This window comes from Variovorax cryoconiti, assembly GCF_051216395.1.
Lineage (GTDB): Bacteria > Pseudomonadota > Gammaproteobacteria > Burkholderiales > Burkholderiaceae_C > Variovorax.
Window position 1 is genome coordinate 56,512 of sequence record NZ_JBPJZI010000014.1, and the last position, 56,508, is coordinate 113,019.

A 56,508-nucleotide genomic window follows, 5' to 3' on the forward strand; every position below is an offset into this window, starting at 1 on the left:
TCGGCGACGAAATACACGGCCAGCTTGTTCGAGATGAAGCGCGCGGTGGCGGGTGCACCTGCCAGGCGATCGAGCGCCTCGTCCACCTCGGCCAGGCCGCGCTGCGTGATCGGCGCGCCCAGCAGCGTCTTCGCGCCCATGTCGTGCCGGGCCGGGTTGAATTCGAAGCGCCCGTCGCGCGGCGACACGCCGACGCCGGTCAGCACCCGGGCGAGTTCCTGCACATCGCCCTGCGAATAGCCCGAGCCGACGCCCAGCGTGTGCAGCTCCATCAGCTCGCGCGCGTAGTTCTCGTTGATGCGCCTGGCCGCGTTCTGCGTGTTGTCGAGGTAGCGCAGCATCGCGGGGTGGTGCAGCGTGGCGCCCAGCAGGTCTCGAAAGCGCCCCAGCGCGTGCGGGCGGACGGCGGTCTCTTCGTAGTCGCCGACCAGCGCGCGCAGGTTGGCCTTGCGGGTGCTCACGTTGAAATGGTTCATCCAGAACCAGGTCATCTGCTCCTGCAGCTGGTTGGGCGAGTACAGCGCACGCAACAGGAAACGCTGCTGCGCCTCGCGCGCCAGCTGATTCAACGCCTGCTGATAGGCCTGGCGCGCGGCCTTCTTCGCGTCGTCGTCGGCCAGTGCGTCGGCCGCCTTGCGCTGGTCTTCCAGTTCGCCGGTGAGCCGCTCGAGCGGCGTGCGGCTGATGCGCATCGCATCGATCTGCGCCTGCGCGGCCGCCGGCAGCGGGGCCGGCCCCGGGTGCAGTTGCGCGCTGAGCCATCGCGGCACGCCGACCGACGCCACCTGCCGCGTGTCGTCGGCGTTCGCGCCCCAGCTCACGCGGTCGAGCCACTGGCGCTGCGCGGCTGCATCGGCCGGCGCCACGGCAAGCTTCGGCGTCGGCACGCTGCTGCAGGCCGCGAGCAAGACGACAGCCGAGGCAGCGAGGAGGCGCCACGCCGGCGCCGTGGTGCGCGGCGCGGGAGATCGGAGGAACGACATGCCTGTTCAACCTTTCGCGAAACGCGCAGGTTGACAGGCCCGTGTCAACGCCGCGTGAAGACGGGTGACAAGGCGTCGCCGGTCAGGCGGTCTGCGTCTGCGGCGCGGCGGCGCCGGCGATCTGCCGCAAGGCGCGCTCGAAGACCTCGACCGGTTGCCCGCCCGAGATGAGGTGCTGGTCGTTGATGATGACCGCCGGCACCGAATGGATGCCGGCCTCGGTGTACATGCGCTCGCGCTGCCGCGTCTCGTCGGCGTACTCGTCGCTCTCGAGGATGGCGCGGGCACGCGTGGTGTCGAGCCCGGCGTCGGCCACGGCACGCAGCAGCACGTCGTGGTCCGACGGGTTCTCGCCGTCGGTGAAGTAGGCCTGCAGCAGTCGCTTCTTCAGCGCCTTCTGCCGGGCCTCGCCTTCCCCTTCAGCCCAATGCAGCAGCCTGTGCGCGTCGAAGGTGTTCCAGATGCGCTTGCGCTTGTCCAGCCCGAAGGTGAAGCCGACCGCTGCACCGCGCTGTCGGATCGCCTCGGCGTTGGTGCGCGCCTGCTCAGCCGAGATGCCGTACTTGCGCGTCAGGTGCTCGATGGTGTCCTCGCCCTCGGGCGCCATCTGCGGATTGAGTTCGAAAGGCTGGAAGTGCAGCTCGGCCGTGACGTCCGGCACCACGCGCGCCAGCGCGGATTCCAGCGCCGTCAGCCCGATGGCGCACCAGGGGCAGGAGACGTCGGAGACGAAATCGATCTTGAGATGAGCGGTCATGGGCGGGATTTTCTCCGGGTTCGCCGGATGCGGAATCGGCCCCTGATGATGCCCAGTCCGCCGGCACGGGGATGGCGTGCCGGGGGATCCCCCACTGGCCGCAGGCCATCCCCGCACACGACCGATCAGAATTTCCCGAGCGCATTCACGAAGAAGCCGCGGCTGCGATAGCTCAGGTCCGTCAGGTTGTCCGAGTAGTCGGTGAAGTTGTAGCCGACGCCGACCTTGAAGTTCTCGTTGACGTGGTAGTAGCCGGCGGTGAGCCAGCCGGTCTTCCGGTCGCCGAGTTCCTTCGCCTTGAGCGACCGCAACTCCGCCATCCAGCTCCAGTTGCGCACCACCTTCCAGTCCACCCGCGCGATCGCCAGCTGGGCCGAGCTCTTGAACCACTCCGCCGAATCGTCGCGGCTGGCGCGAAGCTCGCCACGGCGCCAGGCGTACTTGCCGCCCACCGTCCAGCGTGCGCTGAGGTCGTAGGTCGCATCGAGGGCGACGACGCTGCTCTTTTGCTGGTAGTCCACGCCCAGGGTCGACACCGGCTGCGTGGTGGTATCGGTGAAGGAGGTCTGCCCCGGCGAGGAGAGGTCGAACAGGTAGGTGTACTTCAGCAACAGGTTCAACCGGTCATTGAAGACCGGCCGATAGGCGTAGCCCCACACGGCTTCGGTGTACTTCGCGGCCGCCAGTGAACCGGCCGTGCTGTCGCTGTCGGCCCAGTTGAGCTTGCCGACCCAGCGGCCGTCCTCGTTCACCTTGTAGGTGACCGAGTTGCGCAGCAGCCAGCTCTTGCGCGATTCGTTCAGCGTCGTGTCCTTGCGGTATTCCGCGCCGCCGCTGTACTTCACCCGGTCCGACGAGAAGCCCGCTGTCAGCGCCACCGCTTCGCGGCGGATCTCGCCCACGGTCTCGGAGCCGACGGTGCCGTTCTCGAAGCTGGCTCCCAGCGTCCAGCGGCTCTCCGGTGCGTACTGGACGCCGTAGGCGTGCGTCAGCCCCGGCTGGACGCCGGTGGACTGCCGGTGCTCGGTGAACATGCTCAGGTTGTCGGCCAGCCGCGACTTCACCCCGCTGACCAGGCTGCCGCCACGGCCCAGCGTGTTCTCGTCGGTGCGCCCGGTGTCGCGCAGGTAGGTCACGTACACGCTGGAGCGGTCGTCGTACTGGTAGTCGAGGCCGGCCTTGCCGGCCCCGCCGCCGTCGCCGGCGGAGAGCTCGCCGAGCACCGAGAGCTTGTCGGTGAAGCGATAGCGCCCGCCGAAACCCACGCGGTCGTTCTCCAGCCGCGTGCCGGTGCGTCGCAGCGACTTCTGCGTGAAGCCGTAGGCGCTCCAGCGATCGAGGCTGTCGTAATCCAGCTGCACGGCCGCATCGGTCCGCTCGCCTTCGACACGCATGCTGCCAGGCAGCAGGGGGCTGGTGATGACCGAGTCCATGCCCTTGTCGTCGTAACGCAGGCTGGTGCCGATCTTCCATTGCGGCGTGAGCCGGTAGCCCAGCTGGGCTTCGGCCACGTCGGTGTTGAAGCCGTTCACCTCGTCCTTGCGGTCCAGCTTGAGCCGCACGTCGGTGCGCTCGTTCAGCGACAGCACGCTCGCCACGCCGAACTGGGTCGACTCGTTCGCGGTGAGCTGGCCGGGCGCGGCAAAGCCGGCATCGCGGCGCTGCATGTAGCCGGAGACGCGACCGTCCCGGTCGATGCCGATCTCCTTGACGTCGCTCTGCGCCTCGAGGCGGTAGGCGTTGGCATCGATCGCCTGGCCCGGTGCCAGCGCGCCCGCATTGAAGCTGTAGCCGCCGTCCAGTGACGAGGTCTGGCCGATGCCGGTGCCGTCGGTGCGCGCGACCTCGGCCTTGAGGAAGGTGGTCTCGCTCTTGCGCAGCACCAGGTCGGCGCCACCGAGGCTTTGCGTGATGCCGATCTGCTTCTGCCGGCTGCCGGTCACGCCCAGGCGCAACGCATCGTTCGCCCACCACGACAGCCGTGCGCCGGTGGCGAGCGTGTCGAGGTTGCTCGCCAACGGCGTGTATTCGTAGCTGACCACCAGGAAGGCATGCTGCCCGGTGAGCCCGCCTGCGCGGACCAGCGAGGAATCGCTCGCGATGCTCGAGAGCGGCGAGGTCAGCAGGACGCGGCCCTGCAGATAGTCGACCTCGTAGTCCGTGACCGGAACCAGCTGCGTGCGCGAGAGCACGAAACCGGAATCGCGATCGCGGATCTCGACGTAGACCTGCTCGGCACCGCGCATGATGTCCTGGTTGCGCAGGTAGTAGAGCGAACCGCCCGTTCCGCGGAACTCTTCGCGTGCGGCGAGGGTGCCGGGTTCGGCCGCAAACACGTCCGCGCGGAAACGCGCCTCGCCGAAGGCCGTGGCATCGTCGGTGAGATAGAGCCCGTGGAAGCCGTACAGGCCGCGGTTGATCCGGGTGAGTTCGGTCTCGCCGAAGCTCAGCTTGAAGTTCCCCCACATGGCTTGCGAGCGGCCGTCGTCCACGCGCAGGTAGATGCGGCCCTGTGTCGGCGCATCCTGGATGCTCGTCGAGTCGTCGCCGAACGTGGGCCACGAATCCACCGGATCGAAGCGTCGGAACAGCGACGACGGGTCCTTGCGGTCGAGGTTGCGGAACAGGTCGCCCAGCTCGCGTTCCTCGGTGTCGACGCTGGCCGTCAACTGCCAGCGATCGTCCAGGTGGCCCTTGCTGTAGAACGCCAGGCGCCCTTCGCTCCAGGTCTCGTTGTTGTAGCGGTTCAGGTCGTTGCTGACCAGCGGCGCGGGCCCGGTCGTGCGATCCCGTCCGATCGTGAGGTCGGCCTGGCCCACGAAGAACCAATCCGTCTTCGGCAACTCGAGGTCGCGGCGCAGCACATGGGCCTGGCCATCGGCTTGGACCACCGCGATCTCGGCGCTCTGCGCGCGGCGTGGCGCCAGCTGCTGGAACACGAAGCGGCCGTTCTCGTCGACGGGGACCGCGAAGCCCAGGGCGCGCACCGTTTCGTCGGGCCGGATGCCCTGGCCGCTGGCCGTGATGGTGCCAGCGTGCAGCGGAATGTTCGTCACCGCCAGGTTGCTTTCGCCGTACGCCTTGGCCAGTTGCTTCTTCTCGTCGTTGTCGCCCTCCACCGGCCGGCGGCGTGGCGCGAGCGTCAGCGAGAAGTCCTGCGTCTCGTCGAACTGGCCATCCTTGCCGTACACCCGCAGACGCCAGTAGAGCTTGGTGTCGGGTGCCTGCGCCAGCCGCTGCATCAGGGCGGCGGGCACGGTCCACTCGCCGCGCAGATCGGCGTCGAGCGGCACCGTGGCCAGCGGCGTCGCCTGATGGACGTCGTTGGCCGTGAAGATCTGCAGTTCTGCCTTCGACAGAAACAACAGGTAGTTGCTGTACCCCGCGAAACGGATCACCTCGCCCGGCACCGCCACGGTGGGCCAGGCGGCGGCGCTGAGCCGGCGTGGCTGCGACAGGTTGTCGTACTGCAGGCGAAGGTCGTTGCGTTCCAGGCTCACGTCCACGCAGCGCTGCCGGTCGGCGCTCGAGCGCGCGGCGCCGGCCTGCGGCTGGCCATCGATCGAGATGCGCATCGGCGTGCCCGCCGGCCACGGGGCGATCGGCGTCAGCGCCTGGCACTCGGTCGGGTCGACCAGCAGCGCCGAGTCGAAGCGATGGACCACGGGCGGCGGCGCCTCTTCCCAGTACACCGCCACCTCCACGCGCCGGTTCATCGGCCAGTGCGCCGGGTCGCCGGCCGGTTCGGTCACCGGCCGGGTCGGGCCGCGGGACTGCGCATCGAAGGCGGTGGCCGGCAGCGACAGCGCATCGCCCAGATAGCGCGCCACCGCCTGCGCGCGCGCCAGGCCCAGCGCCGTGTTGTCGGGAAAGCGCGATTGGAGCGCGCGCCCGATCGGCTGCGCGTCGGTGTGGCCGACGATCTCGAAGCGCAGCTTCGGGCGGCCCTGCAACTGTGCAGCCAGCGTGTCGAGTGCGCGCCGGTCCTGCGCGTTGAGCAGGTCGCCGCCTGATGCGAAGCGCGCGGTCGACGTCGCAGCGCGGGCCGACGCGTCGGCCTGCACCGTCGCCTCGAGGGTGCGCGTCTCCTGGCGCAGCGCGCGCTCGTCGCCCAGCACGACGGTCATCTTCGGCAGCTCGCGTTCGGACGACGCAGGAATCGGATTCGCACCATTGACTTCGATGGCGCGCGGGTCCGGCCCGCAGTCATCGGCCATGCGGCCACGCGCCGCCGTGGCGCAGCGATCGACGGGCGAGCGGGTCGTGGCATCGGCCTGCGCATGCGCGAAGCCGACCCCGAGGTACAGACACAGCGCGCTGCTCGCGCTGGCCACGGCGGTGCGACGCATCGCCGTCTTGAAACGGAAAGAGGACATGGTCTGACGCGGTTCGGAGGTGATCGAAGAGGCGGGGTGGTGGGCGTGGGCGGCGCTCATGGCCGCACCGGCGCGACCTGCTCCGCCTCCACGTCCAGCCGGTACAGGGCCTTCGTCTGTGCGCGTCCTCGCGCAGCCCAGCGCCGGAGCACCTCCTGCTTCACCGCAGCGATGTGCTGCTGCGCGGCATCGGTGCTCTCCCCGTCGCGCATCCGGTAGGCGACCCGCAGGATCGAGGGGCGCGGCGCCAGCGCCTCGATCAGTTCGTCCAGGCGCGGCGACAGGTCGGCGCGCACGGTGCCGCCGGTGTCGAAGGCGCTGCCTTCGATCTCCAGGCGCACCACACGATGGACCGTGGCGCCGAAATTGATCTTGATGATCTTTCCGCGCGTGGCGCGCTCGTCCGCCGGGTTCTCGGTCGTCACGCGGTAGCCCGAGGGCAAGGTGCGTTCGTCGAGCTTGAGCACCAGGTTGCTGCCGGTCCCCTCCTTCGGGATGGCCGCACATTCGATGTGGTAGCGGCCCTGTGCATCGGTCGAGACCAGCAGGCCGTTGACCGTCGCGATGCGGACGTTCGCCAGGCCCGGCTCGCCATCGTCCTGGTAGCCATTGGCGTTCTTGTCGTCGTAGACCTTGCCGATCAGGTCGGTGCAATCGAAGAGCGCATCCGGCACCACGCGAATGCCGGCGGTCGCGATGTTCGAGATGACCGGCCCGGCGGCGCCCTGGCGGGCCAGCACCTGGTTCACGTACTCGCCCTCCCCCACACCCACGCCGACACCCAGCACCATCGTGAGCCGCTTGGTCTCGTTGGCCGCGAAGGTCTGGTTGGCCACGGTGAACTGCCGGCCGACCAGGCTGATCTGCGCCGGCTGCGGCGTGCCGCCCGGCAGGGTCTGCACCTTGAGCGAGCCCTCGACGTACTTGAAGCCCGGCGGCAGCGTGTCTACCAGCGACACGTTGCGCACCACCAGCGCCTGCGTGTTGCGGGCCGTGATGACGTAGGGCACCAGCTCTGCCTTCTTGGCCGTGAGCTTCGAGGTCGTCTTGCGCAGCTCGATGGCCATGCCGGTGCCTTCGCGGTCCAGCGGGATGTGGTTGTTGACCAGCCGCTGGCCGCCGCTGCCCGGGACGCTGAAGCGCAGGAAGTAGGTCACGCTGGCGGCGCCCGCCACCGGCTGGGCGGACGGCGTCACCACGCAGGGATCGGTGCCGTTCGGGTCGACACGGCCGGCCGGCGATGCGCAGGTCTGCAGGCTCAGTGGGCCCGCCGTCGGCGGGAAGGACGGCGACAGCTGATACCCGCCGGGCGGTGTGACCGACAGGCTGTAGTCCCCGGCCGGCGCACCGGGCAGCAGGAAGAAGTAATACAGGCCGTCCGCTTCGGTGGTCACCGAGCCGGCACCGCCGAGCAGGTGCACCGCCGGATCGAAGCCGGGCGGGCCGTCGAGCGTCACGCGGGCACCCGGCACCGCTTGCGCGCTGAGGCTGTCGTAGACCACGCCGGTGGGGTCGATCGGCAGGTCCTGGTTGACCACGGCGACGCCGGGCGCGGCGATGGTCACCGGGATGAAGGCGCGCGAATCGGCGTTCGGCAGGGTCGGGTTCGGGCCGCCCGCCGCGTTCTGCACCGGGTCGGTCGGCCAGACGCCGCCGATCACCTGCCCGCCCGGCGAACGGAAGCGCACCTGGTAGTTGCCGGGCACGAGCTCGTCGAAGCGGTAGCTGCCGTCGGCCGCGGTCGGGCGGCTGTTGAGCACGACCAGGTCGGACTGCGCGCAGCTGGCGGCACCGTTTGGGCACCCCAGCAGCTCGGCCGTCCAGCCGGCGAGCACCGGCTCGTCGGGCGTGCGGAGGCGGTCGTGATTGCTGTCGCGCCACACCACGCCCGTGAGCGATGCCGGCTGGTTGGTCTTCTCGTAGAAGTCGTAGCCGGTCGCGTTCGGGTTGGCGGCCGTCAGCACCACCTTGAGCTGGTTCGGTGCCGGCACCGTGCCCCCGGCCGAGCCGGGCCGTTCGCCCACGGAGTCGTAGGCGGTGGGTTGCGTCTGCGTGACGGTGTAGCCCGCCGCGTCCGACAGCGGCAGGTCGGCAAAGCGGTAGCGTCCATCGGCACCGGTCACCGCGGTGCGGCTGACGGCCTGGCCGTTGGCGTCGAGGCCGCTCAGGGTCTGCGTGACGCCGGCGATCGGCAGGTCGCCCTGCTCCTGCACCCCGTTGCGATTGACGTCGTTGAAGACCAGGCCCGCGAGCGAACCGCCCACCTCGCCGAAGTTGTAGCCGACGCCGGTGGCGGCCACGCCGCCGGGGTACACGATGGCCGTGATGCGGTTCGGTGCGGCGGTGCCTTTGACGACGCCGTCGATCTGGCCGACCGAGGCCTGCGCATCGACATAGGTCGGCGGCTGGGTCTGGACGATGGTGTAGCCGGCGGCGTCCGAGGGCGGCAGCCCGAGGAACTCGTAGCGCCCGTCCGCACCGGTGACCGTCGTCACGCTGACCGGCGTGCCCGAGCTGCTCTGGCCCGTGAGCGTCACGGTCACGCCCGCGATGGGTGCTTCGCCTGCGGTAAGCGTGCCGTCCTTGTTGCCATCCACGTACACCTGGCCGCTCAGACCCGGCGAGGTCTGCAGGGTGACGCTGCCGCTGTTGAAGTTGTTGCCGGCCGTCGGGCTGGTGCCGCCCACGGTGTCGTTGGACCCCGTCGTGACGATGCTCGCCGTGTTGGTGTAGACCGTGCCGGTGGCCGCGGCGATCTGCACCGGGATGCGGACCACGGCCGTGCCGCCCGAGGGCATGCTGGTGACGGCGCAGCTCACGCTCGAGCCGCCGACGCTGCCGGTGCAGACGGGCGCGGCCGGGGTGAAGACCCCGCCGGTCACGCCGAACACCGGTGCGCCCGCGATCAGCATGTTGGTGGGCAAGGTGTCGCTGAAGGTGGTCGTCTCCGCCGCGTGCGGGCCGTTGTTGCGGACGTCCACAAGCCAGTCGAACACCTGCCCGATCGCCACGGCCGTCACCGGCGTGGCCGTGCCCGCCTGCACCGCGCGCTTGGCGACCACCTGCACGTCCGCCTTGAGCCGGTAGGCCGTGGGCTCGCCCTGCGTGTTGTTGGCCTGCGGGTCGAAGGCATCGACGTTGAAGGCGCTGTTGGCGAAGGAAACCTTCGCCTGGTTCACGAAGCTGCCCTTGGCGGTGCCGCGCAAACGGATGCGCACCGCCGCGCTGGCGGGCTCGCCGGTGGCGGTCGGCCCGGTGCCGCCCAGCAGCGGGATCGTGCAGTTGATCGTGCCGCCCGCCACGCCGACGGTCACGCCCACCGGCGTGCAGACCACGCCGGTGGGCAGCGGCGTCACGACCTCGACGAAGGTCGGCGCACCCGTGCCCGTGGGGAGCGTGTCGGTCAGCACCACGTTCTCCGCGGCCGAGGCGCCGTTGTTGGTGGCGGTCAGCGTGTACGTGACGACGTCGCCGACATCGACCGGGTCCACGTCGTCCGTCTTGTTCACCAGCAGGTCGTAGCTCGGTGCCGTGATGGCGGTGGGCTGCGAGGCGCTGTTGTTGGCTGCGCCGCCCGCGATCTCCGGCGTGTCGGTGGCGATCGTCACCGTGTTCGTGATCGTTCCCGCGCCACCGGCGGCCGCGCTCAGTGCCACCAGTGGCCGCACCGTGACGGTGACGGTCTGCTGGCCGTTCCGGGGCAGCTGGGGCCAGCTGCAGCTCAGGGTGTTGTTGCCGGCACCGGTGACCGAGCCGATCGCCGGCGCCGTCGCGCAGCTGCCACCGGTGCTCGGCACGGCCGACAGGAAGACCAGGCCGCTGGGCAGGGTGTCGGTGACCACCACGTTGAACGCCGCACTGGCACTGGTGGCCGCCGGGTTCATGGCGGTGAGGACGTAGGTCAGCTTCTGGCCGGCCGGCACCGGGTCCGGCGTGTCCGTCTTGGTGACGGCCACGTCGGCGCGTGCCTTGAAGTACGCATCCGTCGCCACATCGTTGTTCGAGTTGTTGTTCAGGAGCGTCGTATCCGCCACGTTGGCGCTCAAGGCGAAGACCTTGTTGCTTTGCGTGAAGTCGTCGGACAGGGCCGTCCCGTTGCCGAAGTGGCGCACCGTGACCTGCAGCCGCGGACAGTCGGTACCGGCCGTGCAGACCGGCAGCGAGGTGATCGCGCAGGCACTGAGCGACACGTTCGACGAGCCCGGCGGGTTCGGCGCCAGACCGCAACTGCCCACGGTCGCCACGCCCGGCACCCACGCCAGGCTGTAGTCCGCTGGCGTGGCGTTGAAGACGTTGTTGAAGACATCGGTCACCGCCACGTCGGTGGCGATGTCGGGGCCGGCATTGACGACTTCGATTTCCCAGGTGATCGGGCTGCCCGCCACCTGCGCCGTGGCCGGCGTGCCGCCGATCCCGAGCACGCGCTTGAGCGTGGAGACGTCGGCTTGCTGGCCAGGGGGTTGCGAGGTGAGGCCCACGTCGACGCAGTCGTTGCTCGCGTTGAGATCCACCGGACCGCCGCTGCTGGCCACGCACAGGCGGTTGTTGAGGCTCACGCCGGTGGCCGTAGGCACCGCGTTGACGGTGATGTCCGGCGTGGTGGCGTTGACGGCGAGCGCGACGTTCGCGCTCGTGCAGGTCAGCACGACCGGCCCGTTGATCGGGTACGCCCCCGCAGGCGCGGCGGTACAGGTGAAGCCCGCGGGGGCGCTCACGCCCGTCACCTGCAGGCCGGTGGGCATCGTGTCCGTCAGGGTGATCACACCCGTCGCGGGGAAGGCGGTCGGCCCGAGGTTCGTCGTCGACAGCGTGTAGCTGAAGGCCTGGTTCACCGGGATGGCCGCCTGCGGCCAGCTCTTGCGCTTGTTGGCACGCAGGTCGGCAGCCGGGTCGATGATGGTGGTGGCCACGCTGCCGTTGACAGGCGTGACCGCCGACGCGGACAGCGTCGCGGTGTTGTTGACGCCCGTGCCGGTGGCGATCGCGCGCACCGGCACCGTCACGATGCCCAGCGCCTGGTTCAGGCCGGCGGTGCCGGTGCCCACGCGGGTGCACGCCAGCGTGCCGCCCGCCGCGGGACAGACGCTGCCGCCCGTGCTGCAGTTCCAGTTGCCGGCGGAGAAGGTCGTCGGCCCAGCGAAGCAGAAGTTCGCCGGCAGGGGATCGTTCAGCGCCGGACTGGCGGGAAAGTCACCGCTGAAGCGCGGGTCCAGCACGAAGTTGAAGTCCCCGCCCGTCAGCACCGGGTCGGGCACCGACTTGGACTTGGCGACCGACAGCGAACTGCCGGGCGTCACCGCCGTGTTGAAGGTGCCGCTGTTGTTGTCCGCCACGCCATCGCCGACACCGCCACCGGCGACGACCGACGCCGCGTGGGTGAGCGTCGAGCCGTTGCCCACCCCCACCACGCCGCTGACGGAAAAGGTCCGCGTGGCGCCCGGCGCCAGGTTGCCGACGCTGCAGCTCAGGGTCTGGCCTGCCGCCGTGCACCCGGCCGGCGGCGCGGCGACACCGAAGCCTGGCGGCAGCGTGTAGGTGGCCGTCGAGCTGGGCGATGCATCCGGCCCGTTGTTGGTGACGACCAGGTTGTAGGTCTGGGTACTGCCCGCCGCCGCACTGGCCGGCCCGCCGACGGTGGCGGCGAGGTCTGCACCCTGGTTGACCGTCGTCTGCTGCGACTGTGTACCGCCCGGTACATTCGCGACGACGGTCAGCGATCCGGCGAGGGTCGACCTGACGCGCAGCTCGCTGAGTGCGATCTGGTTGGCAGCCAGCGTGATGCCACTGCAGCTGAGCACCCCCGGCCCGGCGCTGTTGAGCGCCATGCCGGTACAGCTGACGCCCGGTGGCAAGCTGCCGACCCCGACGTAGACGCCGTTGGCCGGAACGTCCAGCGTGAAGCTGCCACCGCTGACCGGAGTGCCGTTGAGTTCGCTGATGCCGACGGTGTAGGTCACCGTGCCCCCGGCCGCCACGGGGTCCGGGCTGTCGGTGACGGACGAGATCGTCAGCTGCGCGTGCGCGACACCTGCCGCGGCCATCACCCATGAAAAGGCCATGCAGCGGCCGAACCGCCGAAGCGGCTGAGAAAAACGATGGAGCATTCCGACCCTCTGGAAACGTGCCCGGCCACACAACAGGGCGGAACGGAGCGAATGTTATTGATTGTTATTTGTCGTTACAGGATGTATGTTTCCTGTCTACAACGACACGCCTTCAACCGAGCCCGAAGTGCTGCAGCATGCGGGCCTTGCAGGCGCTCTGGCGTTCGGTTTCCAGAGCCGCGACGACCATCCAGGGGCCTGGGTCGTGCTGGAGTTCCAGCGCCAGCGCGCCCGCAATCGCGGGGGAAAGCCGCCCCCGGCTGCGGGCGGTCCGCAAGGCCTGTTCGGACAGCCCGAGGCGTCGTGCCCACGACACCAGTCCATCGCTTGCCAAGGCGAGGCTCAGCAACACCATCGTCGAACGTGCGAGTGGCGCTGCAGGCGCAGGCACGTGCGATCGCGGGTCGAAGACGTCCATCATTCGCCGATCTGGCCGCAACCGGCGGCGCGCCGGTACAACGGGAAGTGCGGCGTGGTTCGCAGCCGCCACGCGCTGCGGCAACGCACGAAACTGCCAAGCAACTGCAAGCCCAGGCGGGTGACTTCCGTCACCGTGGCGGGCGCCTGCAGGTGGCCGTGCAAGGTCCTCCGGGGTTCGGGGACGGAGGCCTTGAGCGATCCGCTCAACTGGAGCACCCGCACGAGTTCGATCTCGGCGTCTTCCGCCACCATGACGGGCAGGCGCGCACTCGCCAGGCGCTGGAGCAAGGCCAAAGGTCGTGGGTCGGACGGTGCGCTGTCGGTCGCGCGCAGGGTGGGATGCAAGTCGGTCATTCTTTCGGCGATGTCAAATTCGGCAGCAGGTCGTCGCCACAGGGCGGGTTCCCTGCGGTCGACGGGCGCAAATGTAGAGAGCGTGCGAACCGCAATCAATCGAATTAACAATTCATGAGTTTCGGACGCGCTGACCTGTCCGACCCGCATGACGCGGGATCGGTGCTCATGGAAGGGAACTGAGGGGAAACAGGCGGACGTTTGACAATGATTGACATTCATTGCCGCGTTTGCGTCCGACGGGCCACTACACTTTGTTGCGGAAGGCGTTGACCTTTGTGGCTTCGTCACCATCACCAGGACCTTGAAGACAATGCGAGTTGCCGCGCTTGACGACGACACCGTCCAGCTTGACCTTGTGAAATGCACCCTGGAATCGATCGGCCATGACTGTCATGTCTATGCCGAAAGTGCCGCCCTCCGACGGGCGCTCCAGCGAGAGTCGTTCGACCTGCTGGTTCTCGACTGGCATCTTCCCGACGGCAATGGACCCGACATCGTTCGATGGGTACGTGCCAACGTGAAGGACCGCGTGCCGATCCTTTTCGTGACCAACCGGCATCAGGAACGCGACATCGTGGAGGGACTGACAGCCGGAGCCGACGACTACATGGTCAAGCCCGTGCGCGTGGGGGAACTGGTTGCGCGCGTGCGCGCCCTGCTGCGCCGTGCCTACGTCGAGCTGCCGCCCGATGAGCAAGTCTGGGGGCGGTACCGTTTTCTGCCGACGGTGCGCCGGCTCGAGGTGGATGGCGCCCCCGTCGCACTGACCCAGAAGGAATTCGATCTCGCCCTCTTCCTCTTCCAGAACCCGGGGCGGCTGCTGTCGCGCCAGCATCTGCTCGAGGCCATCTGGGGCAACGCGAACCCACCCGGCACGGAATTGATGTCGCGGTCGCTCGACACCCACGTCTCGCGTGTGCGCAAGGTGCTCGGCCTGCGTCCGGAGGGCGGGTTCAGGCTCGCCTCCATCTACGGGCAAGGCTATCGATTCGAGACCGTTCTGGCGATGCCCGGCGGCCTGGATTGATGGTGCCGGCGTCCATCGCTCGCCGGGCTTGGACCGGGCGGATGCCGATCCGCCTGCTGCTGTCGCTCGCGTGGTGCGCGCAGGCGGCCCTCGCCCAGACGCCACCCGCGCTCACAGCCGATCTCGTGCACACGGTGCAGGCCGGCGAGACGCTGTTCGCCATCGCTGCGCACTTCACCGGCAAGCCTGCGCTGTGGCAGGAACTGCAACGCCTCAACCGGGTGCCCGATCCGATGCGGATGCCGCCCGGCATCGCCATCCGGATCCCCCGCGCGCTGCTCGCGCCCCTGCCCACCTACGCCACGGTGATCCAGAGTTCCGGCGACGTGCGCATCCGGCTCCCGATGCAGGACGACGCGGCGCCTGCGCAGTCGGGTCAGCCATTGCCCGAAGGCAGCCGGATCGACGTCGGCAGTGACGGCTACCTGCGACTGCAGATGGTCGACGGAACGATCACGCGCGTGCCCGCCAACTCGAGCCTGGAACTGTCGCGCGTGCGTTCGCAGGACACCACGCACACCACCGAGACCCGGATCGATCTCAAGGCCGGCCGCATCGACGCCGACGTGCGACCCCGCGAGACCAGGGCCAACCGGTTCGAGGTCGAGACACCGCTGGCGGTCGCGAGCGTCCGCGGAACGACGTTCGGCGTGGAAGTGCAGGCAGACGGCACGGTGACCGGCGACGTCACCAAGGGCGTCGTGGCGCTGAGAGGTACCGGTGGCGCACAGCCGCGCAAGAGGGCGGAGGCCACGCTGCAAGCGGGGCAAGGCGCGCAGGTAGATGCCGCCGGGCAGCTCGGCAAGCCACGCCCGCTGCCGGACGCCCCGGATCTGGCCGCCGTGCCGGGTGTGCTGGCAGACGCAACCTTGCTGCACTTCCGTCTGCCGATGCCGGGTGGTGATGTCGCCGGGCACCATGTGCGGATCGCCCGCGATGCAGGCCTGGAGGACGTGGTGCGCAACACGCGGGTGCCGGCCGGCGCGGAGGTGCGGCTCGCCGCGCTCGAGGACGGCGACTACACGCTGGGTGTGCGGGCCTTCGACACCCTCGGCCTGACCGGCCGCGAGGCCACACGCCCCCTGCGCATCAAGGCGCACCCGGTCGCTCCGCTGATCCAGCAGCCATCGCCGGATGCCGTCCTCCACGCCGCGGCGGTGGAGTTCGTCTGTACGCGGCCCGAGGGGAGCGCACATTTCCGGCTCCAGGTCGCGCGCGATGCCGGCTTCCAGGACCTCGCGCTCGATATCGACACACTTCCGGCGTGCCGGCACGTCGCCGCACTTCCGCCAGGCCGCTACCACTGGCGCGTGGCATCGATCCGCCGCTTGCCCACGGGCATCGCCGACCAGGGCCCCTTCGGCGCAGGGCAGCGCTTCGATCTCCAGGCCCCACCGCCTGCCGGCCCGCCACCGCAGACCCGCAACGACGACGGCTCCCTGCAGGTCTACTGGGCCGCCACCCCGGGGTACCGCTATCGCGCGCAGGTGTCGTCGGACGAAGGCTTCACGACGCTGGTCTATGACGAACTGCAGCCAGCGGCCAACCTGCGCCTGGCGCATCCGCCATCGGGCACCTACTTCGTGCGCATCCAGACGGTCGACGCCGCGGGCAACGCCGGCGCCTTCTCCACGGTCCAGCGCGTTCGCGTGAGCACCGTGCTGCGCGACACCGACGGAAGCACGGTGCTGGATTCGGCGGGCCAGCCCGTCGGCCGCCAGTGATCGGCTCGTCCGCATCCCCGCGCCATGCCCCCTGCAAGCCGTCGACCCGGGCCCGCCTTCGCGCGCTGGCAACAGCTGGCCTTCTTCTGCGTCACCATGCTGGTGGTCACGGCCTGGCTGACGCGCGCCGACCTGCTGCAATCACCGAACCGGTTTCTTCAGGACAGCTTCGTCTCCCTGCTGGGGCGCGATGTCGATGACGGGCAGATCGTCATCGTCGCGATCGACGACAAGAGCATCGCCGCGTTGGGACGCTGGCCATGGCGCAGGGCCTACCACGCGGAGCTGATCGACCGCCTCAGCGAAGGTTCGCCGCGCTCGATCGGCATGGACCTTCTACTCACGGAACCCGACGCACGGGCGCCCGCCGACGACGCCACGCTGGCGGCGGCCATGGTGCGCAGTGGCCAGGTGGTGCTGCCACTCATGATGCAGGTGCAGAACGGACAGGCATCGGCCATCCTGCCGCTCCCCGCCCTGGCACGAAGCGCGCGGGCCCTCGGTCATGCGCACCTGGGCGTGGACAGCGACGGCATCGCCCGCACCGTCTACCTCGAGGAGGGCATCGGCGAGCGGCGCTGGCCCTACTTCAGCGTGGCGATGCTCGAACAGACGGCACGCCCGACTGTCGAGCCGATCGGCGCCAGGACGGAACGCGCGGCGCCGAGCGCGCGAAGCCCGGCGTCGTGGGAACGTTCGCGACAGATCATCGTGCCCTTCGCCCGCCCCGCCGGGCGATTCAGGCGCATCTCCTATGTCGATGTGCTGGATGGCTCGGTCTCGCCGGAGGTCTTCAAGGACAAATACGTCCTGGTGGGCGCCACCGCCGCGGGCATCGGCGATTCCTACGCAACGCCCATGTCGCGCACGCAGGGCCTCATGTCGGGCGTCGAGTATTCGGCCAATGTGCTGGATGCCGTGCTGAATGACCGGAAGATGGTGCCCGCGTCGCACGGGCTGGACCTGCTCGTCAACCTGTCGTGCGTCGCGATCGCAGTGGCGGCGTACTCGGTGGCCGGACCTTTCGCTGCGCTCCTGCTCAGCGCAGCGCTGATCCTGCTGATGCCCGCCCTGGCGGGCCTGTCCCTGCTCTTTTTCGGCATTCAGCTGTCGCCGGTGGGCGCCATGCTGGGCGTCGCCCTCGGCTACGCCGTCTGGAGCTGGCGCCAGCTCAGCGCGGCCGCGGGCTACCTGATGCGGGAATCGGAGCGCCTGCATCGGCAAGGCGGCATCGCCGCCCTGGTGGCCGACCCGTTGCCACCGGGCGACTTCATGGGCAAGCGGATCAACGTGCTGAGCGCCGCGGCCGACCAGCTGAGCAACCTCCATCGCTTCGTGCGCGACACCATGGAAGGGCTGCCGGACGCCACCCTGGTCTGCGATCGGGGGGGGCGCGTGCTGCTGGCGAATGCAGCCGCGGGCCGCTACTTTGCCGTCGACCGGGCACAGGCGCTGCATGGCATGTCGGTCACGCACCTGATGAAGGAGATCCGATCGGCGGGCTGGAATGCCGCCGTGTTGACCGAGACGGCGCTGGCCGAAGCGCCGGCACACACGACCACGCTGTCGGCGGACGGCAACGAACGCGACCTTCTCGTCAAGAAAAGCCCGACGCTGAACGCACAGGGCGATCACACCGGATGGGTCCTCTCGCTCCTTGACGTCACCGAGGTCCGTCAGACGCAGCGGCAGCGCGACGAGGCGATGCGCTTCCTGAGCCATGACATGCGCGAGCCGCTCTCGGCGATCCTCACCCTGCAGGCGCTGCAGCGCCAGAACCCCGACGCCATGCCTCAGGCGCACTTCCAGGAACGGATCGAGCGGCACGCGAGCAAGGCCCTCGCACTGTCCGACAGCTTCACGCAGCTGGTCCGTGCCCAGTCATCCGTCTACCAGCGCGAGACGCACGACCTGACCGACCTGTTGATGGAGTGCGTGGACGATGCGTGGGAGGCGACGCACCTGCACGGCATCGCGATCTTCATCATGGCTGGCTCGGCCGAGCAGGCGCACAGCCTGATCGATCGGCCGCTGGTTCAACGGGCGATCAGCAACCTGTTGGGGAATGCATTGAAGTTCTCTAGGAAAGGAACCCGCATTCACTGCGGCATCGAGACCTTGCCCGACGCGTGGGCGATTCTGGTTCAGGACGAAGGGCCCGGCATCGCGCCCGACCTCGCCGCATCCCTTTTCGAACCCTTCGTCCGAGGCGGAACGAGCGGCGATGTGCCGGGTGCCGGGCTGGGGCTGGCGTTCGTGAAGACGGTCGCGCAGCGGCATGGCGGCCAGGTGACGTTGCGCAGTGTCGAAGGCCAGGGCAGCGCCTTCAGGCTCGTGCTGCCGCGTGCCTGAGGCCACGACACCGGGTCGGCGGGCGACCCCGTCAGCCCTGCGCCCACACCACGGCGGCATTCCTCAAGAAACCCTCGATCTCGTCCTGCTCACCCGGCGGGATCTCCGCCCCCGGAATCAAGGTCACGTAGCTGGCGACGAGGACGATGTCGCCCAGCGTGCGACGCCAGCTGGCCGGCGCGTCGGCGACGTCCAGGTCAGCGCGCACCGCCTCTGTCCCTGCGCCGCTGCCCGCGGGCAGCGACCGCAGCTGCAGCACGCCTGCCCCGCCGTCTTTGGCGAAGGTGGGCGGGCAACCCGGTGGCAGCTCTCCCCGCAGGTCTCGCCAGTCGTCAGGAACGGCGAGCCGAATCCAGCCGAAAGGGAAGCTGACGACGGCCGATGCGGGGGCCATCGCTTGCACGACAAACCCTTCTCGCACCGCGCCGCCATCGGGTGATGCGGTCGAAAGCATCCGCAATTGTTGCCCAGGATGAAGTTCTGGGAAACAATTTATTCTGGGTTGAGCACCAAGGTGGCGGCTACCCCGCCCCGTGGCATTTCTTGTATTTCTTCCCGCTGCCGCAAGGACACGGGTCGTTCCGCCCCGGCGTGGCTTCCTTGCGGATCGTCTCCACCCGCGGGCCCAGGCTCTTCCAGAGCTGGCGCAGGTCATACACCGCCCAGATCGCCTCGCCGAAGTCGTCGAGGCGGCGCTGGCTCACGCTCGGCGGGCCGTCCTCGCTGAACATCGACAGCTCGGGCTTGCCGGTGTCGTCCTCGGTCAGGGCGACGATCGACTGCAGCGCGTCGTCGAGCATGCCGGCGGCTTCCTTGTCGCGCGGCGCGGCCCAGTCGTCGGGGAAGTTCTCGACGGCGTACATGAAGCCCAGCGCCCACACCTGCGCGAACGACGGGATGGCTTCGCCTTCGACCTCGGCGCGCTCTTCCTCGGGCAGCGACGCGATGGCGCCGCGGGTGTCGAGCACCTCGGGCTGGAAGCTGCGGTCGTCGTCGAGCGCCTCGACGTCGGCATCGAGCGCCTGCTCGATCTCCTGCCAGCGGCGCTTCCAGTGCCAGACGAATTCCATCTGCTGGGCGGGCACGAAGCTGTCGCCCAGCAGCACCGGCCAGTATTCGGCGGGCGCGATGGGGCGGCGCGAGCACACGAGTGCGGCGAGGAAGCCCTCGCAAAACTCCCATTGCGGAATCTCCTCGTCCTTCTCGCGCATGGCGTCGAGCAGGGTGTCGAGCAGGTCGAAATCCTCGGGGCCGAGGGCCTCGCGGTCGGTCGAGGGGGTTTGCGCATCGGGCGCGGTGTCGGAATTCGTGGTCATGAGATGGCGGATTGAGCCCTCTATGATGCAGCAGGCTTCGGGAGACCCCCTATTTCGACCCCCACGTTTTCCATCTTTCCGGCCCGCTACACGGCCTTCGTCCTGTGCCTTGCCGGGCTCGCGGCCAGCCTCGTCGCGGTGGTGCTGCTGCCAGAGGCCTGGTTCGGCTGGCTCGCGCTCGTGGCGTGCGCCACGCTCAGCGGCACCGGTGTGCACGACCTGCGGCAGGAGCGCCACGCCATCCTGCGCAACTACCCGGTCATCGGCCACCTGCGCTTTCTGCTGGAGTTCATCCGGCCGGAGATGCGCCAGTACTTCATCGAGAGCGACAGCGAAGCCGCGCCCTTCTCGCGTTCGCAGCGCTCGCTGGTCTACCAGCGCGCCAAGGGCGAGCCCGACAACCGGCCCTTCGGCACGCAGCTGAACGTCACCATCGCCGGCTACGAGTGGATCAACCATTCGATGCAGCCGACGACGCTGGCCGACCACGACTTCCGCATCGTCATCGGCGGCACGCCCAACCCCGCGACGCCCTCGGGCTACACCTGCACGCAGCCCTACAGCGCCAGCGTGTTCAACATCTCGGCGATGAGCTTCGGCGCGCTGTCGGCCAACGCCGTGCTGGCGTTGAACCGCGGCGCGAAGCTGGGCGGCTTCGCGCACGACACCGGCGAAGGCTCCATCTCGCAGCACCACCGCGTGCACGGCGGCGATTTGATCTGGGAGATCGGCTCGGGCTACTTCGGCTGCCGCAACGACGACGGAAGCTTCAGCGAGGAGCGCTTCATCGTGAACGCCCGCGACCCGCAGGTGAAGATGGTCGAGATCAAGCTGAGCCAGGGCGCCAAGCCCGGCCACGGCGGCGTGCTGCCGGGGCCGAAGGTGACGGCCGAGATCTCGGCCGCGCGCGGCGTGCCGATCGGCGTGGACTGCATCTCGCCCTCGTCGCACAGTGCCTTCTCGACGCCGGTCGAGCTGATGCATTTCGTCGCCAGACTGCGCGAGCTGTCGGGCGGCAAGCCGACCGGCTTCAAGTTCTGCGTGGGCCACCCGTGGGAATGGTTCGCCATCGTCAAGGCGATGCTCGCCACCGGCATCACGCCGGACTTCATCGTGGTGGACGGGGCCGAGGGCGGCACCGGCGCGGCGCCGGTCGAGTTCATCGACCACGTCGGCGCGCCGCTGCAGGAAGGTCTGCTGCTGGTGCACAACACGCTGGTGGGCGTCGGGCTGCGCAGCCGCATCAAGATCGGCTGCGCCGGCAAGGTGATCACCGCCTTCGACCTGGCGCGGATGATGGCGCTGGGCGCCGACTGGTGCAACGCGGGCCGCGGCTTCATGATGGCGCTGGGCTGCATCCAGGCGCAGAGCTGCCACACCGGCCACTGCCCGACCGGCGTGACCACGCAGGACCCGGTGCGCCAGCAGGCGCTGGTGGTGCCCGACAAGGCCGACCGGGTGCGCAACTTTCACCGCAGCACGCTGCATGCGCTGCAGGAACTGGTGCAGGCCGCGGGGCTCGACCATCCGCAGCAGATCACCGCGCACCACATCGTGCGGCGCATCTCCGACACCGAGGTGCGCCTGCTGAGCAACCTGGTGATGCAGGTGCAGCCCGGCGCCCTGCTCGGCCCGCTCGACCAGCAGCACACCGTGTTCCGCATGTACTGGCCGCTCGCGAGCGCGCACAGCTTCCAGCCGATGCCGCAGGACATGCCCGAGCCGGTCGACCAGGCGCTGGCTGCATGAACCCTGTGCGACGAGGTGGTGGCCGCGTACAGATGCGCAAGGGCCTCGCATCGGCACCCGCGCCGCTCGAGGCGGGCGCGCCCGACGCGACGCCGGGCGACTACGCCGAATTCCTGCGCAGCACGCTGCCGCGGCAACCCCAGCCGGTCGCCAGCCACCGCCTGGGCGCCGAACGCGTCTGGCTCAAGAAGGCCGGGCCGCGCCACGGCAAATGGGGCTACCGGCTGCTGGGGCTGATCGCCCGCCTGCTGCGGCTCGATGTGCTCACGCCGGTGCCCAACCCGGGTGGCGAGGCGGCCATCGCCATCGAAGGCCGGCGCCTGCGCGAACTGGGGGCGGCCGGGCTGCGCGTGCCGGCGGTGCTGGCGCAACAGACCGATGGCCTGCTGATGTCCGACCTCGGCGAGAGTCGCGCGACCGTGCTGGTGCTGCGCGAACGCCTCGAGCAGGCCGCCGCCGTCGGCCCCGCCGCCCTGCTGGCCGCGTGGCGCGACGGCCTGGACGCGATCGCCACCGTGCATGCGCGCGACCTCTACCTGAGCCAGGCCTTCGACCGCAACCTGGTGCAGTGCCCGGACGGCGTGATCGGCTACATCGACTTCGAGGACGACCCCGGTGAAACACTGGGGCTGGCCGAGTGCCAGGTGCGCGACTGGCTCAGCTATCTGCACTCCACCGCGATGCTGGTGCGGGCCGCCTCGCCCCAGGCCGCAGGCGACCACTGGCATGCCGTACAGGCGGACGCCAGTGACGCAGTCCGCGAACGCATTGCCCACGCCGCCCTGCGCATGCGCTGGCTGCGGCATCTGCCCGAAGGGCGGCGCTGGGGCCGCGACACGCAGCGGGTGCGTGCGTCAGCGCGGCTGCTGGGGCGCTGGTACGCCCCCGGCCTCTGACGGACCCTGCCCGCCGGCTTCGATCGCGGTGCGCAGATCGCTCGGCAACTCGATCGAACGGTGGGTCTCGAGCGAGGTCGTGACCAGCACCTGTTCCACGCGCATGCGCAGCTCCTCGCTGCCGTCGGCCGCGCGGCCGGTGCAGCGCAGGTCGAGCGTCAGCGAACGTCCGCCCAGCCGTTGCACCGCCAGCACCAGCGAGACCCGGTCCCCCATCCGGCTGACCGCACGGAACTCGGCCTCCAGCCGCACGGTCGGCAGCCCGATGCGGCGCTCGACGATCAGCCGCCGATAGCCCACGCCGAGGCCCTCCTCCACCCAGTCCTCGACCAGGCCGTTGAACATCACGAAGTACTGCGGGTAGAACACGATGCCGGCCGGATCGCAATCGGAAAACCGGATCAGGCGCTCGCGCACGAAAGGTTCGGCACTCATGAGGCAACCTCCGCCCTGCGGGCTGCGGTGCTGAGCGCCTTCGGGCGGCCGGGCGGCGCTCATGGCGCGTCCTGCAGCAGGTGCACCCGCAGCGCACCGAGCTGCGCATGCAGCTGCTGCACCGTGGCGCCATCGAGCGCCGAGAACATCCCGAGGATCCACTGCTCGTGCTCCTTCGCCATGGATTCGAAGGCGCGCCGGCCCTGCGGCGTCAGGCTGACGATCCAGGAACGCCGATCGTCCGGGCTGCTCCGGCGCGTGACGGCGCCCTCGCGCTCGAGCTCGTCGGTGAGCGCGGTCACGTTGCCGCCGGTCACCATCAGGTAGCGCGACAGCGCCCGCATCGACAACCCTTCGCGGTAGCGGTGCAGTTGCGCCAGGTAGTCGAAGCGCGCCAGCGTGATGCCGAAGCGCTCGCGCAGCCGGGTGCGGATCTCGCGCTCGATCTGGGTGGTGGTGGCGAGCATGCGCAGCCAGAGCCTGAGCACCGCATGGTCGCCGCTGCCGGCACGCGCCTCGTGGCCGAGCTCGCTGGCGCGGCTGAGCAACGTATGCGAAGGGTCATTGGGCTTCATGGCAGGTCCCAGTCAGGCACAGGCACAGGCGCGCTCAGCGCTGGCGGTCCCAGGTGCTCGGCGTCACGCCGCGCTCGCGCAGGCGAAACTTCTGCACCTTGCCGTTCTCAGTGCGCGGCAGGTCGTCAACCAGGTCGATGTAGCGCGGGATCGCGAAGTACGGCAGGCGGCCGTCGCAGTAACCGGCCAGGTCGGCGGGTGTGGTCGCGGCATCCGGCCGCAGGATGACCGAAGCCATCACCTCGTCCTCCGCGAGCTCGGAGCGCACCGGGTACACCACCACCGTCGCCACCGCCGGATGGCCCTGCAGCACCTGCTCGACCTCGTAGGACGAGATGTTCTCGCCGCGGCGGCGGATCGCATCCTTCAACCGGTCGATGAAGCGGAAGGCGCCGTCGGGCTCGCGCACCACCCGGTCGCCGGTGTGGAACCACAGGTTGCGCCAGGCTTCCACCGTCTTGTCCGGCAGGTTGAAGTAGCCGGTCGCGAAGGCGAAGGGCTCGTCGGCGCGCAGCAGCAGTTCGCCGGCCTCGCCGTCGGGCAGCGGCGCGTCGAAGGCGTCCGCCACCCGTGCCTCGAAGCCCGGCTGCAGCCAGCCCATGACGCCCGCGCGTTCGCTGTCCGGTCGGGTCGCGATGACGAAATTGGTTTCGGTCGAACCGTAACCCTCGAGCAGCGTCACGCCGGTGCGCTCGCGGAAGGCGGCACCGGCCGAGGCCGGCACGCCGGGACCCAGCCCGGTGCGCACCCGGTGTGCCCGCTCGCCCTCGCCCGCGGGCTGCGCCAGCAGGATCGGCACCATCGCGCCGAGCAGGTAGACCACCGTGGCGCCGCAGGCCTGCATCGCCGGCCAGAAGCCCGAGGCCGAAAAGCGCGGCAGGAACACCACCTCGCCACCTGCAAGCGAGGCCTGGGCGAAGGTGTTGAGCGCGTTGATGTGAAAGAGCGGCAGCGTGGTGGCCAGCACGTCGTCGGGCCCCAGGCCCAGGATGCGCGCGGTGTTGGCACCCCAGCCGTGGTACTGGGCATGCGGGCAGACCACGCCCTTGGCCGGCCCGGTGGTGCCCGAGGTGTAGAGGATGGCGAGCGCATCGCCCGGCTGCACCACCGCTGGCGCCACCGCGTCGCCTGGCGCGGGATAGGGCTCGCAGCGCAGGCCCTGCGGCGCGGGCAGCGGTCCCTCGCCGCCCACCACCCAGACGCGCTCGAGCGCCGTGCCGGGCAGGTCGGCGGTCTGCAGCCGCTCGAGGAAAGGCGCTTCCATCACCAAGAGCCGCGCGCCGCTGTCGGCCAGGAAATAGGCGATCTGCGGGCCCATCGAGGCGGCGTTGATCGGCACCGACACCGCACCGATCCAGCCGCAGGCCAGGAAGACCTCGAGGAACTCGGCCCGGTTGCCGCACAGGATCGCCACCCGGTCGCCGCGCCCGAGACCGGCGGCCTGCAGCGCGGCGGCCCGCCGGGCCACGGCGTCCACCGCGCCAGCATGCGTCCAGCGCACGCCGCCAACGCTCAGCAGGGGCCGGGCACCCAGCGCCGCGGCCTGCCGCTGCAACAGGTGCGGCACGGTGCGCTCGGCCAGCGGCCAGGCCGCGTCCGCCGGAGGCGTGGGGGTCTCAGTCGTCATGGGTGCCACCGCCCAGGTAGGTCGCCTGCACCCGCGGGTCGCTCGCCAGCGACTGCGAGGCGCCGTGCAGCGCGATCTCGCCGGTCTCCAGCACGTAGCCTTCGTCGGAACTCTCCAGCGCCGCGCGCGCGTTCTGCTCCACCAGCAGGATCGACACGCCGTCGTCGCGCAGGCTGCGCACGATGGCCAGGATGTCTCGCACGATCAGCGGCGCGAGGCCGAGGCTGGGCTCGTCGAGCATCAGCAGCCGCGGCCCCGACATCAGTGCCCGCCCCACGGCCAGCATCTGCCGCTCGCCGCCCGAGAGCGTGTCGGCGCGTTGCGCCTTGCGTTCGGCCAGCCGCGGAAAGCGCTCGTAGACCGAGGCCAGCCGCTTCTTCAGCACCTCGCTCTTGAGCCGCCGCGAGTACGCACCCAGCTGCAGGTTGTCCAGCACGCTGAGCTCGCCGAACAGCTCCCGCTTCTCGGGCACCAGCACCAGGCCGCGTTCGACCCGCGACTCGACGTCCAGGCCGTGCAGGTCCTCGCCCTCGAAGCGCAGCACGCCCTTGGACGGGAGCAGGCCCATGGCCGCGGCCAGCAGCGTGGTCTTGCCGGCGCCGTTGGGCCCGATCACCGAGACGATCTGGCCCTTGTCGAGCGAGAGCGACACGCCCCGCACCGCATCCACCTGGCCGTACGAGACGTGCAGGTCGCCGATCTCCAGCATGGCCGCGCTCATACCACGCTCCCCAGGTAAGCGGCCTGCACGCGCTCGTCGGCGCGCACCGCCGCGGGCACGCCCTCCACCAGCTTGGAGCCGAAGTTCATCACCACCAGGCGGTCGACGAGTCTCATGACGAAGTCCATGTCGTGTTCGACGATGAGGATGGTCACGCCCTCCTCCCGAAGCTTGCGCAGCAGCTCGCCCAGCGCCATCTTTTCCTTGCGACGCAGACCGGCCGCCGGCTCGTCGAGCACCAGCAGCACCGGGTCGGCCGCCAGCGCACGCGCGATCTCCAGGATGCGCTGGGTGCCCAGTGGCAGGCTGCCGGCCAGCTCGTGCGAGCGGTCGCCCAGGCCGATACGTGTCAGCTGGCGCTGCGCTTCCTGCAGCACCTGCCGTTCCTCGGCGCGGTCGAGCCGCAGCCCGGCCTTGAGTACACCCGCACCGGTACGGGCATAGGCACCGAGCGCCACGTTGTCCAGCAGCGTCATCTGCGGGCGCAGCTTCACGTGCTGGAAGGTGCGCGCCAGGCCGAGCCGCGCGACCTCGCGCTGCGGCAGGCCGGCGATGTCGCGGTCGAGGAAGCGCACCTTGCCGGCCGTCATCGGCGCGGTGCAGGTCAGCAGGTTGAACATGGTCGACTTGCCGGCACCGTTGGGACCGATCAGGCCGATGATCTCGCCGGCGTTCACCTCGAAGCTCACGTCGTTCACCGCCACCAGGCCGCCGAAGCGCTTGACCGCGCCCTCGACCGACAGGATGCGGGTGCCGCGCACCGGCAGCGCGCGCTGCGGCAGCGGCGCCACCGGTTCGGCGGGGGCCGTGGACGGCGGCGCCTGGAAGCGGCCCTTGGTGATGCGCCGCACGAAGCCCATCAGCCCGCTGCGCGCGAAGTGCAGCAGCAGGATGAACAGGGTCGCGAAGGCGATAGCCTCCAGCTGCCCGGCGCGCTGCGTGAACATCGGCAGCACGTCCTGCAGCCCGTTCTTCAGCACCAGCACCAGCGCTGCACCGACAAGGGCGCCCGTGAGCTGCCCGAGCCCGCCGGCCACCGCCATCAGCAGGTACTCGATGCTCGCGCGCACGTCGAAAGGCGCCGGGCTCACGAAGCGGTTCATGTGCGCGTAGAGCCAGCCCGCGATGCCCGCCAGCAGCGCCGCGGTGACGAAGAGCGTGAGCCGCACGCGGTAGGCGTCGGCCCCGACGCTCGCCAGCAGCGTGGCGCCACCGCGCAGGCCTCGGATCGCACGGCCCGGCCGCGACTGCAGCAGGTTCTGGCTGAACAGGAAGGCCAGTCCGACGATGCTCCAAATCAGGTAGTAGATCGAGCGCGGGTCCGACAGCACCCAGGTGCCGACACGCAGCGCCGGGATGTTCGACAACCCGGTGTGGCGGCCCAGCGCATCGACATTGCCGAAAAGCATCGCGATCGACAGCCCCCAGGCGATGGTCGACAGCGGCAGGAAGTGACCGCCCAGGCGCAGCGTGAGCATGCCGATGGCCAGCGCCGAAAGCCCCGTGAGCAGCAGCGCGAACAACAGTCCGATCCAGGGCGAGAGCCCTTGCGTCGTGGTGAGCCAGGCGGTCGCGTAGGCCGCGATGCCGACGAAGGCAGCCTGCCCGAAGGACGTGGCGCCGCCGACGCCGGTCAGCAGCACCAGGCCGAGTGCGACCAGCGCGCCGATGCCGATGTCGTTCATCAACGAGACGGTGAAGTTGCCGGCCACGAACGGTGCCAGGGCGAAGGCCAGCACCAGCAGGCCGAGCCAGAGGCGACGAGAGAAACGACTGGAAGAACGGGCGCTCATTGGTCCACCTCGTCTTCTTCCTCTTCCGAATGCACGCTCAGGAAGGAGCGCAGCATCAGCACCGGGATCAACAGGCTGAAGACGATCACGTCCTTCAGGGCACCACTCCAGAACGACGCGAAGCTCTCGACCAGGCCCACCGCGATCGCGCCGATGGCGGTGATCGGGTAGCTCACCAGGCCGCCGATGATGGCCGCCACGAAGGCCTTCAGGCCGATGATGAAGCCCGAGTCGTAGTACATGGTGGTCACCGGCGCGATCAGCACGCCGATCAGCCCGGCCAGCAGCGACGCGCAGCCGTAGGCCAGGATGGCGGTGCGCGCCGGCCGGATGCCGACCAGCCGCGCGCCCACCCGGTTCACGGCCGTGGCCCGCAGCGCCTTGCCGGCCACGGTGCGCTCGAACACCAGGAAGAACAGGCCGCTCAGCACCACGGCGGAGCCGACCATCAGGATCACCTGGGCGCTGACGGTGAAGCCGTCGCCCAGGGTCAGCACGCCCGACGCCAGCGGCTGGGTGCGCGAGCCTTCCGGCCCGAAGAACAGCAGGCCCAGGCCCGAGAGCAGGAAGTGCAGCGCCAGCGAGACGATCAGCAGCACCAGCACCGAGGCATCGGCGATCGGCTGGAACACGATGCGCGCCAGCAGCGGCGCGATCGGCACCACCAGCAGCACCGACGCGGCGATCTGCACCGCCGCCGGCATGCCACTGCGGGCGGCCAGCCAGGCCAGCAAACAGGGAACGGCCGGTAGCAGGCCCCAGAGCGCGATGGCCTTCGGGATGCGCGCGGCTTCGTGGCGGCGCACCAGCGCGACCACCTCGACCCCCACCGCGATGACGGCGAGCGTGAGCACCAGGCCGATGGTCGGTGGCGTGCGGCCGGTCTCGAAGGCGGCGAGCGTCAGCGCGGCGAAGGCGGCGACGTCGCCGAAGGGCACGAAGACGACCCGCGTGACCGAGAAGATCAGCACCAGGCCGAGCCCGGCGAGCAGGTACACCGCGCCGTTGGCCAGGCCGTCGATGCCGAGGATGAGTGCGACGTCCCAGGTCATCGTGCGCTGCTCCTGGCGTGGGGCTGTACAAGGAGATGGACAGGCGAGATCAAGGGGCGAGCTTCCACTGGCCGTTGTCGAGCTTGACGATCACGCGGGCGCGTTCGTCCACGCCGTAGAGGTTGCCGGGCTTGAAGCTGTAGACGCCGTGCACGCCCACCACTTCCTTCGTGCTGAAGATGGCGTCGCGCAGCGCCACGCGGAACTCCGGCGTGCCGGGCTCGGCCTTGGCCATGGCGCGGGAGGCGGCGTCGGCGAAGACCAGCCAGCCGTCGAAGGAATAGGCCGAGAAGGCATCGGTCGTCGGCGCGTTGTTGGCCTTCTGGAACGCCGCCCGGAAATCGAGCCCGATCTTCTTGCTCGGATGGTCCGCCGGCAGCTGCTCGGCCACGATGATGGGGCCGGTGGGCATCAGTGCCCCCTGCCCTGCGGTGCCGACGACGCGCACGAAGTCGGGGTTGATCAGGCCGTGCTGGCCATACACGCCGCCCTTGAAGCCGCGCTCCTGCAGCGCGAGGAAGGGCAGCGCGCCCGGGGTGCCGGCGCCGCCGGTCATCACCGCCTCGGGCTTGAGCGCGAGCAGCTTGAGCACCTGGCCGGTGACCGACGCATCGGCACGCGCATACCGCTCATTGCCCAGCACCGTGAGGCCGGCAGCCGGCGCCGCCTTCATCAGCGCGTTGTAGACCAGGTCGCCCCAGGCGTCGGAAAAGCCGATGTAGCCCACGCTCTTCACACCGTTGCGCTTCATGCGCTCGACCACCGCATCGATCATGAGCTGGGTGGGTTGCGCCACCGTCATGACCCAGGGGTTCTCGGCGGGGTCGAGCAGCAGCGGGGTGAGCCCGATCAGCGGCGTCTTCGACTCGCGCCCGACCTGCGCCATGGCGATCGCCGAGGGCACGCCCGAGGTGCCCATGAGCACATCGACCTTCTCCTCGTCCACCAGCTTGCGCGCATTGCGCCCGGCGGCGGTCGGGTCGGAACCGTCGTCGAGCACCACCAGCTGGATCTTGCGGCCGTTGACCTCGCCCTTGTACGCCAGCGCCGCCTGCATGCCCTTGGCATAGGGCACGCCGATCGACGAGTTGGGGCCGGAGAGCGAAACGCTCAGGCCCACCTTCAGGTCGGCCGCCTGCGCGGCCGGCAGGAGGACGGCGAAGGTGGCCAGGGCGGCGGCTGCGGTGGCGCAGCGTGTCAGGGTCCGGATCAAGCGCTTCATGGCGGGGGCCTCGTGGGTGGATGAATGGATGGAAGGAACTAGATGAACAACTGGATCGCCGGCAGCGGCCGCTCCGGCTGCAGCAGGTCGACGCGCTTCTGCTGCAGGCGCAGCACGCCGGCCTCGCGCACGAGCGTGTGGCGGTAGCGCCCGGTCAGCAGCAACTCGCGCTCGCCGCGCGCCTCGACGTAGATGAAGGGGGTGCGCAGCACCGCGAGTCCGGCGTCGAGATCGATGGATTCCACTCGCGGTCGCTGCAGCACATGCTGCCCCTGGCTCGGCGGATGCTGCGAATGGGCGCGCGGATTCTTCAGCCGCTCGATGCGCAGCTGCAGCAGCAGCCGGTCTTCGTAGGCGATCGAGTTGTGGGTGTGGGGGTCGGCCTGGCGTGCGCCCAGGAGCGGCACCCAGTAGTGGCCGTCGGCGGCGAAGAGGCCCAGCCAGTCGTCGTAGCGGCCGTCGTCGAGCAGCGCGGCCTCGTCCTCGACGAAGCGCGACAGCACGTCTTCCGTGAACAGGCCGTCCGTCACGCCGCCGCCTCCATGCCCTGCGTCATGAAGTGCGCCCAGGCGCGGAACTGGTTGCGCATCAGGATCTCGTTGGTGCCGTTGACGGTCTGCACCGGCGTGTCGGCCTCGCCCGCGCGGTGGTCGCGGTGCAGGCTGATCCACTCGTTGCCGTCGGCGCGCAGGCCCTGCTGCATGCTCTCGAACAGCGCGACGTCGTCGTGCGCGACGATCGACATCGGCGAGAACACCAGCCGGTTGTAGGTGAGCGAACGCTCGAACAGCAGGTCGGGCGCACCGGCCGGCCGGAAGGCCCAGGCTTCCACCAGCGTGCGGTCGGCCGCGAGCGGGCGGATCACGCGGATGGCCTGCGGCGAGCCCTTGGCCGCGAGGCTCGGGAACAGCACCGCGTTCTGTGGCGAGCGCTGCAGGATGTCGGCGGCCCGATCCGCGCCGTGCGCCGCGGTCATCGCCGCTTCGTAGGCGGGCACCTGGGCGTAGCTGGAATGGATGCTGAAGTTCACGCCCAGCACGCTGTGCCCGTTGGCGAACACCCGGCCGCCCATCCGATCGAAGAAGTCGTAGCCCGCGCCGAAGGGCAGGATCTGTTCCATCGCCATCGGCTTGGGGTCGTCCGGCCCGTGGTCCTTCCACAGCTGGCTGGCCGCCTGCGTGGCCGACTCGTGGGTCGACATCGGATGCACCGTGTCGTTGATGTTCTCCAGGTACATCTTCCAGTTGCAGTGGATGATGTTGCGCATCGCGCCGCCGGCGACCACGAGACGCCCCTCGGGCGAACGGTCGACCAGGTTGTCGATCGCCTGCAGCACGTCGCCGAAGTAGGCCTCGAACGACGGCCCGACCTCGCTCAGGCGCACGAAGACGAAGTCGCGGTACACCGCCACGTTCGCCAGCGCCACCATCCCGCGGCCCGACTCGCACTGCTTGAGCTGCGTGCCCTCGTAGCCCGCCTTCAGCGGCAGGGCCAGCGGTGCGCCGTCGAGCCGGTAGGTCCAGGCGTGGTACGGGCAGCGGAAGAACTTGCCGGTGTTGCCGCACGGGTCGCTCACCAGCTGGGTGCCCTTGTGGGCGCAGCGGTTGTAGAGCACCTTCAGCCCGCCGTCGGGCTGGCGCACCATCACCAGCGGACGGCCGGCGATGTCCTGCGTCAGGTAGTCGCCCGCGTTCGGCACCTGGCTCGCGTGGCCCAGGTAGTTCCAGGTCGCGGCGAAGAACTGCTCGCGCTCCAGCGCGAACAGCTCCTCGCTCAGGTACAGGTCGCGGTGGACGCGGTCGTCCTGCACCAGCGCGCGGACGGCGTCGGGTCGGCCTCGGTAGCGGTCGGACATGGCAATTCAGACGGCGATGGACACGGCGGCGTGGCTGCTGCGCCTCAAGGCACCAGCTTCCACTGGCCCTTCTCCATCTTCACGATCACCACCGCGCGCTGGTCGGAGCCGTAGCGGTTGTCGGGGCTGAAGTTGTAGACGCCGTGCGTCCCCACCAGCTCCTTCGTCGTGACGATCGCGTCGCGCAGCGCGGTGCGGAACGCCGGCGTGCCGGGCTCGCCCTTGGTGCGCGCGGCCGCATCGGCCAGCAGCAGGTAGGCGTCGTAGGTGTAGGAAGAAAAGGCGTCGTTGGGCACGCTGCCGTGCGTCTTCTGGTAGGCCGCGCGGAAGGCGAGCGACACCTTCTTGATCGGGTTGCTGTCGGGCAGCTGGTCGGCCACCAGCACCGGGCCGCTGGGCACCTGCAGGCCTTCGATGGCGCTACCGCCCACGCGCACGAAGTCGGCATTGATCAGGCCGTGCGTGCCGTAGAGCTGGCCCTTGTAGCCACGTTCGGCCAGGCCGATGTAGGGCAAGGCACCGGGCGTTCCGGAGTTGCCGGCGAACACCGCATCGGGCCGCTGCGCCACGATCTTCAGCACCTGGCCGGCAACCGACGAATCGCTGCGCGCATAGCGCTCGTTGGTGACCACCCTGATGCCCGCGGCCTCGGCGCTCTTCAGCAGCGAGTCGTAGGCCAGGTCGCCCAGCGCGTCGGAGAAGCCGATGAAGGCGACCGACTTCACATTGGACTTCTTCATGCGCTCGACCACCGCCGACACCATCAGCGGGAAGGGCTGCGACACAGTCACCGTCCAGACGCCTTCCGGCCCCGGGATGGTGACCGGCGTCGGCGAGATGAGCGGCACGTTGAGTTCGCGCGCCACCGCGGCGATGGCCATTGCGCCGGGTACGCCGGAGGTGCCGATCAGCACGTCGACCTTGTCGTCGACCACCAGCTTGCGCGCGTTGCGTCCGGCGGTGGTCGGGTCGGAAGCATCGTCTAGCACGATCAGCTCGACCTTGCGCCCGCCGATGGACGGATGCTCGGCGATGGCCGCGCGGATGCCCTTCTCGTAAGGGATGCCGAGGGCCGCGACCGGCCCCGACAGCGAGCTGATGAAGCCGACCTTGAGATCGGCAGCGAAGGCCTGCGAGACGGACAGCGCCAGCGCCGCGGCGGCCAGGAGGGATGTGGGCTTGTTCATGGTTCGATCGGTAGGGAGATGAATGGATTCGCTCAGGGCACCAGCTTCCACTGGCCCTTTTCCAGCTTGACGATCACGCGCGAGCGTTCGTCCGAGCCGTAGCGGTCGGTGGGCTTGAAGTTGTAGACGCTGTGGGTGCCGACCAGCTCCTTGGTGCTGACGATGGCGTCGCGCAGCGCCGTGCGGTAGGCCGGCGTGCCCGGCTCGCCCTTGGCGCGCGAGGCGGCGTCCAGGAACAGCAGCCAGGCGTCGAAGGAGTAGGCCGAGAAGGCATCGGTGGGCGCGGCGCCGTTGGCCTTCTGGTAGGCCGCGCGGAAGTCCATCGACACCTTGCGGATCGGGTTCGACTCGGGCAGCTGCTCGGCGACGATCACCGGACCCGTGGGTGCGAGCAGGCCTTCGACCGCAGTGCCGCCGACCCGCACGAAATCGGGGTTGATCAGCGCATGCATGCCGTAGATCTGGCCCTTGTAGCCGCGCTCGGCCAGCGCGATGTAGGGCAGCGCGCCAGGGGTGCCCGAGGTGCCGGTGATGACCGCATCGGGCTTGAGCGCCACGATCTTCAGCACCTGGCCGGTGACCGAGGCATCGGCACGGGCATAGCGCTCGTTGCTCACCACCTTGATGCCGGCGGGCTCGACGCTCTTCTGCAACGCGTCGTAGACCAGGTCGCCCCAGGCGTCGGAAAAGCCGATGTAGCCGACCGTCTTCACGCCCGATTTCTTCATGCGCTCGACCACCGCACTGACCATCAGCGGCGCCGGCTGCGGAAGCGTCACCATCCAGGCACCCTCCTCGCCCGGCAGGTTGGCATTGGCGATGGAGATCAGCGGTGTCTTGGTCTCGCGGGCCACGGCGGCGATGGCCAGGGCTCCGGGCGAGCCCGCGGTGCCGATGATCACGTCGACCTTCTCCTCGTCGATCAGCTTGCGGGCATTGCGCGCCGCGGTCGACGGATCGGAGGCGTCGTCGAGCTGCACCAGCTGCACCTTGCGCCCGTCGACCTCCGAGCGGTAGGCCAGCGCCGCCTTCATCCCTTTCTCGTAGGGGATGCCCAGCGAGGACACCGGGCCGGACAGCGACGTGATGAAGCCGACCTTGAGATCGGCGGCAAGTGCACTGACCGCCGCGAGGGAAGCGAGCGCGCCGAAAGCCAGCGCGATGCCGGTGCGCAGGGGGTGGCGGGACGAGACGTTCATGGCGATCCTTCCGTGGATGGTGAGAGAGATAGAAGAAGCAGGCGCGTTCACAGCGTGAGGCTCCCCACGCTGGTACCGCCGCAGACGTAGAGCACCTGACCGGTGACGAAGCTGTTGGCCGCGTCGGCGAAGAAGCCGACGGCACGCGCGACGTCGTCCGCTTCGCCCAGGCGGCGCACCGGTATCGAGGCGGCCAGCGCGCGCTCCCGCTCGCCGGCCTGCACGATGTCGTAGAACATGTCCGTGCGCACCGGCCCCGGCGCCACCACGTTGACGGTGATGCCCTCGGGCGCGAGCTCCAGCGCCCAGGTGCGCGCCATGCCCAGCATGCCGGCCTTGGTCGCGGAATAGCTGGTGCGCGACTGCGCACCGACGGCCGCGCGGGAAGACATCAGCACGATGCGGCCGAAGCGCTGATCGCGCATGGCGGGCAGCACCGCCTGCACAAGCTGCACCGCGCAGCCCAGGTGCAGGTCGACCAGCGCATCGAGGTCTTCGAGCTTCACGTCGGCGATCAGTGCCGGGCGAATGACGCCGGCGTTGTGCACCAGCGTCGTGACCTCGAACTGGTGCGCGAGCTGCCGCGTGGCGGCCGCGGTGGCGGCACGGTCCATCAGGTCGACCTCGATGCTGTGCACGCGCGGGTGCACGATGTCGCTCGCGCGCCGTGCCAGCGAGATCACCTGGTAGCCCTTGTCGAGCAGGTCCTGGCAGATCGCCTTGCCGATGCCGGCGCTGCCGCCGGTGACGGCCGCCACCTTGCGCGCGCTCATGCTGTCTGCTCCACCAGGGCGAGCACGCGCAGCGGGCTGCCGCTGCCCTTCTCGATCTTGAGCGGCGGGCAGATCAGCACCGCGCCGGACTCGGGCAGCAGGTCGAGGTTGCACAGGCACTGCAGGCCGTAGCGCCCGGCGCCGTGCATGTAGTAGTGGCACGGATACGGCGGGCGCAGGTGGTAGCCCTGCCCGGCATCGGTGCCGATGGCCTCGGAGCCGAAGCCCAGCACGTCGCGCTGCTCGACCAGGAAGCGCACCGCCTCGGCGCTCGGGCCCGGCGTGTGCTGCCCGGTCTCGTCGTAGTTCTGGTAGGCCTCGGGGTCCTCGCGCTTGGACCAGTCGGTACGCATCAGCACCCAGGCGCCCTTCGGGATGCGGCCGTGCCGCGCCTCCCAGTCCTCGATGTCCCGCAGCGTGAGCAGGTAGTCGGGGTCGTCCTTCACCTGCGGCGAACAGTCGATCACACAGGCCGCCGCCACGAAGTTCTGCGGCGGGATGGTGTCGACCGAATTGTTCGGCAGGTCGCGCCCGGAGATCCAGTGGATCGGCGCATCGAAGTGGGTGCCGGTGTGTTCGCCGCAGGAGAAGTTGTTCCAGTACCAGGCCGGCCCGCGCTCGTCGTACTTCGAGACCTCCTCGATGCGGAAGGGCCAGCACTGGCCCATCTCGGGCGGCAACGCGATCTGCGGAAAGTCGGGCGTGAGCGTCTGGGTGAGGTCGATCACGCGGATGCGGCCACTGGCCATCGCGCTCACCAGGCCACCGAGGATCTCGGTGGCGGACATCAGGTCGGTCGTGGGGGTCGTCATGTGGGCTCCTGCTCTCAGCTGCCGCCGTTGGCGAGTTCGCGTTCCAGCACCTTGGGGTTGTCGCGCCAGCGCTCCAGCCATTCCTGCGCCACGTCGCCGGGGTAGATGTCTTCCACCCCGTCGCGCAGCGCCTTGACGATGGCACTGGCCAGCGTGGCGGGCGCGAGCTTGGGCGGCGGCGTGTGCTGGTTCCAGTCGTCGTCGATCGGGCCGGGGAACACGTTCACCACACGGATGCCCGCGGGGCGCATCTCGGCGCGCAGGCACTGCGCCAGCGAATGGGCCGCCGCCTTCGACGCGCTGAAGGTGCCGTGCGGCGGGAAGTTCGCGAGCGCGTAGATCGACAGCAGGTTGACCCAGGCCGTGGCGCCGGTGGGGCCGTCGGCCGAACGGCCCTTGAGCGCCGGGCCGAACTCCTGCGCCAGGCGCAGCAGGCCGAAGTAGTTGACGTCCATCTCGGCCTTGGCCACGTCGGTGCCGCGGCGCGCGCCGATGCCGAAGGTGCGGTGCACCTCGGCGTTGTTGATCACGATGTCGACCTTGCCGCCGATGGAGGCCGCCAGCTCGGTCACCTGCCGCCCGTTGGTCAAATCCAGCGGGACCAGCGTCACCTGCGGCAGCGTGGAGATGTCGTCCAGGCCGTCGCCCATCTTCTTCCACGGCTCGGCATGGCCGACCCAGACGAGGTCGGCGCCGGCCTTGACCAGCGCGCGCACCAGGGCCTGGCCGGTCTCGGTCTTGCCGTCCGTCACCAGCACCTTGCGGAACTTGGGGTCGCTGGTCATCTCGCGCAGCATCTTGTCGTCGGCCATATGGGCACTTCCTTCCTTCGGGAAACCGATGAGCACGGCCTGGCCCGCGCGATCGAGATGGGCGCCCACGCACACGCGCTGCGGCGCCTCGCCGACCTCGCCGTGCAGGTGGACCATGAGCGTAGGGCCGGCGTCGAGCCGTACCAGGCCGAGCCGCCAGGGCAGTCGCTCGCGAAAGAACAGGTCGTTGCTGTGATGCAGCGTGGTGCTGCCGAGCAGTTCGCCCTCGCCGCCCTGCACGCGCCAGCGCAGCGCGGTCGAGAGGCAACGGTGGCAGACCTCGCGCGGCGGGTACTGCACCGTGCCGCACTCGTCGCAGGTCTGGAGTTCGAATCGGCCCTCGGCCGCGGCGGCCGTGAGGCCGAGCGCCACGCGGCCGCGCGCGCCGGGCGGCAGGTTCATCTGCCGGGTGCGCAGCACCGGGTTCTTGCGCGGGGGACGCATCATCGGCATGGTCATGCGGATCTCCCGAGGATGACGGCGCCCGTGCACAGGCAGCGGTCATACGTCACCATGCCGAAGCCGGCGACAAGACCCAGTTGTGCATCCGGCACGGCGCGCGCGCCGGCCTGGCCGGTGAGTTGACGGATCGCCTCGACCATGCCGAGGAAACCACCCGCCGCGCCCGCCTGCCCCGCCGACAGTTGCCCGCCGCTGGTGTTGTTCGGGAAGCTGCCGTCGAAGGCCATGGTGTGCGACCGCACGAAGGCCGGGCCCTCGCCCTTGTCGCAGAAGCCGAGGTCCTCGAACTGCATCATCACGATCACCGGGTAGTCGTCGTAGGTCTGGACGAAGTCGAGCGCAGCGGGGCCGACGCCGGCCTGCGCATAGAGGTCGTCGCGGTCCTGCAGCCAGCCGCCGCGCACCATCACCGGATCGTCGGAGAAGGCGTTGTGGCGCTCGATGGCGCCGCGCACCACGACATGCGCCAGGCCGAGGTCGCGGGCGCGCGCCTCGCTCATCACCAGGAAGGCATCGGCGCCGGCGCAGGGCATCACGCAGTCGAACAGGTGGATCGGGTCGGAGATCGGGCGCGCGGCCATGTACTCGTCGAGCGTGAGCGCCTTCTTGAACATGGCGTTCGGGTTGCCCAGCGCATTGGTGCGCTGGTCGACGCAGATGCGGCCGAAGTCCTCGCGCGTCGCGCCGTACTGGCGCATGTAGTTCGCGGTGATCATCGCGAAGATCGAGTTCGGGCCGCCGGAGCCGTACGGATAGCTGGCGTCGCGGGCGAAGTTGCTGAAGCTACCGAGCGTCTGACGGAAGGAGTCGACGTGGTTGGTGTCGGCACCGATGCAGGCGACGATGTCGGCATCGCCCGCCTGCACCGCGCGCGCGGCGCGCCGCAGGCACATCACGCCCGATGCGCCGCCGGTCGGCACATGGTCGAGCCAGCGCGGCGACAGGCCCAGGTGCTGCGTCACGCCCACGGCCGTGTCGGGCGCGAGCGAGAAGCTGCTGAGCGACAGGCCGTCGATGTCTTCCTTCGCGACGCCGGCGCCGCGCACCAGCGCATCGAGCGCCCGGCCGATGAACCAGTGGGCGCCCTCGGTGGCGTAGCGCACGTAGGGCACGGTGATGGGCACGGCCACCGCCACGCCGTCGTAGGAACTGCGTTTCGATGGAGCCATCACGCCTGCCTCTTCTTCATGGCACGCGTGTCGACACAGTGCGGTTGCGTCGGCAGGGCCTGCGCGAGCACGCGCAGCTCACCGCGCTGGATCTTCTGCGACGGGGTGAGCGGCAGCGCATCGACGAAGGCGACATAGCCCGGCGCCTTGTAATAGGCGAGCTGGGCCAGCGCGTGCGCCACGATGTCGGCCGCGATCGCCGGCTGGCGCTGCGCGTCGGCCGGTTCCTTGAGCACGATGCAGGCGAGCACCTCGTCGCCGCGCACCGCGTCGGGCGTGGCGGCGACGGCTGAGGCCTTCACCGCGGGGTGCTGGTTCAGCACGCTCTCGACCTCGACGGCAGAGATGTTCTCGCCACTGCGGCGGATGACGTTCTTCTTGCGGTCGACGAAGAAGAAGTTGCCTTCGGCATCCCGGCACACCAGGTCGCCGGTGTGGAACCAGCCGTCGGCCCAGGCCTCGGCGGTCGCCGCCTCGTCCTTCAGGTAGCCGGAGAAGAAGGCACGATGCGGATCGTCGCCGGCCGAGCGCACCCACAGCTCGCCCGGCGCGTCCGCGGCACTGGGTTGGCCGGCATCGTCGACCAGCCGCACTTCGACGAAGTCGGGCTGGCGGCCGAAGCAGGCGCGGCCGACCAGGCGCGGTTCGCGGTTGGCCATGATGCAGGCGGCCACGCCGGTCTCGGTCATGGCCCAGGCCTCCACCAGCGGGAAGCCGAAGCGTTCCTCGAAGGCGGCGTGGTGCTTGGGGTCGACGCCGGCGCCGAAGGCCCAGCGGATGGCATGGTCACGGTCGGCCGGCGACGGCGGCGCCGACAGCAGCATCGCCGGCATCACGCCCAGGTAGTGCACCACCGTCGCACCGCTGTCGCGCGCGCTCTGCAGCCAGCTGCGCGGATGGAAGCGGTCGAGCTGCACCAGGCAGCCGCCAGCGACCAGCACCACCATGGTCGAGCAGGCCATCGCGTTCATGTGCGTCAGCGGCAGCGGCGTCATCACGCGCTCGGTGTCGGGCCGGATGCTGCACACGCCGTCGAGCGCGGCGTACCAGCGGCCGGCGTTCAGGAAGTAGGTGTTCGACAGGATGCAGCCCTTGGGCCGGCCGGTGGTGCCCGAGGTGTAGAGCAGCGCGCATTCGGTGCCCGCGCCCACCGGCTCGTCGGCGCGTGGCGGCGCGGTGGTGGCGGACGGCACCGGGCCGTCGAGCGCCATGGTGGCGAAGGCGACCACGCCGGCCTGCGCGGCGGCGCTGCGCAGGTCGGCGGCCCGCTCGGGCAGCGTCACCGCCAAGACGACCTCGCTATGGCCGATCAGGTAGCTCAGCTCGGCCGAGCGCATGTCGGCATTCACCGGCACCACGCTGGCACCCAACGCATTCAGCGCGAACCAGTGGAACAGGAAAGCCGGCCGGTTCTCCAGCAGCAGCGCCACGCGGTGGCCGTGGCCGTAGCCGGCCGCCGCGTAGCCGGCGCGCAGCCGTTCGACCTCGGCCGCGGCAGCGCCCCATGCGATGGCGCCCGGCGCGATGCCGTAGGCCGCCGCGGTGACGGCTTCGGTGAACAGGAAGTCGGCCCCGGGCGTGCGGGCCGCGGTGGTGGCGAAGGCGTCGTGGACAGTGTGCATCGGGCGGTGCTCAGAGGCTCAAAGGAAGAGCTGCACCGCGGGCAACGCCGCGTCGCAATTGAGCAGGTTGACCCGCTTGAGCGTCATGCGCAGCGCACCGTCGACCACGGTCAGGTGGTGGAAGCAGGTGCCGACGTAGAACTGCAGCTCGTCGCCCTGCGACTCGGTGTAGTGGAATTCGGTGCGCAGCACGTAGCGGTTGGCCGACGGTTCATAGACTTCGACGGTGGGCACCTGCAGCAGGTGGTGGCAGCGGCTCGGCGGCTGCTGCGAGAAGGCCCGCGGGCTCTTGAGCCGCTCGATGCGCAGGTCGCGCAGCAGCTTGTCTTCGTACAGGTGCGAGGTGTGGTGGATGCCGTCCGGCTGGTCGGGCACCAGCGGGATCCAGTAGAAGGCGTCGTCGGTGAAGAGTGCGTTCCAGGCGTCGTACGCCCGCTCGTCGAGCAGGCGCGCCTCGCGCACCACGAAGTCGATCAGCGCCTCGCGCGCCGGTGCCGTGGGACTGGAGATATCGATGTCCGCCGCCATCACATGGTCTCCGTCATGTAGCGGCTCCAGGCGCGGTACTGGTTGCGCATGGGCAGCTCGCTGGTGCCCACGGTGGTGATCTCGCCGCCGCGGACCTCGGCCGCATCGTGGTTGCGGTGCAGGCTGACCCAGTCGTTGCCGCTGGCATGCAGGCCGGCCTGCATGCCGCGGTAGGCCTGCAGGTCGTCGTGGCCCACCACCGAGAAGGGGGAGTTGATGAGGCGGTTGTACATGGTGGTGCGCTGCAGCAGCTCGTCGGGCGCGCCCTTCAGGCGGAAGGTCCAGCTCTCGACCAGCGTGCGGTCGGCCGCGATCGGCCGCGCCACGCGGATCGACTGGATCGCGCCCTTGATCGTCAGGTTCGGGTAGTACACGGTGTTGTGCCGCGCCATGCCGAGGATCTGCGCCGTCTTCTCCTCGCCGTACTTCGCCTTCATCGCGTCGTCGTACGCGGGAATGGGTTTGTACTTGCTGTGGATGCTGAAGTGCACGCCGGTGAAGCTGTGGCCGTTGTCGTACGTGCGCACGCCCATGTCCTCGAAGAACTTGTAGTCGGACATGAAGGGCACGAACTGCTCGATGGCCATCGGCTTGGGCGCGTCGGCCGGCTGGCCGGCCCACATCGCCTTGGCGGTGCCGGCGGACGATTCGTGCGCCACCATCGGATGCATGGTGTCGTTCAGGTTCTCGACGAACATCTTCCAGTTGCAGGGGTGCATGAAGCGCAGGCAGCCACCGGCGATCTCCAGTTCGCCCTCGGGCGAGCGGTCGGCCATGTTGTCGATCGAGCTGAGCGAGTCGCCGAAGTAGCTCTCGAAGTCCGGCCCCACGTCGTTGATCTTCACGAAGATGAAGCCGCGGTACAGCCGCACGTTCTTCACGGTGACCAGGCCCTTGCCGGATTCGCAGTCGTGCAGCTGCGTGCCTTCGTAGCCGTTCTTCAGCGGGATCGCCAGCAGCGAGCCGTCGGTGCGGAAGGTCCAGGCGTGGTAGGGGCAGCGGAAGAACTTGCCGGTGTTGCCGCAGGGCGCGTTCACCAGCTGCGAGCCCTTGTGGGCGCAGCGGTTCATCAGCACCCGCACCGAGCGGTCGGTGTGGCGCACCACGATCAGCGGCCGGCCGGCGATCTCCACCCGGATGTAGTCGCCGGGCTCGGGCAGCTGGCTGTCGTGGCCGGCGTAGTTCCAGGTGTTGGCGAAGAAGTGCTCCTGTTCGAGTTCGAACAGTTCCTGGCTGATGTACAGGTCGCGGTGCACGCGGTCGGGCTGCACCAATGCGCGAACGGCGTCGGGGTTGCCTCGGTAGGTCGTCATCGTGTGGGTCCTCGTTCAGTGCCTTGCATCGCGTCAGAGGTCGAGCACCAGGCGGGCGCCCTTGGCGCGCGAGATGCAGATCTGCATCACGTTGCCCTCGGCCTTCTCGCGGGCGCTCAGCACGTAATCGCGGTGGTCGATCTCGCCGTCGATCACCGGCACGGCACAGACGCCGCATTCGCCGCGCTTGCAGTCGAACATCGGGTCGCAGCCGTTCTCGATCAGGCAGTCGAGCAGGCTCTGGTCGGCCGCCACGGTGAAGCGCTGGCCCGACTGTGCCAGTTCGACCTCGAACGGCCGGTCGCCCTCCTCCACCACCGGCTCGGTGAAGAGCTCGAAATGCACCCGCCCGGTCGGCCAGCCGCGCGCCTGCGTGGCAGCCAGCACCGTGTCGAGCATCACCTTCGGGCCGCAGAGGTAGAGGTGGTCCTCGGCGCTGCAGGCGCCGAGCAGTGCCGCAATGTCGAGCGGCCGGCCGGCCTCGGCGTCGGCATGCACCGACAGCCGTTCACCCAGCAGCTCGGTCAGTTCGGGCAGGAAGGCCATCAGGTCGCGACTGCGTCCGGCGTAGTGCATGCGCACCGGCGCGCCTTCGGCCACGCGGCGCGCGGCCATCGCGATGAGCGGCGTCACGCCGATGCCGCCGGCCACCAGCACGGTGGCGCCGCCGGGCGCGTCCAGCGGGAAGTCGTTCTTCGGCGCCTCGATCTGCAGCAGTGCGCCGGGCTGCACGTGCTCGTGCATGAAGCGCGAGCCGCCGCGGCCATCGGCCTCGCGGCGCACGGCGATGCGGTAGGCCCCGGGCGCCGCGGTCGTGGCGGGTCGGCCGTCGGTGTCGATCAGCGAATAGTGGCGCCAGTCGCTGCGGCCATCGGGTAGCGTCACCTGCACCCGCACATGCGCGCCGGGCTCGAAGCCGGGCAGCGGCGCGCCGTCGACCGCCTCCAGGCGGAACTGGCGGATCAGCGGATTGAGCAGGGCCGCCTCGGCGACGCGGACGGTGAGCTGGGCGGTGACGGGATGCGACATGGGCGGCGTTCCTCGAACTCAGGCCAGCGCATGGCGCGCGAGTGCGGCGCGCAGGCGGTCGCCGTGCTCGTCGGCCAGCGCGGCATCGCGCAACTCGCGCAAGGTGGCGGGTGCCAGTTGGGGGCCGGCGCGTTCGGCGGCATCCATCACCAGCGTGTAGTTGCGCAGACCGCGCTCGTGGGTGTCGCTGTAGCCCTTGACGAGCCGCTGGCATTCCGCGATCTCGACGGCCAGTTGCGAGTTGCGCACCGCGGCCTGGGCGATGCGCGCCAGCCAGGCCTCGATCAAGGCGTTCTCCTGCGCGAAGCGGACGGTCGAGCGGCGCCAGCGGCGTGCGCTCGCCACCGCCCGCAGCAGCAGGTAGCCGCCCAGCGAGCTGGTGCGTACCACCCGCCCCTCCTGCGTCAGCCGCTCGACCAGGCGGCGCGGCAGGCCGGAGTCGGCCAGCCAGCGGCCGATGCCGCCCGGCAGCGTCTCGCAGATCTCCTGCAGCCGCGGATGCATGTACTCGTGGATCGCCATCACCTGGCCGGGCTGCACCCGCGACTCCTCGCGCACCCGGTCGAAACGGGTGGCGCGGGTCTTCAGGGCAGCGACGCGGGCGGTGTCCTCGTACGACATCCAGAGCGCCAGATGCCGCGCGACGGCGTCGGCCAGGCGCGTGCCGTCGTCGGTCGTGCGTTCATAGAAGGGCGCGAGCCGGTCGAGGTAGGTTTCGGCGTAGCCGATGTCCTGGTAGTCGATCTGCCGGCGCACGCCTTCGAGCAGCAGCGCCTGCGACCCGGCGGGAAAGCGCTGCTGCACCCGTTCGACGAGCGCCCGCACCGCCGCATGGCGCGGCTGCGGCGGCGCTGCGGCGGCCGTGGGGGCGCCGGTGGCCGCTGGCGCGTCGCCCTGCTGCGCACGGTCGAAGGCAGCACCGAAGGCCTTCAGGCTCGGCTTCACGCCGACACCGCCGCGTTCGACGGTGGCTTCGAACTGGGCCCGGCTGAAGGGCAGCACGCCGGCGCCGGCGAGCGCACCGAAGAGCACCGCACTGATCACGCTGCCGGCTCGCTCGGCCGCCTCGGCCATGTCGAAGCGGATGTAGCGCTTGGCGGCGCGGTCGGCCTGGCGCTCCAGTTGGGCGCCGTCGACCCGGCCGTCGCCCATCGCCGACTTCTCGGCGATCGAGTACACGCGGTGGGTGGAGCCGATCAGCGTGGTCCGGTCGGCGGTGACGAGGCCGCGCTGCACCGCGCGGCCCGTCTCCATCAGCTCCGAGGCGAGCACCACGTCGACGTCGCCTGGCAGCGGCATCAGCGCCAGCACCGGACGGCCGCCGTCGGCCCGGGCGCGCGCTTCGGGGAACAGTTCGACGTAGTAGATGGTCGCGCCGGTGCGCTGCGCGACGCCGGGCACCGAGGTGGTCTGCGCGATGTAGCCGCAGTGCTCGCCGAGGTCGACGATCCAGTCGGCGAGCACGCCGCCGCCCTCGCCGCCCATGGCGAGGATCGCGATCTTGATAGGTTGTGCCGGGTTCATCGTGGGCGTTGTTCTGGTGTTCTTGTCTGCAGGCGTCAGAAGGCGTATCGGTCGCGCCGCCGCGCTTCGGCGCGCTGCAGCCAGCCGACCACGGCACCGCCGACCCGGTCGCGGGCACGGTCCCACCAGCTCGGGTTGCTCACGATCTGCGCCTTGTAGAACGACGGGCAGAGCACCGCCGCATGCGAGACGTCGCCGCAGTTGCCGCAGCCCACGCAGCTGTCGAGCACATGCGCCACCGGGTCGGTGCGCAGCGGATCGGGATTCGCCTTGATGGAGAGAGAGGGACAGCCCGACAGGCGGATGCAGGAGTGGTCGCCGGTGCAGGTGTCCGGGTCGACACCGAACTTCTCGCGCACCACGCGCTGGCCAGCGGCGACGGCCTTGCGCACCAGCGGCTTCTCGCGGCGCTGCTTGTTGAGCATGCATTCGGACTGCGCGATCAGCACCTTCGGGCCCTTCTCGCCGGTGGTGAGCGCCTCGCGCAGCAGCCGCCGCATGCCGGCCACGTCGTAGGTGCGGCGAATCGTCTTGACCCACTTGACGCCCACGCCGCGCACCGCCTGCTCGATCTCGTGGCCGGTGCTGCGCGTGGGGTTGTGCGCGGTCGACGACAGGATGTCCTGGCCGCCCGTCGCCGACGTGTAGTTGTTGTCGACCACGATGGTGAGGTTGTCGCTGCGGTTGAAGACCGCGTTGGCGATGCCGCTCGTCAGGCCGTTGTGCCAGAAGCCGCCGTCGCCCATCACCGAGATGGCGCGCTTGCCCGCCGGCACGTTGAGCGCCGCGGCACCGGCCGCGCCGAGCCCGTAGCCCATGGTGGTGTTGCCGAGGTTGAAGGGCGGCAGGATGGAGAACAGGTGGCAGCCGATGTCGGCGCTGATGTGGTGCGTGCCGAGTTCGCGCTCGACCAGCTTGATGGCGCTGAAGATCGGCCGCTCCGGGCAGCCGGTGCAGAAGCCCGGTGGCCGGGCATGCACCGTGTCGTCGATCGCGGCGAGCGCCGGCTCCGGCGCCTGGTCGACGCCGATCGACGCCACCGCCGTCAGCGGGATCACCTTTCGCGCCACCGGCACGACCGGCACCGGCGCGATGCGCTCGTAGCGCTCGAAGAAGGCGCGCGTCGCCTTCAGCAGCACCGCCGCGGTGTATTCCCCGGCCACCGGCAGCAGGTCCTTGCCGTGCAGCGCGGTGCCGCAGCCGGCCTGGCGCAGCAGCGTGGCCACGTTCTGCTCGACGAAGTTGGGCTGGCCCTCTTCCACCAGCAGCACCGCGCGCTTGCCTTGGCAGAAGCGCACGACCTCGCTGTCGATCACCGGGTAGGCGACGTTCATCACATAGAGCGGCACCTGCGAGTTGCCGTAGACGTCGGCCAGGCCGACGCGCTCGAGTGCGCGCATCAGCGTGTTGTAGCTGCCGCCCTGCACGATGATGCCGAGGTCGCCCGCGTCCTCGGCGAAGAACTCGTTGAGCCCGCGTTCTTCGATGAAGCGCACTGCCGCAGGCCAGCGGTCCTTCACCTTCTCCTGTTCGTGCACGAAGCTCGCTGGCGGCAGCACGATGCGCGAGACGTCGCGCTGCGGCTGCTCGAGCGCCTGCTTCAAGGTGAACGAGGGCGCGCGGTTGTCGGAGGCGACGAACTGCCCGTGCACATGGCAGGCACGGATGCGCAGCTGCAGCATGACCGGCGTGTGGCTCGCTTCGGACAGCTCGAAGCCCTGCTTCACCGCCTCGACGATCGACGGCAGGTTGGGCCGCGGGTCGAGCATCCAGATCTGCGACTTCATCGCGAAGGCATGGCTGCGCTCCTGCATGATCGAGGAGCCCTCGCCGTAGTCCTCGCCCACGATCACCAGCGCACCGCCGGTGACGCCGCCGGAGGCCAGGTTGGCCAGTGCGTCGGAGGCGACATTGGTGCCGACGGTTGCCTTGAAGGTGACGGCACCGCGCAGCGGGTAGTTGACCGACGCGGCCAGCGTGGCGGCCGCGGTCGCTTCGCTGGCGCTGTTCTCGAAGCGGATGCCCTGCTCGGCCAGGATGTCCTGCGCGTCGGCCAGCACGTCCATCAGGTGGGAGATCGGTGCGCCCTGGTAGCCGGCGACGTAGGCCACGCCCGATTCGAGCAGCGCCTTGGTCACCGCCAGGATGCCTTCGCCGCTGAAGACCTCGCCAGCGCCGAGCCGCAGCTTCTTGACCTCTTCGACAAACGAACGTTCAGCCATGATGCTCCTTGGAAGCCCCCATGCCACGAGGCACGATGGGCGTATATTCTTTAGATGTGAATCTATCCACAATCATGAATAACCCTAGACAAGCAAGCACTGTGCCGGCCCCGACCGTGCCGCGGCGCTTCGTCGATGACTACCTGCCGGCGCTGCTGGCCCAAGCCAGCCACCTGATCTCTTCGGAGTTCCACAAGGTCGCGCGGGAACACGGTTTTTCGGTGTCGGAGTGGCGGGTCATGGCCTCGCTGGCCGGGGGCCAGGCGCTGAGCATCGGCCGCCTGGCGCAGGTCGCGGTGATGAAGCAGCCGACCGTCACGCGCATGCTCGACCGCATGGCGGCCAAGGGCCATGTCGAACGCCTGCCCCACGACAGTGACCGCCGCATCACGCTGGTGCGCATCACCGACGACGGCGAGCGCACGGTGGCGCAGCTGACGGAACTGGCCACCGAGCACGAGCGGCGCGTGCTCGAGCCCTTCGGCCTCCAGAGCGCCGAGGCCTTGAAGAACACGCTGCGACGCATGATCGAACTGCACGAGAACGCCGCGTCCGAGGTGACGGACGACGACGACTGAGCGGCCGGGCGCGCCTCAGTGTGCGGCGTCGAGGAAGTCGATCACCGCCTGGGCGAAGGCCTCGGGCAGCTGGTCCGGCAGCGGCACCATGCCGCCTTCGATGTCGACGATGCGCGCATCGGCCAGGTGTGCGGCCAGTTCGGCCGCGTGCGGCGATGCGAAGGGGTCGGACGGCGCGCGCAGGACGAGCGTGGGCTGGCGCACCTGGGCGATGCGGTCCTCCATGCGGTATTGCGCCACCGCGCGGTGGCCGCCCTCGAGCGGGCCGGACAGCTTGAGCGCATCCGCCACGAAGGCCTCCAGCAGATCGGGCCGCTGCGCCGGGTAGAAGCCCTGGCGCTTCTGCCACAACGCGGCGAGGTGCGTGCCGTCCTCGCTGGGCGCCACCTCGTCGATCGGCGGCCTTCCGGCCCGCGCGAGCCGGAAGGCCGCGTCGGTGTAGGGCGTCGAGGAGAGCACCAGCCGTCCCACACGCGCGGCGTGCGCGGCCGCCAGCTCCACAGCAATCACGCCGCCGGTGTGGTGCCCCACGACATGCGTGCGCGCGATGCCCAGCGCATCGAGCAGTTCCACCGCCACCGCGGCCCAGGCCTCGATGCTCGGCGGCCAGGGCGGTGCGCAGGAGTCGCCGAAGCCGACGGTGTCCATCGCGATCGCGCGGTAGCGCAGGCCCAGCAGCGGCAGCACCGCGCGGTACTCGGCCCAGCTGCGCGGCGTCTGGTGGAGCAGCAGCACCACGGGCCGTTCGGCATCGCCACAGTGCGCGTAGTGCACCTGCCCGACGGAGAGGTCCGCGAAGGCGCGGCGGATCGGCGGCACGGCCTCAGTCCCGGGTGTGCTCGGCCGGCGGCTGCCACAGCCCCGCGTGACGGAGCATGCCGAGGGTGCGCAGCAGCACGTCGGCCCGGTAGGCGCCGACGTCGCGACCGGCGTAGTCGTAGAAGCCGCTGCCGGTCTTCAGCCCGAGCCGGCCCTCGTCCATCATCCGGCCGAGGATGGCCGGCGCGCGGTAGCGCTCGGCATCGATCGACGCCGACATCTCGCGGCTGGCGTGGTGCAGGATGTCCGCGCCGCCGAAGTCGATGAACTCCACCACGCCAAGCGCGGCAAAACGCAGGCCGAGGCCGAAGCGGGTGGCCTTGTCGATCTCCTCGGCCGTGGCCGCGCCCTCCTCGATCATCCGCGCCGCCTCGTTCATCACCAGTGCCTGCAGCCGCGGCACGATGTAGCCGGGCGTCGGCCCGCAGACCACCGGCAGCTTGCCGATCGATTCCATCAACGCCTTGGCGCGTGCCAGCACCACGGGATCGGTGCCGGCATGGTGGCTCAGCTCGACGACCGGAATCAGGTAGGCCGGGTTGAGCCAGTGGATGTTCAGGAAGCGCTCGGGCCGCTCGACGAATTCGGCAATCTGCGTGACCAGGATGCTGCTGGTGGTCGAGGTGAGGATGGCATCGGGGCGGCAGTGCGCGTTGATGTGGGCGAAGGCCTCGCGCTTGGCCGCCAGGGTTTCGGGCACGCCTTCGAACACCAGTTCCGCACCGGCCAGTGCAGCCGCCGCGCCGTTCGCGTCGAACATCTCCACCCGTGCGGCGATCACATCGACCTGTGCCGCGTCGACCACGCCGAGCCGTGCCAAGCCGGCCAGGCTGCCCGTGATCTCGGCACGTGCCTCGTCGTGCAGCGTGCGCCAGGCCTCGGGGGTGCGCTCGCGCAGGTCGATCAAAGCCACGCGGTACCCGGCATAGGCGAAGGCGATCGCGATGCCGCGGCCCATGCGGCCGGCCCCCACGGCGGCGAAGCGTGGCGGCGGCGCCGCGGGCTCAGGTGCCGTCATGCAGCCGCGCCTGGAGCGCCTCCGGCGCGAGCCCAGCCAGGCCGAGCGCCTCGAAGCTGCGCGGCCCTTGGCGCAGGTCGCGCCCGAGGAAGCCGCCGACGATGGCCAGCAGGCCGTGCGCGATCGGTGCATCGACACCCGCATGGCGTGCCGCCGAGGCCAGGAAGGCCAGGCCCAGCACCGTGTCCTCGGTGATGTAGCGATGCGTGTGCAGGTCGATGTGCTCGCGCCAGTCGCCCGACTTCACCAGCTTCTTGTGGGCATCGCCGTACATCCAGCGATCGTTGTCGTAGTGGTCGCGCAGCGGATAGTGCGGGCCGCCATAGCCGAAGGCCTCGCGCACCGCGATGCGCTCCTGGTCGAGCTGGTCGGTGACGGCGCGCACCGACGGCTGCGTGCCTTCGTTGTGGATGTCCCAGCGCTCGAAGTGCTGCAGCGGCGCCGCGTTCATCACCATCAGCGGCGGGTGGATGATCGGGCCGGCATTCATCAGCGCGCCCGACAGCGCGTCGCCGCAGCCGTGCACGCTGGGGTAGGCCTGGCGGATCACCGCGATGGCGGTGTCGGCCTGGCGCGCCGGGTAGACCCCGGTGGGCAGCCGCAGCGCGCGGATGGTGAGGTTCACCTCGCGCTCGCCGTGCTTGCGCGCCAGGTAGGGCAGCGTGCCGGTCTCGGCCCAGGCCACGTCCGCGCGGCTGCCCGCCTCGCGCACCAGCCCGGCCATCACCACGCTGCCGAAGGTGCCCGGCGGCAGGAACACCACCTGGCCGTCGGCCAGGTGCGGTGCCATCGCACGTGCGATGTCGGCCTGTGCGACGGCCGGGGACGGCACCACGATGAGTTCGGCCTCGCGCAGCGCGGCACCGATGTCGGCGGTGGCCAGCGCGATCGGCACGTCGCGCGCACCATCGGCGTCCTTCAGGCGGATCGAGCCCGCCTCTTGCACCGCGGAAAGGGCCGCCGCATCGCGGCGCCACAGCCGGACCTCGTGACCAGATTCGGAGAGATCGGCGGCCGCGGCATAACAGCCATGGCCACCGCCCAGGACGGCAATCTTCATGTACACGCACTCCTTGACGAGGAAAGGAGGACGTCGGTGCTACCGACGACCCGGCGTCAGTACATTACTTTTCAAATGTTTATGTGTCAACGGTTCATGCAGGCGCCGGGAACGTCGGGGTCACGTCCACCCCGAGGGTCGCCAGCCGCTTGCGCATCGACAGCACCGCCTGGTCCTTGCTGAGCAACTGCGCCGCCTCGGCCACGGCGAGGTCGATGAAGATCTGGTCGTCCGGGTCCTTGCAGACGAAGCGTGCGCGGGCCGGCACGTCCGTCACGGTGTGCACCTGCGCGTCGAAGGCGGCCATCACCGCGTCGGCCTGCCGTGCGTCTTTCTGAAGGCGCCGCGCGATCAGCGGGTAGCCGAGTACGCGCAGCAGTTCGTCGCGCATGGGCGCCGTCGCCAGCCAGCGCAACGCGCCCGCCGCGAGCGCCGCACGCAGCGGGGCCCAGCGCGGGTCGTCGAAGACCAGGAGGTCGAGGACGATGTTGGTGTCGATGACGATGGGGCTCGCGCCCCCCGCCGGCGCCGCGCTCAACGCTCGATCGTCAATGCCACGCCCATGCCGCCGCCGATGCACAGCGAGGCGATGCCCTTCTTGGCGTCGCGGCGCTGCATCTCGTGCAGCAGCGTCACCAGGATGCGGCAGCCGGACGCGCCGATCGGGTGGCCGATGGCGATGGCGCCGCCGTTCACGTTGACCTTGCTCACGTCCCAGCCCATCTCGCGGTTCACCGCGCAGGCCTGGGCCGCGAAGGCCTCGTTGATCTCGAGCAGGTCGAGGTCGGCGGCCTTCCAGCCGGCGCGCTGCAGCGCCTTGGTCGACGCCGGCACCGGGCCCATGCCCATGATGGCCGGGTCGAGGCCGGCGGTGGCGTAGCTGGCGATGCGGCCCAGCGGCGTGAGGCCGAGTGCGGCCGCCTTCTTCGCCGACATCACGACCACGGCAGCGGCGCCGTCGTTCAGGCCCGAGGCATTGCCGGCCGTCACGCCGCCGGCCTTGTCGAAGGCAGGGCGCAGCGCGGCCAGGCCTTCGGCGCTCGACTTGCGGTTGATGAACTCGTCCTGTTCGAAGACGACCGGGTCGCCCTTCTTCTGCGGGATGGTGACGGCGGTGATCTCGTCCTTGAACCTGCCGGCGTCCTGCGCGGCGGCGGCCTTGGTCTGGCTGCCCAGCGCCAGTTCGTCCTGCGCGTCGCGGCTGATCTCGTACTTCTTGGCCACATTCTCGGCCGTGATGCCCATGTGGTACTGGTTGTACACGTCCCACAAGCCGTCGACGATCATGGTGTCGACCAGCTTCCAGTCGCCCATGCGCTGGCCGTTGCGCGAATTGGGCAGCACGTGCGGCGCCAGGCTCATGCTTTCCTGGCCGCCGGCGACGACGATCTCGCTGTCGCCGGTGGCGATGGCCTGCGCGGCCAGCATCACGGCCTTCAGGCCCGAGCCGCACACGGCGTTGATGGTGAGCGCCGGCGTTTCCTTCACGCCGCCGCTCTTGAGCCAGGCCTGGCGGGCCGGGTTCTGGCCGACGCCCGCGGCCAGCACCTGGCCCATGATGGCTTCGCCGATCTGCTCGGGCGACAGCTTGGCGCGCGCCAGCGCTTCCTTGATCACGAGGGCGCCGAGCTCGGTGGCGGGAATGCCGGCGAGCGAGCCGCCGAACTTGCCGACGGCCGTGCGCGTGGCGGAAACGATGACGATGTCTTCCATGGAGTTCTCCGTTGCGTGATGTGAGTGAGGATTCTTCGGATGCGCGCTGTCAGGCCTTCGCCTTGACGTAGCTGCCCGGCGCCGGTTCGCTCGCCTGGTAGGCGCGACCCTTGCCATACGCCTTGGGTGCGGCGATCTGCTTCCCGCCGAGCGGCTTGAGCCACTGCGACCAGTCGGTCCACCAGCTGCCCGGATGCTCGACGGCACCGGCCAGCCATTCGGCCTGCGTGGCCGGCAGTTGGCCATCGGCGCGGATCCAGTGGCTGCGCTTCTTCTTCGCGGGCGGGTTGATCACGCCGGCGATGTGGCCCGACGCGCCCATGACGAAGCGCTTCTTGCCACTCAGCAATTGAGTCGATGCGTAAGCGCCGCCGATCGGCACGATGTGGTCTTCGCGCGAGCCGTAGACGTAGGCCGGGATGTCGATGCGGCCGAGATCGATCTTCTCGCCGCACACCGTCAACGCGTTCGGCACCGCCAGCTTGTTCTCGAGGTAGGTGTTGCGCAGGTACCAGGCGTAGAACGGGCCCGGCAGGTTGGTGGCGTCGCAGTTCCAGTAGAGCAGGTCGAAGGGCGGCGGCGTCTCGCCCTTGAGGTAGTTGCCGACCACGTAGTTCCACACCAGATCGTTCGGCCGCAGGAAGCTGAAGGTCGACGACAGGTCCATGCCCGGCAGCAGGCCGCTCTTGCCCATCTGCATCTCGCGGAACTGCACCATCGCCTCGTCGATGAAGATGTCGAGGATGCCGGTGTCGGTGAAGTCCAGCAGCGTGGTCAGCAGCGTGACCGAGGCGGCCGGCTTCTCGCCACGTGCGGCCAGCACGGCCAGCGCGGTGCCCAGGATGGTGCCACCCACGCAGAAGCCGAGCGCGTTGATCTGCTTGCTCCCGCCGATCTCCTGCACCACGTGGATGGCCTTGATCGCGGCGTCCTCGATGTAGCGGTCCCAGGTGAATTCGCGCATCGACTCGTCGGGGTTGCGCCAGCTCACCACGAACACGCGGTGGCCCTGCTCCACCGCATAGCGGATCAGCGAGTTCTCGGGCTGCAGGTCGAGGATGTAGAACTTGTTGATGCACGGCGGCACCAGCAGGAAGGGGCGCTCGTAGACCTTGGCGGTCAGCGGCTTGTATTCGAGCAGCTGGAACAGTTCGTTCTCGAACACCACCGCGCCTTCGGTGGTCGCGACGTTGCGGCCGACCTCGAAGGCGCTCTCGTCGGTCATGCTCAGGTGGCCCTGGCGGACGTCGTGCACCAGGTTCTGGATGCCCTTGGCAATGCTCTCGCCCTGGCTGACCAGCGCCTTGCGCTGGGCTTCGGCGTTGAAGGCGAGCGAGTTGCTGGGCGACGAGGCCGCCAGCCACTGTTCGATGGCGAAGCGCAGGCGGGCGCGGGTCTTGGCGTCGGTATCGATCGCATCGGCCATGCCGAGCAGGGTGCGCGCATTGAGCAGATACACCGCCGCGGCGAAAGCCGACAGCGGGTTGTCGGTCCACGCCTCATTGGAAAAGCGCCGGTCGCCGGCCGGCGCGGCGGCAAAGCCCTGGCGCCAGAGTTCACCGGCTTCGGCGACGTACTGTTCCTGGATGGCCTTGAGCTTGTCCGGTGCGAACGCGAGTCGCGGCATCTCGGGCGCGGCGCCCGCGACGCCCATCGACGGCAAGGAATCGATGGCCTTCTGCCAGCCTTGCGTCAGCGCCTGCTGAAATGGTGCGAAGGCGTCTGCGGATGGGGCCTGTTGCTTCATGAAGTCTCCTGATCCCTGGCCGGGTCGATTCTGCTTTTGAGTATGCTGCATTCACCGCTCCCCGCAAACCGAACATGTACATCGTCATCATCGCCTGGCTCTACGTCACCCTGATGATGGCGGTGGCCGAAGCCACGAATTCGAACGGCACGGTGCTGGGTGCGATCTTCACCTTTCTACTCTACGGCGTGCTGCCGCTCGCATTGGTGGTTTACCTGTTGAACACGCCGGCGCGTCGGCGTGTTTTGAAGGAACGCGAAGCCGCGGCACAGGAAGAAGCGCGCCGGGTTGCGGCTTCAATCGCGCCAGACGGCAGCAGCGAAGCGTCCGCTGACCCTGTCGCGCCGGTGCGAGAAAAAACGTAACGGGTTGCGCACGGTGCACCAGGCATCGCTGCCGTCGTTGCCGTACGCCGCCTCGACGCCCGCCGCACGCAGCCGCTGACGCGCCAGCGCCGTCAGATCGGCCCACCACTTGCCCGGCACCGGGCCGGGCCGGAAGCAGGACGCGGCGTCGGCGGACTGCGCCACGAACGCCGCCCGGACCTCGTCGCCCACCTCGAAGGCATTCGGCCCGATGCAGGGGCCGAGCCAGGCCATCGGCGGCGTATCGCCGAAGACGGCCGCCGTGCGCTCCAGCACGCCGGCCGCCAGCCCGCGCCAGCCGGCATGGGCGGCAGCGACGCGCCGGCCCTCGCTGTCGGTGAAAAGCACCGGCAGGCAGTCGGCCACCATGATCGTGCAGGCGACACCCGCGTCGGCGGCGGTGCAGGCATCGGCCACGGCGCCATCGGGCGTGGCCACATCGATCGGCAGCACGTCGATGCCATGCACCTGCTGCAGGAACACCGGCCGCACGCCGATCGCCGTCTGCAACTGGGCGCGGTTGGCGGCGACGTTCACAGGTTCATCGCCGACGTGCCCGCCAAGGTTCAGTCCACCCAACGCGCCTTGCGACACCCCGCCCGCCCGCGTGGTGCACACGGCACGGACGCCCGCGGGCGCCGGCCAGTCCGGCACGAGCCAGTCGTGCATCAGGACTCTGCGTCGGGGCAGCGGGCCGGCTGAGCGCGCTGCACCGCATCGGTTTGCATCGCGGCTTCGTACGCTGCCATGGTGCGCGGCAGGCCGCTCAGGTCGCAATCGAAGCGCTGCGCATTGAAGATCTGCGGCACCAGGCAGCAGTCGGCCAGGGTGAGCGTGTTGCCGTAGCAGTAGATGCCGGCGGGCTGCTCGCCCAGCTGGCGCTCGAAGGCCTCCAGGCCCTCGCGCACCCAGTGGCGGTACCAGGTGTTCTTGGCGGTCTCGTCGAGCTTGAGTTCCTTCACCAGGTACTTCAGCACGCGCAGGTTGTTGATCGGGTGGATCTCGCACGCGATGATCTGCGACAGCGCCCGCACGCGCGCCCGGCCCACCGGGTCGTGCGGCAGCAGCGGCGGCTCGGGGTTGATCTCGTCGAGGTACTCGATGATGGCCATCGACTGCGAGATGCGCTCGCCGCCGGACGATTCGTCCTCCTCCAGCAGCGGCACCAGCTGCTCGGGCGCAATGTCCGAGAACGGCGGCTGGTGGTGCTCGCCGCGGGCGATGTGCACCGGCACGTAGTCGTAGGCCAGCCCCTTGATGTTGAGCGCGATGCGCACGCGAAAAGAGGCGGACGAGCGGAAGTAGTTGTGCAGCTTCATCATGGCTGCAAGCATAGCCGCAGCATTGTCCTGCACCCTGCCTGTTCCACCTCTGGCAAACTGGTGTTCTCCCGCATTCATCAGGACGAACCAACAATGGCTTCCGAGTACGTTTTCCTTGCGCCGGCCGTGGTCAGCCTCCCCGTCGTCGGCCAACCCGCCCGCTTCCCGGTGCACCGCATCTACTGCGTGGGCCGCAACTACGAAGATCACGCCAAGGAAATGGGCTTCACCGGCCGCGAGCCGCCCTTCTTCTTCATGAAGCCGGCCGACGCGGTGGTGGTGGTCGATGCCGGCCAGACCGGCAGCATGGCCTACCCCACGCTCACCAAAAACCTGCACCACGAGATCGAGCTCGTCGTGGCGATCGGCACCGGCGGCAAGAACATCTTGGCGGCCGACGCGCACAAGCACATCTTCGGCTACGCCGTCGGCCTGGACATGACCCGCCGCGACCTGCAGGGCGAGATGAAGAAACAGGGCCGCCCCTGGGACATCGGCAAGAGCTTCGAGCAGAGCGCGCCCATCGGCCCCATCGTGCCGGTGGCCGCCGCCGGCGATGCACCCAATGCCGAGATCGCATTGCAGGTGAACGGCGAAGACCGTCAGCGCAGCACGGTCAGCAAGCTGATCTGGAACATCGGTGAGACCATCGAGCACCTGTCGGCCGCCTGGGAGCTGCAGCCCGGCGACCTGATCATGACCGGCACGCCCGAAGGCGTCGGCGCCGTGGTGGCCGGCGACACGCTGGTCGGCACCGTCGCCGGCCTGCCGACACTGACCGTCAAGATCGTCTGATCGATGTCGGTCGTCCACCTGCCCATCAAGCACTGCAAGAACTGCGGCACCGCGGTGGTCTACCGCGTGCCGGACGACGGCGACACGCGCGAGCGTGCCGTGTGCCCGGCCTGCCACACGATCCACTACGAGAACCCGACCAACGTGGTGGGCACCATCCCCGTGCTGGGGGACAGGGTGCTGCTGTGCAAGCGGAACATCGAGCCGCGCTGGGGCAAGTGGACGCTGCCGGCCGGCTTCATGGAGCTGAACGAGAGCACGTCGCAGGGTGCGGCGCGCGAGACCGATGAAGAGGCCGGTGCCCATTTCGAGATGGAAGGCCTGTTCTCGGTGATGAGCGTGGTGCGCGTGGGCCAGGTCCACATGTTCTACCGCGCCCGCCTGCTCGACGACGTGTTCGACCCCGGCCACGAGACCATCGAGGCGAAGCTCTTCACCGAGGAAGAGATTCCCTGGGACGAGATCGCCTTCCGCACGGTGCGCGAGACCCTGCGCTTCTACTTCGAAGACCGCCAGCGCGGCAGCTTCGACCGCGTCCACACGCTGGACATCGTTTGAAAGCCCGCATGAAGCAACGTCTGGCCCTTCTCCTTCTCGGCGCGCTGGCCGCCAGCGCGGCCGCGGCCGAACAGGTGGGCGAAGTCGACACCGTCTTCAAGCTGATCGGCCCCGACCACAAGATCGTGGTCGAGGCCTACGACGACCCCAAGGTCGCCGGCGTGACCTGCTACGTCTCGCGCGCCAAGACCGGCGGCGTGTCGGGCGCGCTGGGCCTGGCCGAGGACAAGGCCGAAGCCTCGATCGCCTGCCGCCAGGTCGGCCCGGTGAGCTTCACCGAGCCGCTCAAGAAGCGCGACGAGATTTTCAGCGAACGCCAATCGATCATGTTCAAGCGCCTGCGCGTGGTGCGCATGGTCGACGCCAAGCGCAACACGCTCATCTACCTGAGCTACTCCGACCGCCTGATCGAAGGCTCGCCGCAGAACAGCGTGACGGCCGTGCCGGTCGACCGCGCCACCGTCATCCCCGTCAAGTAGCAAAGGCGATCCGCCACGGATGAACGAGCCCCCCGAAGCGCCGGGAAATGCCGTCCGCGAA

Annotated in this window: 48 protein-coding genes (2 of these 48 cut by a window edge); 11 read left to right on the forward strand and 37 right to left on the reverse strand. The window is 69.6% G+C overall.

Annotation, left to right across the window (positions count from 1 at the left end):
• From ACSFA2_RS24075 to ACSFA2_RS24100, 6 genes are all read right to left on the reverse strand, one after another.
• Positions 1–983, reverse strand: partial view of a DUF1800 domain-containing protein gene (locus ACSFA2_RS24075; RefSeq protein ID WP_435457852.1) — the 5' portion only. The gene continues 538 nt to the left of window position 1, outside the view; the window shows 983 of its 1,521 coding nt (coding positions 1–983); the start codon lies at positions 981–983; the stop codon falls past the left edge of the window.
• 82 nt (positions 984–1,065) lie between these two features.
• Positions 1,066–1,740, reverse strand: coding sequence for a DsbA family oxidoreductase (locus ACSFA2_RS24080; protein ID WP_435457853.1), 675 nt, complete (start codon positions 1,738–1,740; stop codon positions 1,066–1,068).
• Between the two features lie 125 nt (positions 1,741–1,865).
• Positions 1,866–6,116 carry an OmpA family protein gene (locus ACSFA2_RS24085; RefSeq protein WP_435457854.1) on the reverse strand — a complete coding sequence of 1,417 codons (4,251 nt, stop codon included), beginning with the start codon at positions 6,114–6,116 and terminating at the stop codon, positions 1,866–1,868.
• A gap of 56 nt (positions 6,117–6,172) precedes the next feature.
• Complete coding sequence (locus tag ACSFA2_RS24090) at positions 6,173–12,175, reverse strand: SdrD B-like domain-containing protein (RefSeq protein ID WP_435457855.1); 6,003 nt, start codon at positions 12,173–12,175, stop codon at positions 6,173–6,175.
• 157 nt (positions 12,176–12,332) lie between these two features.
• Complete coding sequence (locus tag ACSFA2_RS24095; protein ID WP_435457856.1) at positions 12,333–12,638, reverse strand: hypothetical protein; 306 nt, start codon at positions 12,636–12,638, stop codon at positions 12,333–12,335.
• The gene (locus tag ACSFA2_RS24100; protein ID WP_435457857.1) at positions 12,638–12,985 is read right to left on the reverse strand and encodes a hypothetical protein; all 348 of its coding nucleotides are present in this window, start codon (positions 12,983–12,985) and stop codon (positions 12,638–12,640) included. Before ACSFA2_RS24100 ends, ACSFA2_RS24095 begins: the two co-directional genes overlap by 1 nt.
• Before the next feature lie 322 nt (positions 12,986–13,307).
• On the opposite strand from ACSFA2_RS24100, the gene ACSFA2_RS24105 reads away from it, so the two are divergent.
• The 3 genes from ACSFA2_RS24105 to ACSFA2_RS24115 are packed head-to-tail and all read left to right on the forward strand — an operon-like array spanning position 13,308 to position 18,100.
• Positions 13,308–14,024 (forward strand): response regulator transcription factor, encoded by a 717-nt coding sequence (locus tag ACSFA2_RS24105; protein WP_435457902.1) that lies wholly within the window; start codon positions 13,308–13,310, stop codon positions 14,022–14,024.
• A 41-nt stretch (positions 14,025–14,065) separates the two neighbouring features.
• Positions 14,066–15,748 (forward strand): FecR family protein, encoded by a 1,683-nt coding sequence (locus ACSFA2_RS24110; protein ID WP_435457858.1) that lies wholly within the window; start codon positions 14,066–14,068, stop codon positions 15,746–15,748.
• A 24-nt stretch (positions 15,749–15,772) separates the two neighbouring features.
• Positions 15,773–18,100, forward strand: a complete 2,328-nt coding sequence (locus ACSFA2_RS24115) for a CHASE2 domain-containing protein (RefSeq protein ID WP_435457859.1) — start codon at positions 15,773–15,775, stop codon at positions 18,098–18,100.
• Positions 18,101–18,131: 31 nt separating this feature from the next.
• Here the strand turns inward: ACSFA2_RS24115 and ACSFA2_RS24120 are convergent, their stop codons facing one another.
• A complete protein-coding gene (locus ACSFA2_RS24120) occupies positions 18,132–18,554 on the reverse strand; it encodes a hypothetical protein (protein WP_435457860.1) in 423 nt (140 codons plus the stop codon).
• Between the two features lie 67 nt (positions 18,555–18,621).
• On the reverse strand, positions 18,622–19,416 hold the full coding sequence (locus tag ACSFA2_RS24125) for a UPF0149 family protein (RefSeq protein ID WP_435457861.1): 795 nt from the start codon (positions 19,414–19,416) through the stop codon (positions 18,622–18,624).
• A 51-nt stretch (positions 19,417–19,467) separates the two neighbouring features.
• Between ACSFA2_RS24125 and ACSFA2_RS24130 the strand changes: the two genes are divergently transcribed.
• Entirely contained in the window at positions 19,468–21,165 is a 1,698-nt protein-coding gene (locus tag ACSFA2_RS24130) for an FMN-binding glutamate synthase family protein (protein ID WP_435457903.1), read from the forward strand.
• Positions 21,162–22,061 (forward strand): BUD32 family EKC/KEOPS complex subunit, encoded by a 900-nt coding sequence (locus ACSFA2_RS24135; RefSeq protein WP_435457862.1) that lies wholly within the window; start codon positions 21,162–21,164, stop codon positions 22,059–22,061. The genes ACSFA2_RS24130 and ACSFA2_RS24135 overlap by 4 nt, the downstream gene beginning before the upstream one ends.
• On the opposite strand, the gene ACSFA2_RS24140 is transcribed toward ACSFA2_RS24135, so the two are convergent.
• The 21 genes from ACSFA2_RS24140 to ACSFA2_RS24240 are packed head-to-tail and all read right to left on the reverse strand — an operon-like array spanning position 22,020 to position 45,993.
• The gene (locus ACSFA2_RS24140; protein WP_435457863.1) at positions 22,020–22,496 is read right to left on the reverse strand and encodes an acyl-CoA thioesterase; all 477 of its coding nucleotides are present in this window, start codon (positions 22,494–22,496) and stop codon (positions 22,020–22,022) included. The genes ACSFA2_RS24135 and ACSFA2_RS24140 overlap by 42 nt on opposite strands.
• Positions 22,497–22,555: 59 nt before the next feature.
• Positions 22,556–23,071: a MarR family winged helix-turn-helix transcriptional regulator gene (locus ACSFA2_RS24145; RefSeq protein WP_435457864.1), complete on the reverse strand. Its 516-nt coding sequence runs from the start codon at positions 23,069–23,071 to the stop codon at positions 22,556–22,558.
• A 34-nt stretch (positions 23,072–23,105) separates the two neighbouring features.
• A complete protein-coding gene (locus tag ACSFA2_RS24150) occupies positions 23,106–24,698 on the reverse strand; it encodes an ATP-dependent acyl-CoA ligase (RefSeq protein WP_435457865.1) in 1,593 nt (530 codons plus the stop codon).
• The gene (locus tag ACSFA2_RS24155) at positions 24,688–25,419 is read right to left on the reverse strand and encodes an ABC transporter ATP-binding protein (protein WP_435457866.1); all 732 of its coding nucleotides are present in this window, start codon (positions 25,417–25,419) and stop codon (positions 24,688–24,690) included. The genes ACSFA2_RS24150 and ACSFA2_RS24155 overlap by 11 nt, the downstream gene beginning before the upstream one ends.
• Positions 25,416–27,212, reverse strand: coding sequence for a branched-chain amino acid ABC transporter ATP-binding protein/permease (locus ACSFA2_RS24160; protein WP_435457867.1), 1,797 nt, complete (start codon positions 27,210–27,212; stop codon positions 25,416–25,418). Before ACSFA2_RS24160 ends, ACSFA2_RS24155 begins: the two co-directional genes overlap by 4 nt.
• On the reverse strand, positions 27,209–28,264 hold the full coding sequence (locus ACSFA2_RS24165; RefSeq protein ID WP_435457868.1) for a branched-chain amino acid ABC transporter permease: 1,056 nt from the start codon (positions 28,262–28,264) through the stop codon (positions 27,209–27,211). Before ACSFA2_RS24165 ends, ACSFA2_RS24160 begins: the two co-directional genes overlap by 4 nt.
• Before the next feature lie 49 nt (positions 28,265–28,313).
• Positions 28,314–29,486, reverse strand: a complete 1,173-nt coding sequence (locus tag ACSFA2_RS24170) for an ABC transporter substrate-binding protein (RefSeq protein WP_435457869.1) — start codon at positions 29,484–29,486, stop codon at positions 28,314–28,316.
• A 38-nt stretch (positions 29,487–29,524) separates the two neighbouring features.
• Positions 29,525–30,016, reverse strand: coding sequence for an aromatic-ring-hydroxylating dioxygenase subunit beta (locus tag ACSFA2_RS24175; RefSeq protein WP_435457870.1), 492 nt, complete (start codon positions 30,014–30,016; stop codon positions 29,525–29,527).
• The gene (locus ACSFA2_RS24180) at positions 30,013–31,341 is read right to left on the reverse strand and encodes an aromatic ring-hydroxylating dioxygenase subunit alpha (protein WP_435457871.1); all 1,329 of its coding nucleotides are present in this window, start codon (positions 31,339–31,341) and stop codon (positions 30,013–30,015) included. The genes ACSFA2_RS24175 and ACSFA2_RS24180 overlap by 4 nt, the downstream gene beginning before the upstream one ends.
• A 44-nt stretch (positions 31,342–31,385) precedes the next feature.
• Entirely contained in the window at positions 31,386–32,528 is a 1,143-nt protein-coding gene (locus tag ACSFA2_RS24185) for an ABC transporter substrate-binding protein (protein ID WP_435457872.1), read from the reverse strand.
• A 32-nt stretch (positions 32,529–32,560) separates the two neighbouring features.
• Entirely contained in the window at positions 32,561–33,727 is a 1,167-nt protein-coding gene (locus ACSFA2_RS24190) for an ABC transporter substrate-binding protein (protein ID WP_435457873.1), read from the reverse strand.
• A 47-nt stretch (positions 33,728–33,774) separates the two neighbouring features.
• Complete coding sequence (locus ACSFA2_RS24195; protein ID WP_435457874.1) at positions 33,775–34,500, reverse strand: SDR family NAD(P)-dependent oxidoreductase; 726 nt, start codon at positions 34,498–34,500, stop codon at positions 33,775–33,777.
• Positions 34,497–35,312, reverse strand: a complete 816-nt coding sequence (locus ACSFA2_RS24200) for a cyclase family protein (protein ID WP_435457875.1) — start codon at positions 35,310–35,312, stop codon at positions 34,497–34,499. Before ACSFA2_RS24200 ends, ACSFA2_RS24195 begins: the two co-directional genes overlap by 4 nt.
• Positions 35,313–35,326: 14 nt before the next feature.
• Entirely contained in the window at positions 35,327–36,583 is a 1,257-nt protein-coding gene (locus ACSFA2_RS24205; RefSeq protein ID WP_435457876.1) for an SDR family NAD(P)-dependent oxidoreductase, read from the reverse strand.
• The gene (locus ACSFA2_RS24210; RefSeq protein ID WP_435457877.1) at positions 36,580–37,755 is read right to left on the reverse strand and encodes a thiolase family protein; all 1,176 of its coding nucleotides are present in this window, start codon (positions 37,753–37,755) and stop codon (positions 36,580–36,582) included. The genes ACSFA2_RS24205 and ACSFA2_RS24210 overlap by 4 nt, the downstream gene beginning before the upstream one ends.
• A complete protein-coding gene (locus ACSFA2_RS24215) occupies positions 37,755–39,377 on the reverse strand; it encodes an AMP-binding protein (protein ID WP_435457878.1) in 1,623 nt (540 codons plus the stop codon). Before ACSFA2_RS24215 ends, ACSFA2_RS24210 begins: the two co-directional genes overlap by 1 nt.
• An 18-nt stretch (positions 39,378–39,395) precedes the next feature.
• Positions 39,396–39,905 carry an aromatic-ring-hydroxylating dioxygenase subunit beta gene (locus ACSFA2_RS24220; protein WP_435457879.1) on the reverse strand — a complete coding sequence of 170 codons (510 nt, stop codon included), beginning with the start codon at positions 39,903–39,905 and terminating at the stop codon, positions 39,396–39,398.
• Positions 39,905–41,218: an aromatic ring-hydroxylating dioxygenase subunit alpha gene (locus tag ACSFA2_RS24225; RefSeq protein WP_435457880.1), complete on the reverse strand. Its 1,314-nt coding sequence runs from the start codon at positions 41,216–41,218 to the stop codon at positions 39,905–39,907. Before ACSFA2_RS24225 ends, ACSFA2_RS24220 begins: the two co-directional genes overlap by 1 nt.
• A gap of 33 nt (positions 41,219–41,251) precedes the next feature.
• Complete coding sequence (locus ACSFA2_RS24230) at positions 41,252–42,247, reverse strand: PDR/VanB family oxidoreductase (RefSeq protein ID WP_435457881.1); 996 nt, start codon at positions 42,245–42,247, stop codon at positions 41,252–41,254.
• A gap of 18 nt (positions 42,248–42,265) precedes the next feature.
• Positions 42,266–43,771: an indolepyruvate oxidoreductase subunit beta family protein gene (locus tag ACSFA2_RS24235; protein ID WP_435457882.1), complete on the reverse strand. Its 1,506-nt coding sequence runs from the start codon at positions 43,769–43,771 to the stop codon at positions 42,266–42,268.
• Between the two features lie 35 nt (positions 43,772–43,806).
• Positions 43,807–45,993: a thiamine pyrophosphate-dependent enzyme gene (locus ACSFA2_RS24240; RefSeq protein WP_435457883.1), complete on the reverse strand. Its 2,187-nt coding sequence runs from the start codon at positions 45,991–45,993 to the stop codon at positions 43,807–43,809.
• Between the two features lie 74 nt (positions 45,994–46,067).
• On the opposite strand from ACSFA2_RS24240, the gene ACSFA2_RS24245 reads away from it, so the two are divergent.
• Positions 46,068–46,571, forward strand: coding sequence for a MarR family winged helix-turn-helix transcriptional regulator (locus ACSFA2_RS24245; RefSeq protein ID WP_435457884.1), 504 nt, complete (start codon positions 46,068–46,070; stop codon positions 46,569–46,571).
• Between the two features lie 15 nt (positions 46,572–46,586).
• Here the strand turns inward: ACSFA2_RS24245 and ACSFA2_RS24250 are convergent, their stop codons facing one another.
• From ACSFA2_RS24250 to phaC, 6 genes are all read right to left on the reverse strand, one after another.
• Entirely contained in the window at positions 46,587–47,390 is an 804-nt protein-coding gene (locus ACSFA2_RS24250; RefSeq protein ID WP_435457885.1) for an alpha/beta fold hydrolase, read from the reverse strand.
• A gap of 4 nt (positions 47,391–47,394) precedes the next feature.
• Positions 47,395–48,408 carry a 3-hydroxybutyryl-CoA dehydrogenase gene (locus ACSFA2_RS24255; protein ID WP_435457886.1) on the reverse strand — a complete coding sequence of 338 codons (1,014 nt, stop codon included), beginning with the start codon at positions 48,406–48,408 and terminating at the stop codon, positions 47,395–47,397.
• Complete coding sequence (locus tag ACSFA2_RS24260) at positions 48,395–49,468, reverse strand: NAD/NADP octopine/nopaline dehydrogenase family protein (protein WP_435457887.1); 1,074 nt, start codon at positions 49,466–49,468, stop codon at positions 48,395–48,397. The genes ACSFA2_RS24255 and ACSFA2_RS24260 overlap by 14 nt, the downstream gene beginning before the upstream one ends.
• 94 nt (positions 49,469–49,562) lie before the next feature.
• Positions 49,563–50,006 carry a PIN domain-containing protein gene (locus tag ACSFA2_RS24265; protein WP_435457888.1) on the reverse strand — a complete coding sequence of 148 codons (444 nt, stop codon included), beginning with the start codon at positions 50,004–50,006 and terminating at the stop codon, positions 49,563–49,565.
• Positions 50,003–51,181, reverse strand: a complete 1,179-nt coding sequence (locus ACSFA2_RS24270) for an acetyl-CoA C-acetyltransferase (protein ID WP_435457889.1) — start codon at positions 51,179–51,181, stop codon at positions 50,003–50,005. Before ACSFA2_RS24270 ends, ACSFA2_RS24265 begins: the two co-directional genes overlap by 4 nt.
• A gap of 49 nt (positions 51,182–51,230) precedes the next feature.
• Positions 51,231–52,928, reverse strand: coding sequence for a class I poly(R)-hydroxyalkanoic acid synthase (gene phaC, locus ACSFA2_RS24275; RefSeq protein WP_435457890.1), 1,698 nt, complete (start codon positions 52,926–52,928; stop codon positions 51,231–51,233).
• 74 nt (positions 52,929–53,002) lie between these two features.
• Between phaC and ACSFA2_RS24280 the strand changes: the two genes are divergently transcribed.
• Entirely contained in the window at positions 53,003–53,293 is a 291-nt protein-coding gene (locus ACSFA2_RS24280) for a hypothetical protein (protein ID WP_435457891.1), read from the forward strand.
• Here ACSFA2_RS24280 and pgeF read toward each other — a convergent pair.
• Together pgeF and maiA are read right to left on the reverse strand one after the other, a co-directional pair.
• Complete coding sequence (pgeF, locus tag ACSFA2_RS24285; RefSeq protein WP_435457892.1) at positions 53,225–53,962, reverse strand: peptidoglycan editing factor PgeF; 738 nt, start codon at positions 53,960–53,962, stop codon at positions 53,225–53,227. The two genes, ACSFA2_RS24280 and pgeF, sit on opposite strands and share 69 nt — an antisense overlap.
• Positions 53,962–54,612 (reverse strand): maleylacetoacetate isomerase, encoded by a 651-nt coding sequence (maiA, locus tag ACSFA2_RS24290; RefSeq protein WP_435457904.1) that lies wholly within the window; start codon positions 54,610–54,612, stop codon positions 53,962–53,964. Before maiA ends, pgeF begins: the two co-directional genes overlap by 1 nt.
• A 96-nt stretch (positions 54,613–54,708) precedes the next feature.
• On the opposite strand from maiA, the gene ACSFA2_RS24295 reads away from it, so the two are divergent.
• The 4 genes in view from ACSFA2_RS24295 to ACSFA2_RS24310 are tightly spaced (at most 19 nt apart) and all read left to right on the forward strand, a layout consistent with a single transcriptional unit that may run on beyond the window.
• Entirely contained in the window at positions 54,709–55,410 is a 702-nt protein-coding gene (locus ACSFA2_RS24295; protein WP_435457893.1) for a fumarylacetoacetate hydrolase family protein, read from the forward strand.
• Between the two features lie 3 nt (positions 55,411–55,413).
• Complete coding sequence (locus ACSFA2_RS24300) at positions 55,414–55,968, forward strand: NUDIX hydrolase (RefSeq protein ID WP_435457894.1); 555 nt, start codon at positions 55,414–55,416, stop codon at positions 55,966–55,968.
• 8 nt (positions 55,969–55,976) lie between these two features.
• The gene (locus tag ACSFA2_RS24305) at positions 55,977–56,447 is read left to right on the forward strand and encodes a CreA family protein (RefSeq protein ID WP_435457895.1); all 471 of its coding nucleotides are present in this window, start codon (positions 55,977–55,979) and stop codon (positions 56,445–56,447) included.
• Positions 56,448–56,466: 19 nt separating this feature from the next.
• On the forward strand, positions 56,467–56,508 hold the beginning of the coding sequence (locus ACSFA2_RS24310; RefSeq protein WP_435457896.1) for an ABC transporter ATP-binding protein. It continues 1,752 nt past the right edge of the window; the window shows 42 of its 1,794 coding nt (coding positions 1–42); the start codon lies at positions 56,467–56,469; the stop codon falls past the right edge of the window.

Bases quoted from the DNA above. Each gene is read 5' to 3' on its own strand.
- ACSFA2_RS24185 (WP_435457872.1), bottom strand. From the start codon at position 32,528: ATGAACAAGCCCACATCCCTCCTGGCCGCCGCGGCGCTGGCGCTGTCC.
- ACSFA2_RS24155 (WP_435457866.1), bottom strand. From the start codon at position 25,419: ATGAGCGCGGCCATGCTGGAGATCGGCGACCTGCACGTCTCGTACGGC.
- ACSFA2_RS24110 (WP_435457858.1), top strand. From the start codon at position 14,066: ATGCCGATCCGCCTGCTGCTGTCGCTCGCGTGGTGCGCGCAGGCGGCC.
- pgeF (WP_435457892.1), bottom strand. From the start codon at position 53,962: ATGCACGACTGGCTCGTGCCGGACTGGCCGGCGCCCGCGGGCGTCCGT.
- ACSFA2_RS24150 (WP_435457865.1), bottom strand. From the start codon at position 24,698: ATGACGACTGAGACCCCCACGCCTCCGGCGGACGCGGCCTGGCCGCTG.
- ACSFA2_RS24180 (WP_435457871.1), bottom strand. From the start codon at position 31,341: ATGTCCGACCGCTACCGAGGCCGACCCGACGCCGTCCGCGCGCTGGTG.
- ACSFA2_RS24300 (WP_435457894.1), top strand. From the start codon at position 55,414: ATGTCGGTCGTCCACCTGCCCATCAAGCACTGCAAGAACTGCGGCACC.
- ACSFA2_RS24115 (WP_435457859.1), top strand. From the start codon at position 15,773: ATGCCCCCTGCAAGCCGTCGACCCGGGCCCGCCTTCGCGCGCTGGCAA.
- ACSFA2_RS24080 (WP_435457853.1), bottom strand. From the start codon at position 1,740: ATGACCGCTCATCTCAAGATCGATTTCGTCTCCGACGTCTCCTGCCCC.
- ACSFA2_RS24140 (WP_435457863.1), bottom strand. From the start codon at position 22,496: ATGAGTGCCGAACCTTTCGTGCGCGAGCGCCTGATCCGGTTTTCCGAT.
- ACSFA2_RS24270 (WP_435457889.1), bottom strand. From the start codon at position 51,181: ATGGAAGACATCGTCATCGTTTCCGCCACGCGCACGGCCGTCGGCAAG.
- ACSFA2_RS24205 (WP_435457876.1), bottom strand. From the start codon at position 36,583: ATGACCATGCCGATGATGCGTCCCCCGCGCAAGAACCCGGTGCTGCGC.
- ACSFA2_RS24095 (WP_435457856.1), bottom strand. From the start codon at position 12,638: ATGGACGTCTTCGACCCGCGATCGCACGTGCCTGCGCCTGCAGCGCCA.
- ACSFA2_RS24090 (WP_435457855.1), bottom strand. From the start codon at position 12,175: ATGGCCTTTTCATGGGTGATGGCCGCGGCAGGTGTCGCGCACGCGCAG.
- ACSFA2_RS24260 (WP_435457887.1), bottom strand. From the start codon at position 49,468: ATGAAGATTGCCGTCCTGGGCGGTGGCCATGGCTGTTATGCCGCGGCC.
- ACSFA2_RS24160 (WP_435457867.1), bottom strand. From the start codon at position 27,212: ATGAGCGCCCGTTCTTCCAGTCGTTTCTCTCGTCGCCTCTGGCTCGGC.
- ACSFA2_RS24120 (WP_435457860.1), bottom strand. From the start codon at position 18,554: ATGCTTTCGACCGCATCACCCGATGGCGGCGCGGTGCGAGAAGGGTTT.
- ACSFA2_RS24235 (WP_435457882.1), bottom strand. From the start codon at position 43,771: ATGAACCCGGCACAACCTATCAAGATCGCGATCCTCGCCATGGGCGGC.
- ACSFA2_RS24170 (WP_435457869.1), bottom strand. From the start codon at position 29,486: ATGAAGCGCTTGATCCGGACCCTGACACGCTGCGCCACCGCAGCCGCC.
- ACSFA2_RS24085 (WP_435457854.1), bottom strand. From the start codon at position 6,116: ATGTCCTCTTTCCGTTTCAAGACGGCGATGCGTCGCACCGCCGTGGCC.
- ACSFA2_RS24305 (WP_435457895.1), top strand. From the start codon at position 55,977: ATGAAGCAACGTCTGGCCCTTCTCCTTCTCGGCGCGCTGGCCGCCAGC.
- ACSFA2_RS24125 (WP_435457861.1), bottom strand. From the start codon at position 19,416: ATGACCACGAATTCCGACACCGCGCCCGATGCGCAAACCCCCTCGACC.
- ACSFA2_RS24145 (WP_435457864.1), bottom strand. From the start codon at position 23,071: ATGAAGCCCAATGACCCTTCGCATACGTTGCTCAGCCGCGCCAGCGAG.
- ACSFA2_RS24215 (WP_435457878.1), bottom strand. From the start codon at position 39,377: ATGCACACTGTCCACGACGCCTTCGCCACCACCGCGGCCCGCACGCCC.
- ACSFA2_RS24220 (WP_435457879.1), bottom strand. From the start codon at position 39,905: ATGGCGGCGGACATCGATATCTCCAGTCCCACGGCACCGGCGCGCGAG.
- ACSFA2_RS24105 (WP_435457902.1), top strand. From the start codon at position 13,308: ATGCGAGTTGCCGCGCTTGACGACGACACCGTCCAGCTTGACCTTGTG.
- ACSFA2_RS24165 (WP_435457868.1), bottom strand. From the start codon at position 28,264: ATGACCTGGGACGTCGCACTCATCCTCGGCATCGACGGCCTGGCCAAC.
- ACSFA2_RS24245 (WP_435457884.1), top strand. From the start codon at position 46,068: ATGAATAACCCTAGACAAGCAAGCACTGTGCCGGCCCCGACCGTGCCG.
- ACSFA2_RS24200 (WP_435457875.1), bottom strand. From the start codon at position 35,312: ATGACGACCCCCACGACCGACCTGATGTCCGCCACCGAGATCCTCGGT.
- ACSFA2_RS24240 (WP_435457883.1), bottom strand. From the start codon at position 45,993: ATGGCTGAACGTTCGTTTGTCGAAGAGGTCAAGAAGCTGCGGCTCGGC.
- ACSFA2_RS24230 (WP_435457881.1), bottom strand. From the start codon at position 42,247: ATGTCGCATCCCGTCACCGCCCAGCTCACCGTCCGCGTCGCCGAGGCG.
- ACSFA2_RS24255 (WP_435457886.1), bottom strand. From the start codon at position 48,408: ATGACGGCACCTGAGCCCGCGGCGCCGCCGCCACGCTTCGCCGCCGTG.
- ACSFA2_RS24195 (WP_435457874.1), bottom strand. From the start codon at position 34,500: ATGAGCGCGCGCAAGGTGGCGGCCGTCACCGGCGGCAGCGCCGGCATC.
- phaC (WP_435457890.1), bottom strand. From the start codon at position 52,928: ATGAAGCAACAGGCCCCATCCGCAGACGCCTTCGCACCATTTCAGCAG.
- ACSFA2_RS24190 (WP_435457873.1), bottom strand. From the start codon at position 33,727: ATGAACGTCTCGTCCCGCCACCCCCTGCGCACCGGCATCGCGCTGGCT.
- ACSFA2_RS24135 (WP_435457862.1), top strand. From the start codon at position 21,162: ATGAACCCTGTGCGACGAGGTGGTGGCCGCGTACAGATGCGCAAGGGC.
- ACSFA2_RS24280 (WP_435457891.1), top strand. From the start codon at position 53,003: ATGTACATCGTCATCATCGCCTGGCTCTACGTCACCCTGATGATGGCG.
- ACSFA2_RS24225 (WP_435457880.1), bottom strand. From the start codon at position 41,218: ATGACGACCTACCGAGGCAACCCCGACGCCGTTCGCGCATTGGTGCAG.
- maiA (WP_435457904.1), bottom strand. From the start codon at position 54,612: ATGAAGCTGCACAACTACTTCCGCTCGTCCGCCTCTTTTCGCGTGCGC.
- ACSFA2_RS24210 (WP_435457877.1), bottom strand. From the start codon at position 37,755: ATGGCTCCATCGAAACGCAGTTCCTACGACGGCGTGGCGGTGGCCGTG.
- ACSFA2_RS24295 (WP_435457893.1), top strand. From the start codon at position 54,709: ATGGCTTCCGAGTACGTTTTCCTTGCGCCGGCCGTGGTCAGCCTCCCC.